The organism is Roseicella sp. DB1501, from assembly GCF_013112485.1.
Classification (GTDB): Bacteria; Pseudomonadota; Alphaproteobacteria; order Acetobacterales; family Acetobacteraceae; genus Paracraurococcus.
Genome location: NZ_JABFHG010000005.1, coordinates 352025 through 399771, shown reverse-complemented (window position 1 = coordinate 399771; position 47747 = coordinate 352025). Strand labels below are relative to the sequence as shown.

Below are 47747 nucleotides of genomic sequence, written 5' to 3'. Positions count from 1 at the left end.
GCCGAGCGCACCATCGACGCCCTCTGGGACGCCCTCGCGTCACTCCTCAGCGCCTTCACGCCAACCGAATGCGCCAACTACTTCGCCGCCGCAGGCTATGAACCGAATTAAGGCAGACGCGCTCTAGAGCGTGATCGTCTAAGATGGACTCACCGAAAGGCGTGAATCACGCGATCAAACAATAGGCCAGACCATGATCCGCGAATCTATGTGAGCGGATCATGGTCTGGCGGACGAACGGGGAGCCAAGGGGCGGCTCGCGCGTTGGAGCCGCCCTGGTCTTTCGGGACCACTTGCAGCCAGAGGGAGGCATGATCATGGATGGCAGCGACCTTCGACGGCGCATGGGCTGGACGCAGGCCGAGGCCGCGGCCCGCCGCCGCGCCGCACCGCTGCGGCAACGCCAGCCGCAGCTCACGCCGGTGACCGCCGCGGATTGCGTCCGGCTCGGCCGCGAGCCGGAGCGGCGGCTTGAGCCGCTGCGCCGGGGCAGCGGGATGCGCCGCTGAAGCGCTCCCGCCGCGGTGGCTGGGCTGAGGCCGCGCCGCCTCAGCCCATGTTCACCATGATGGTCTTCTTATGCGTGAAGTGCTCGAGCATCGCCTCGAGCGAGGCCTCCTTGCCGAGGCCGCTGCTCTTCACCCCGCCATAGGACAGGTTGGCCTGCACCACGAGGTTCTGGTTGATCTGTACCAGCCCGGCCTCGAGCCGATGCGCCAGGTCCAGCCCGACCTTCAGGTTGTTGGTCCAGAGGCTGGCAGCGAGGCCGTATTCGCTGTCATTCGCCTCGGCCAGCACCGCCTCGGCATCGTCGAAGGGGGCGATGACGGTGACCGGGCCGAAGATCTCCTCACGCACCAGCCGGCTGTCCTTCGGCAGGCCGGTGAAGATGACGGGCTGGATGAACAGCCCCTTCCGCAATCCCTGATCCTTCGGCATGGCGCTGCAGACATGCGCGACGGCGCCCGGCGTGCTGCGCCCCTCCTCGATGAAGGCCCGGACCTTCTCGAGCTGGCCCTCGGAGACGATGGTGCCGATATCGGTCTTCTCGTCGAGCGGGTCGCCCATCACCATGCCGTCCACGGCGGCCTTCATCGCCGCGACGAAGCGGTCGAAGATCGGCCGCTCGACATAGATGCGCGAGGCGGCGGTGCAGCTCTGGCCCTGGCGGGTGAAGCGCATGGAGGTGAGGGCGCCGCTCACCGTCTTCTCGAAGTCGCAATCCTGGAAGACGATCATCGGCGACTTGCCGCCGAGCTCGAGCGTCACCGGCACCAGCTTCTCGGCTGCCGCCTTCGCCACGATCTTCCCCGTCTCGACCGAGCCGGTGAAGGTGACCTTGCGCACCTTCGGGTGTTCGACCAGCGGCGCGCCGCAGTCCGGCCCGAAGCCGGAGAGCATGTTGAAGCAGCCCGGCGGCAGCACGCGGTTCATCAGCTCGCAGATGCGCAGCACGGCGAGCGGCGCCTCCTCGGCGCTCTTCACCACCACGCTGTTCCCCGCGACCAGCGCCGGCGCCACCTTCAGCGCCATCAGCAGCATCGGCACGTTCCAGGGGATGATGGCGCCGACCACGCCTAGCGGCTCGCGCACCGTCACGCTGAGGACGTTCGGCGCGAAGGGCACGCTCTCGCCCTTCAGCTCGGAGCCGAGGCCGCCGAAGAACTCCAGGATATCGGCGACGGTGCCGGCCTCGACCCGGCTCTCCGTCCGCAGCGCCTTGCCGGATTCGAGGGCGATGAGCCGCGCCAGCTCCTCCTGGTGCTCGCGCAGCAGCGCGGCGCATTGATGCACCAGCGCGCCGCGCTTGCGCGCCGGCAGCTTCGCCCAGGCCTTCTGCGCCCGGGCCGCGCCCTGCACCGCGGCCTCCACGTCCTCGGCATCGCCCTCGGCGGCGCGGGCCACCTCCTCGCCGGTCGCCGGGTTCACCACCGCGAAGCTGCGGCCGCTCCGGGCGGGCACGTAGCCGCCATCGATGAAGTGGAAGCCCGACAGCGCCTTCGCCAGCGCGAAGGGATCGAGGCAGGGATCGGCGGGTGTCGGGTGCGGGCGATCGAGCATGGCGGGCCTCCGGAATCGGGCGGACCATGACGCCGGGGCCAGGCCAGGGCAAGGCGGGGCGCCCCTCAGCCCGCCGGGCGCAGCGTGCTGGCGAGGCTGCTGCCGGCGGCGAGCATATGCGCCCGCATCTCCCGCGCCGCCGCCTCGCCATCGCCGCGCAGCACCGCCCGCAGCAGGGCGGCATGCTCGGCGAAGGAGTCGCGCAGCCGGTCGGCGTGGTGGAACTGCGCCCGGCGGAAGGGGGCGAGGCGCAGCCGGAGCGCCTGCACATGCTCGGCGAGGAAGCCGTTATGCGTGCAACGATAGAGCGCCGAATGGAATTCGCGGTTGAGCGCGTCATAGGCCGGCACGTCGCCGTCGGCGACGGCGGCGGCGGAGCGCTCATGCACCGATTGCAGGGCGAAGCGTTCCGGCGCGCTCATCCGGTGGGTGGCGAGGCGGGCGCACATCGCCTCCGTCTCGGCCATCACCTCGAACATCTCCCCGAGCCGCTCCAGCGTCAGCCGGGCGACGCGCACGCCCCGCCGCGGCTCGATCTCGACCAGTCCGGCGGCGGCCAGTTCCCGCAGGGCCTCGCGCACCGGGGTGCGGGAGGCGCCGAAGCGCTCGGCCGCCTGATGCTCCTCGATCTCGCTGCCGGGCGGCAGGCGGCCGGCGATGATGTCCTCGGCGAGGGCGATGCGGATCGCCTCGGCCAAGGTCGTCGCCGTGGTGGTCGCCGCGGGCGCGGACGACCCCGGCGCCGGCGCCATCAGGGGTTGGTTACGCGGCATGCGCATGCCTCCTCCGCGCCGCGGCGCCCGATGAATATGCATTCATGCCCAGTTCGGAGGATTGTGCATACAGAAATACTGTGAAACACAGTTTGTGAATATCACAACGGGGGTCCAGGCCCCCCGGGGAGAGCCCATGCAGGACACCGCGACGCCGGTCTCGCCGCCCTCCGGGACCCGGAACTGGCTCGAACGCCTCTGGTCGAGCATCGCCGATCGCGGCCGCCCCTATGCCAATGTCCCCGCCGCCGGGCTGCCGCCGCTGGAGCGCGCCCGCCGCCTTGCCCGCGCCATCCTCTCCGAGCGCGGCGAGGCCTCCGGCGCCGCGGTGGCGCGCGAGCTGCACGACAGCCTCGCCGCCCTCGCGGGCGAGGACCGGCTGGCCTTCTTCCGCTTCCTCTCCGAGGAATTCGCCCCGGAGGCCGGCAGGCTGCGCCAGGCGGCCGAGGCCTGGCTGGCCGAGCCGGGGGTGGAGACGGCGGCGCGCCTCGCCGATGCCGCCGAGCCGCCGCGCCAGGAGCTGCTGCGGCGGATGAACATGGCGCCGGGCGGCACGGCGGCGCTGGTCAAGCTGCGCGAGGAGCTGACCGGCCTCATCCGCAGCGAGCCGGCGCTGAAGGTGCTGGACAATGACCTGCGTCATCTTTTCGCCTCCTGGTTCAACCGCGGCTTCCTCGAGCTGCGCCGGATCGACTGGCAGACGCCGGCGGCGGTGCTCGAGAAGCTGATCCGCTACGAGGCGGTGCACGAGATCCAGGGCTGGGACGACCTGCGCCGCCGGCTGGAGGCGGACCGGCGCTGCTTCGCCTTCTTCCATCCCGCCCTGCCGGGCGAGCCGCTGATCTTCGTCGAGGTAGCGCTGGTCGCCGGCATGGCCGAGGCGGTGCAGCCGCTGCTGGCGCGCGGCAAGCAGCCGGCCAGCCCGAAGGCGGCGGATACCGCGATCTTCTACTCCATCTCGAACTGCCAGGAGGGGCTGCGCGGCATCTCCTTCGGCAATTTCCTCATCAAGCAGGTGGTCGAGGAGCTGAAGGGCGAGCTGCCGCAGCTCAGCCGCTTCGCCACCCTCTCGCCGGTGCCGGGCTTCCGCCGCTGGCTCGACCGCCAGCTCGCCAGCCCGCCGGAGGGCGGCCTGTTCAATGCCGAGGAGGCGGCGGCGCTCGGCGGCGATGACCTCGTGCAGGGCTTCAAGGCGATGGCCGAGGGCGAGTGGTGGCAGGACGCGTCGCGCGCCGAGGCGCTGCGCCGGCCGCTGCTGCGGCTCGCCGCCACCTATCTCACCCGCCCCAACAGCGGCGGCGCGTCGATCGACCCGGTCGCCCGCTTTCATCTCGGCAACGGCGCCCGGCTGGAGCGCATCAACTGGCTCGGCAATACCAGCGCCCGCGGCATGCGCGAGAGCTACGGGGTGATGGTGAACTACCTCTACGATCCGGACGCGATCGAGGCGAACCACGAGGCCTTCGTGCATTCCGGCCAGGTGGTGCGCTCGGCCGGCGTCGACGGGCTGCTGCAGCTGCCGCGGACGGCACCCCAGGCCGGGTCGCGCTACGGCCTGTCGCGCCTGCTGGGCGGCGAGGAGAAGGCGGGCGGCAAGCCGCAGGGCTGATGATCCGGCCCCTCGGGTAACGTCCGCCGGGGGGCCGACAAGGACTATCGGGGAAGGAAACCTACAAGCATGTCGCCGCAGACCGCCTCCATCCTGGGGCTGGTCGTGATGTTCATCGTCGCGACCGCCCTGCCCATCAACATGGGCGCGCTCGCCCTCGCCATGGCCTTCCTGATCGGGACGCTCTTCGTCGGGATGTCCTCGACGGCGATCATCGGCGGCTTCCCCGGCGACCTCTTCGTCACCCTGGTCGGCATCACCTATCTCTTCGCCATCGCGCAGAAGAACGGCACCATCGACTGGCTGGTGCACCAGGCGGTGCGGGCGGTGCGCGGCCGGATCGCCGCTATCCCCTGGATCATGTTCGCGGTCGCCGCGGCGCTGACGGCGGTGGGCGCGGTCTCGCCGGCCGCCTGCGCCATCCTGGCGCCGGTCGCGCTGCAATTCGCCCGGGCCTACGGCATCAGCCCGCTGATGATGGGCCTGCTCGTCATCCACGGCGCGCAGGGTGGCGGCTTCTCGCCGATCAGCATCTATGGCGGCATCACCAACCAGATCGTCGCCCGTTCCGGCCTGCCGGTCTCCGACACCTCGCTCTTCCTGGCGAGCCTCGGCTACAACCTGCTCTGCGCGGTCGGTGTCTTCTTCGTCTTCGGCGGCCGGCAGCTGCTCAGCCGGCGCAGCGCGGCGGATGGCGTGACCGGCGACGAGCACGGGCCCGCCGGCATCGCCATGTCCGGGCACGGCACCTCGGCCGATGCCAGCCTCGCCCCGCCGGCGCATCCGGCCGCGGCGCGGCTCGACCTGCAGCAGGTGGCGACGCTGATCGGCCTGGCCGCGCTCGCCATCGGCGCGCTGGTCTTCAACCTCAATGTCGGGCTGGTGGCGGTGACGGTCGCGGTGGTGCTGACCCTGCTGGCGCCCGCCGAGCAGAAGGGCGCGGTCGACAAGATCGGCTGGTCCACCATCCTGCTGGTCGGCGGCGTCATTACCTATGTCGGCGTGCTGCAGAAGTCGGGCGCCATCGACAGCGTCGGGCAGGGGGTGTCCGGGATGGGGGCGCCGCTGCTGGCGGCGCTGCTGCTCTGCTATATCGGCGGCGTGGTCTCGGCCTTCGCCTCCTCGGTCGGCGTGCTCGGCGCCATCATCCCGCTGGCCGTGCCCTTCCTGCTGCAGGGGCAGATCGGCACCGCCGGGATGATCGCGGCGCTGGCCGTTTCCTCGACCGTGGTCGATGTCTCGCCCTTCTCGACCAACGGCGCCCTGGTGGTCGCCAATGCCCAGCCGGAGGAGCGCGAGAGCGTCTACCGCCGCTTCCTGATCTACAGCATCCTGGTGGTTCTGGCCGGGCCGCCGCTGGCCTGGCTGATCTTCATCGTGCCGGGCTGGATGTAGAACCGCCGCTTCACGGCGGATCGGCGGTCGAATCCGGGCCCGGTTCGCGGTAGAGCCCATTCCCACGCCATCCGACCCGGAGAGGAAAGACCCATGCAGAACGCCAGCGGCCCCGGCAGCGACTTCCCAGGCAGCGACTTCGCCACCAGTGTCCCGACGGGCGCCGCGGGACCCCTCCGGGGCATCCGCGTCCTCGACCTTACCCGGGTGCTGGCCGGCCCGACCTGCACCCAGATGCTCGGCGATCTCGGCGCCGAGATCATCAAGATCGAGCGGCCCGAGGCCGGCGACGACACCCGCGGCTTCGCCCCGCCCTTCATCCCGAACACGCGGGAGAGCGCCTATTTCGTCGGCGTGAACCGCAACAAGAAGTCGGTCACGGTCGACATCGCCAAGCCGGAAGGCCAGGCGCTGATCCTGCGGCTGCTCGAGCAGTGCGACATCCTGGCGGAGAATTTCAAGGTCGGCGCGCTGGCCAAGTACGGGCTCGGCTACGAGCAGCTCAAGGCCCGCTTCCCGCGGCTGATCTACTGCTCCATCACCGGCTTCGGCCAGACCGGCCCCTATGCCCCGCGGCCGGGCTATGACGCGCTGATCCAGGCCATGGGCGGCGTCATGTCCCTCACCGGGGAACCGGGCGGCTCGCCGCAGAAGGTGGGCGTGCCGGTCGCCGACCTCTTCGCCGGCCTCTATGGCTGCATCGGCATCCTCGCCGCGCTCAACCACCGCAACGCGACGGGGGAGGGGCAGCAGATCGATATCGGCATGCTCGACACCCATGTCGCCTGGCTGGCCAACCAGGGCATGAACTACCTGGCGACCGGCGAGAACCCGCCGCGGCTCGGCAACCAGCATCCGAACATCGCGCCCTACCAGGAATTCCCCACCAAGGACGGCTACATCATCCTCGCCGTCGGCAACGACCCGACCTTCGAGCGCTTCTGCAAGGCCTTCGGGCAGGAGCAGCTGCTCTCCGACCCGCGCTTCGCCACCAATGCCACCCGCGTGCAGAACCGCCAGCTGGTGACCGACACGCTGACCCCGGTGATGCAGGGCCGGACCACGGCGGAATGGATCGAGGCGCTGGAGGCGCTGAAGATCGGCTGTGGCCCGATCAACACGCTCGAGCAGGTCTTCGCCGACCCGCATGTGCATGCCCGCGACATGGTCGTCGAGATGCAGCACCCGACGGGCGAGCCGGTGAAGGTGATCGCCAACCCGGTGAAGCTCTCGGCGACGCCGCCGAGCTATCGCAGCCCGCCGCCGGTGCTCGGCCAGCATACCGGGGAGGTGCTCGGCGAGTTGCTCGGCATGACCGAGGCGGAGATTGCCGGGCTGAAGGCGAAGGGCATCACCTGATACCGCCGTGCCTCAGGCGCCGGGCGCAGGCCACCGGCTTGCCCGGCTTCGCGGCATGAGGCGCGGGCCCCGGACCGGTCATGCGACCGGTCCCCCGCCTGCGGCGTTGGCGGCGGCATGGTCCCCTTCCATCCCCGACCGCCCTGGCTGACCGGGCGCCTGCAGACCCTGCGCGCCCTGCGCTGGCCACTGCCTGCCAGCCTGCCCGAAGGCCACCGGCTCTGGCTGCCGCTGCCCGATGGCGACGCCCTGGCGGCGATGCTGCACCTTCCGCCGGGGCCAGGCCCCGACAGGCCGCTGGCCGTGCTGCTGCCCGGCCTCGCCGGCGGCGAGGACGATCCCTGTCTGCGCGAGGCGGCGCGGGCCCTGCTGCGCCGTCGCTTCCCCGTCCTGCGGCTCAACCTGCGCGGCAGCGCCGCGAGCCTCGCCCGCAGCACCAGCCATGGGCATCTCGGCCGGCCGGAGGATCTCGCCGCCGCGCTCGCCGCCCTGCCGCCGGCGCTGACGCGGGACGGCCTGCTGCTCGCCGGCTGGTCCTTCGGCGCGGCGCTGATGCTGCTGCTGCTCGGGCGGCAGGCGGCGATGCCGGGCCTGCCGCGCATCCTCGGCGCCGCCGCCATCAGCCCGGTCTTGCAGCCGGACCTCTCGCATGCGGCGATCGATGCGCATCCTGCCTTCGGCCGCGCCCTGCTGGCGGCCTATCGGCGCGAGGTCCTGGCCGTGCCGGCGAGCGACCTGCCGCCGGACTTGCGCCAGGCGGCGCTGGACGCGCGCTCGCTGCAGGAATTCGAGGCGCGGGTGACCGCGCCGCGCTTCGGCTACCCGTCCTATGCCGTCTTCTGCGAGGTGAACCGGCCCGCCGCGGCGCTGCCGCGGATCCGGGTGCCGACGCTGCTGCTCATCGCGTCGGACGATCCCTTCATCCCCGCCGCCTCGATGGCGGGCACCGTCTGGGCCGACTGCCCCGCCATCCTGCCGCTGCGCACCGCGGGCGGCGGCCATTGCGGCTTCTACGACCGGCGGGCCGAGGCGCTGTCGATCCGCGCCATGGCGGCGCTCTTCCGCGGCCTGGCCGAGGGCGCCGCGGAGGCGCCCGCCGCCGCCGCGCTCGACGCGGCGGCCTGAGCCCGGTCGCCTCGTCAGAAGCCGGGGCGCGGCGTCAGCTCCATCATCACCTGGTCAAGCCCGCCATCGACCAGGATCTCGGCGCCGTTGACATAGGCACTGCGCGGGCTGGCCAGGAAGATCACCGCATCGGCGATGTCCTGCGGCGTGCCGATGCGGCGCGAGGGCAGCATCTGCTCGCGCCGCTCCTTCACCTCCGGCTGCTGGTAGAAGCTTTCCGACATCGGCGTGCGGATGAAGCCGGGGCTGACGATGTTGCTGCGGATGTTGTCCGGCCCCCATTCCAGGGCGAGCTGGCGCGACAGCATGACGGCGGCCGCCTTCGAGGCGCTGTAGGCGCCGCTGCGCGGCTGCGGGTTGCTCGCGGCGATGGAGGCGATGTGCACCATCGCGCCGCCGCGCCCGATCATCTGGTGGCGGAAGGCCTGGGCGCAGAGCAGGTAGCCGGTCAGGTTCACGTTGAGCAGCGTGTTCCATTCCTCGAGCGAGAGGCTGGCCAGCGCGCCCGGCCGCAGGATGCCGGCATTGTTCACCAGGATGTTGGCCGGGCCGAGCCGGTCGGCGCTGGCGAGCGCCGCATCGGCGATGCTGCCCTCGCTGCCGGTGTCGCAGAGGATCGCGGTGACGCGCCCACCGATATCCTGCAGCTGCCGCTCGAGCGACTTCAGCGCATCGAGGTCGCGGTCGAGCAGCGCGACGGCGCAGCCCGCTTCCACGAAGCTCGTCGAGATGGCGCGACCCATGCCGCCGGCGGCGCCGGTGACGACCGCGATCTTCTCCCCAAGTCCCAACCAATCTGTGTTCATGTCCTGATCTCCCCCTCTCCCGGCGCGATCAGACGCGCCGGAACCGGTGAGGTCAAGATGCTGTGCGCGATGACGCTCAGCCGGCGCGCAGGCGTTGCGCGGCCTCCACGGCGAAGTAGGTGAGCACGCCATTGGCCCCGGCGCGCTTGAAGCCGAGCAGGCTCTCGAGCATCGCGCGCTCATGCTCCAGCCAGCCGTTGCGCACGGCCGCCATGATCATCGCGTATTCGCCGCTGACCTGATAGGCGAAGGTCGGCACGCCGAACCGGTCCTTCACGCGGCGGATGATGTCGAGATAGGGCATGCCCGGCTTGACCATCACCATGTCGGCGCCCTCGTCGAGGTCGAGCGCCACCTCGCGCAGCGCCTCGTCGGTGTTCGCCGGGTCCATCTGGTAGGTCTTCTTGTCGCCGCGCAGCGCCTTGCCGCTGCCGACCGCGTCGCGGAACGGGCCGTAGAAGGCGGAGGCGTATTTGGCGGCGTAGGACATGATGCGCGTGTCGATCAGCCCGCGCGCGTCGAGCGCCTCGCGGATGGCGCCGATGCGGCCGTCCATCATGTCCGACGGCGCGATGACGTCGATGCCGGCCTCGGCCTGGTTCACCGCCTGCTGCACCAGGATGGCGAGGCTGTCGTCGTTGTGGACGTAGTCGCCCGTCCGCGTCTCCCGGATCACGCCGTCATGCCCGTGATCGGTATAGGGATCGAGCGCGACGTCGCCGACCAGGCCCATCTGCGGGAATTCCCGCTTCAGCAGCCGGGCGGCGCGGCAGATCAGGTTCTCCGGGTTCAACGCCTCCTTGCCCTCGGCGTCCTTCGCCTCGGGCGGCGTCATCGGGAACAGGGCTAGGGCCGGGATGCCGAGCGCCGCCGCCTGCTCCACATGCCCGGCCAGCCGGTCGAGCGAGACGCGCACGACGCCCGGCATGGAGGCGACCTCGGTGACCTGCCGCTCGCCCTCGCGGATGAAGATCGGCCAGATGAGGTCGTCGACGGAGAGCGCAGTCTCCGCCACCAGCCGGCGCGTCCAGGCGTCGCGCCGGTTGCGGCGCATGCGGGTGTTGGGGAAGCGCCCCGCGGGCGTGCCGATGCTCATGCCGCGGCCTTCAGCGCCTGGTCGAGATCGGCGAGGATGTCGTCGATATGCTCGATGCCGATGGACAGGCGGACATAGCCCGGCGTCACGCCGGTCGAGCGCTGCTCGTCCTCCGAAAGCTGGGAATGGGTGGTGGTCGCCGGATGGATCGCCAGCGAGCGCGCATCGCCGATATTGGCAACGTGGTAGAACATCTTCAGCGCATTGATGAACTTCGCGCCGGCCTCGGCGCCGCCCTTCAGCTCGAAGCCCATCAGGCTGCCATAGCCGCCGCGCAGATGGGCATCGGCGCGGCGCTTCGCCTCGCCGGTCTGCAGGCTCGGATGGATCACCCTGGCGACCGAGGGCTGCTCCGCCAGCCAGGCGGCGACGCGCAGCGCGTTGGCGCAGTGCCGCTCCATGCGCAGCGGCAGCGTCTCCAGCCCCTGCAGATGCAGGAAGGCGTTGAGCGGCGTCGTCGCGGCGCCGAGGTCGCGCAGCAGGCAGGTGCGCATGCGCAGGATATAGGCGATCGGGCCGAGCGGCTTCACCGCCTGGGTCCAGACCGCGCCATGATAGCTGGGGTCCGGCGTGTTCAGCGTCGGGAAGCGCTCGGCATGCGCCTCCCAGTCGAAATTGCCGCCATCGATGACGATGCCGCCGATGCTGGTGCCGTGGCCGCCGATGAATTTGGTGGTCGAGTGCATCACCACCGCCGCGCCGTGCTCGAAGGGCCGGCAGAGGATGGGGGCGGCGGTGTTGTCCATGATGAGCGGCACGCCGAGCTTGCGGCCGATCGCCGCCACCTCGCCGATCGGGAAGACCTGCAGCTTCGGATTGGGCAGCACCTCGGCGTAATAGGCGCGGGTGCGGGCATCGGTGGCGCGGGCGAAGGCCTCAGGGTCCTCCGGGTTCACGAAGCGCACCTCGACGCCCATGTTCTTCAGCGTGTTGGCGAAGAGGTTCCAGGTGCCGCCATAGAGGTCGGTGGAGGAGACGATGTTGTCGCCCGGCGTCGTCAGGTTCAGCACCGAGAAGGTGGTGGCCGCCTGGCCGGAGGCGACGGCGAGCGCCGCGACGCCGCCCTCGAGCGCGGCGATCCGCGTCTCGAACGCATCCTGCGTCGGGTTCATGATGCGGGTGTAGATGTTGCCGAGCTCCTGCAGCCCGAAAAGCCGGGCGGCATGGCCGGTATCCTGGAACTGGAAGCTGGTGGTCTGGTGGATCGGCACGGCGACCGAGCCGGTCGTCGGATCGGCCCGATGGCTGCCGCCATGCAGGGCCAGGGTCTCCGGGCTGGTCCAGACGGGCTTGGACATGGCGCTTCTCCGTGGGCGGCTCTGAGGGCGCAGTCCTGCCACTTCCCTTCGCCGGGCGGAAGGGGCAGCGGGAAGGGGCGGCGCGACGTGGGCGGGGCCGGCGACCTGGGCGAATGACCGGCGGCTGTCGTCAATCAAGTGGTGTGGCCCCCGCCGCATGGCGGCCCCGCACCGGGCACCCATGGTCATTCCAGCCCGGCGATGCCATTTCCCCTACCATCTCTGGGGGTTCCCCATCGCCCCCACTCCTAGCGCGTGATAGGTCTGCGCCATGACGACTGCCCCCCTCACCATCGCCATCGGCGGCGACCATGCCGGCCTGCCGCTGAAGGCCGTGCTGCAGGAGGCGCTGGCCGAGGCGGGGCATCGCCTGGTCGATTTCGGAACGAATTCCGCCGAGAGCGTCGATTACCCGGATTTCGCGCATCAGGTCGCGGCGGCGGTGGAGGGCGGGCGCGCCGCCTTCGGCGTGCTGGTCTGCGGCACCGGGATCGGCGTGCAGATCGCCGCCAACCGCCATTCCGGCATCCGCGCCGCCGTGCTGCACGACACCACCGAGGCGCGGCTGACCCGGTCGCACAACGATGCCAACATCGCCTGCTTCGGCGCCCGGACCACCGGGGCCGAGGTGGCCCTCGACGCGCTGCGCGCCTTCCTCGGCACGGCATTCGAGGGCGGCCGGCATGCCCGCCGCCTCGCCAAGATCGAGCTGCCGGCCGCCCGGGCCGACCTTTCCTGATCCGACCTTTCCTGACCAGCCATATGCGGGCCGACCGATGAACGAGACCACCGCCTACCGCATCCCCGAGCGCTTCTTCGCCGCCCGCCTGGCCGAGGCCGATCCCGAGCTCGCCGCCGCCATCGGCAAGGAGCTCGGCCGGCAGCAGGACGGCATCGAGCTGATCGCCTCGGAGAACATCGTCTCCCGCGCGGTGCTGGAGGCGCAGGGCTCGGTCCTGACCAACAAGTACGCCGAGGGCTATCCCGGCCGGCGCTACTATGGCGGCTGCGAGTACGTGGATGTCGCCGAGACCCTGGCGATCGAGCGGGCGACGAAGCTCTTCGGCTGCGGCTTCGCCAATGTGCAGCCGCATAGCGGCGCCCAGGCCAACCAGGCGGTCTTCCTGGCGCTACTCCAGCCGGGCGACGCCTTCATGGGCCTCGACCTCGCCGCCGGCGGCCATCTGACGCATGGCGCGCCGGCCAACCTCTCCGGCAAGTGGTTCCGCCCCGTGCCCTATACGGTGCGCCGCGAGGACCAGCGGATCGACATGGCCGAGGTCCGGCGCATCGCGCTTGAGAACCGGCCGAAGCTGATCATCGCCGGCGGCTCCGCCTATGCCCGGCATTGGGATTTCGCCGGCTTCCGCGCCATCGCCGACGAGGTGGGCGCCCTCTTCATGGTCGACATGGCGCATTTCGCCGGCCTCGTCGCCGGCGGCGCGCATCCCTCGCCCTTCCCGCATGCGCATGTCGCCACCACCACCACGCACAAGACGCTGCGCGGGCCACGCGGCGGCATGATCCTCACCAACGATGAGGCGCTGGCGAAGAAGTTCAACAGCGCGGTCTTCCCCGGCCTGCAGGGCGGGCCGCTGATGCATGTGATCGCCGCCAAGGCGGTGGCCTTCGGCGAGGCGCTGAAGCCGGAATTCCGTGCCTATGCCCGGGCCGTGGTCGCCAATGCCGTGGCGCTGGCGGCCGAGCTGCAGGCGCAGGGGCTCGACCTCGTCACCGGCGGCACCGACAACCACCTGCTGCTGGTCGATCTGCGGCCGAAGCGCCTCACCGGCAAGGCCTCGGAGGCGGCGCTGAACCGCGCCCACCTGACCTGCAACAAGAACGCCATCCCCTTCGACCCGGAGAAGCCGATGGTCACCTCCGGCGTGCGGCTCGGCACCCCGGCCGGCACGACGCGGGGCTTCGGCGAGGCGGAGTTCCGCGAGGTGGGGCGGCTGATCGGCGAGGTGCTGGACGGCCTGGCCCGCGCCAATGACGCGGCGGCGAATTCGGCGGTGGAGGAGAGCGTGAAGGCCCGCGTCCTCGCGCTGTGCCAGCGCTTCCCCATCTACTGACCCAGTGATGCCGGTATGCATTGATGGTGCCGCATCAATGCCCCGACGCGCTGGCCATGCCCCTGGGAGCCTGGCTTCGCGCCAATGGGCGCGGCGCCCGTCCGGGCGCTCGGCCGGCTACGGGTCAGGCGTCTTGCAGGCCGGCAGGGCCTTGGCCATCGGGTAGCCGACGGCCCCCATCTGGCGCCGCGGCGGGCCGGCCTCGGCATAGCCGCGCGCCAGGTAGAAGCGGCGGGCGGTCGTCGTGCTCTCCAGCCGGCAACGGGCGAGGCCGCGGGCCCCCGCCCAGGCTTCCTGCGCCGCTAGAGCGGGATCGCTTGAGGTGGACTCACCGAAAAGCGTGAATCACGCGATCAAACAACGGCCTAGACCATGATCCGCGACCCTGTGTGAGCGGATCATGGTCTAGCAGCGCGGTGCTGACGCCGCGGAAGCGCGCCTCCGGCGCCACGTAGTTCAGCCCGATCCGGCCATCGCCGCCGATCGAGCCGACGCCGCAGACCATGCCGTCGACCTCCGCGACCAGGACGCAACCCTCCGGCGCGGCGATCCAGCCCGCCACCTGCGCCGGCGTCTTGTTGCCGAGCCAGGCGGCCAGCACGGCCGGGTCGTCCCCATGATCCGCCCGGCAGAGATGCTGGATGGAGCGGCGCAGCACCGCGCTGGCGGCGGCCGCATCCGTCGGCCGCGCCGGCCGCACCGTGATGGCCTCGCCCGCGATCCGCATGCCCAAACCCTGGCGCTCCTTGAAGCGGACTGCCACTGTATCTGGTGCCAAGCGGGCGATGAAAGGATCCCCTGACATGCGCTGCCCCTTTTGCGGGAGCGAGGACACCCAGGTGAAGGACAGCCGGCCGGCCGAGGACAATGCCGCCATCCGCCGGCGCCGCTCCTGTCCCGCCTGCGGCAGCCGCTTCACCACCTTCGAGCGGGTCCAGCTGCGCGAGATCACCGTCCTCAAGACGGATGGGCGGCGCGTGCCCTTCGACCGGGAGAAGCTCGCCCGCTCGATCCGCGTCGCCCTGCGCAAGCGGCCGGTGGACGAGGACCGCATCGAGCGCATCGTCAACAGCATCCAGCGCAAGCTGGAGACAGAGGCGGAATCCGAGGTCACCTCCCGCCAGATCGGCGAGATCGTCATGGAATCGCTGAAGGAGGTGGACCAGGTCGCCTATGTCCGCTTCGCCAGCGTCTACCGCAATTTCGGCGAGGCGAAGGATTTCCGCGAATTCCTCGGCAAAATGGACGCCGGCTGACCGGGCGCGCTCGCGGCGGCTGGACCTCGCCCGCCGCCTCTGATGTGCTCCCCGGAAAGGGGAGGAACCACGCCATGCTGCCGCTCCGTCGGCGCGCCCTGCTCGGCACGCTGCTCGCCAGCCCCGCCCTCGCCGCCGGGCCGGAGGCCGCCCGGGACTGGCCGAGCCGCCCGGTCCGCCTCATCGTCGGCTATCCCGCCGGCGCCTCCACCGATCTCTGCGCCCGCATCCTCGCCGAGGACATGCGCCGCCGCCTGCCGCAGCCGGTGATCGTCGAGAACCGGCCCGGCGCCAATGGCTCGCTCGGCGCGGCTTTCGTCGCCGAGGCCGAGCCGGACGGCCATACGCTGCTGGTCAGCAACACCAGCACCATGACCGCGAACCACCTGCTCTACCGCGACATCCGCTACGACCCGCTGCGCGACCTGCTGCCGGTCTCGACCATCACGCTGAGCCCCTTCATCCTCTCGGTCAGCGGCAAGAGCCGGCAGCGGGCGCGGATGCGGAGCCTCGCCGCCATCGTCGAGCTCGCGCGCAGCCGGCCGGAGGGGCTCACCTACGGCTCGGGCGGCATCGGCAATCTGCAGCACCTCAACATGGAGCTGCTGGCCCGCAAGGCCGGCATCCGGCTGCTGCACGTGCCCTTCCGCGGCGCCGCGCCGGCGGAGAACGCGCTGGTCGCCGGCGATGTCGACCTGCTGCTGGAGACGCCCTCGGCGGTGCCGCTCATCCGCGACCGGGCGATCGACGCCGTCGCCGTCACCGGCGCGACGCGCTGGCGTGACCTGCCCGAGGTGCCGACCCTGGCCGAGGCGGGCCTGCCCGGCCTGGTGCTCACCTTCTGGAACGGGCTGGTGGCGCCTGCCGGCCTGCCGCCGCCGATCCGCGACCGGCTGGTCGGCCTGATGCAGGCGGCGAGCGAGGCGCCGGAGACGCGCCGGCTGCTGCTCAGCCAGGGCGAGGTGATGGTGCTGCCGCCCGAGGCCTTCCGTGAGCGCGTCGCCGCCGACATCGCCCGCAACGCCGCGCTGATCCGCGAGGCCGGCATCGAGATGCCTTGAGACTGGCGGCCGTTGCTGGCGACCCGTCGACGGCCTCCTCAATCGCCGGGCGGGTTGCTCCGCGACCCTTGGCCACGCGGCACAAGCCGCGGCGCCCATTCGGGCGCTCGGCATGAATGAAGCATTCATGGCGCTGGTCGGAGAGACCGGCATCCAGGCGCCGTAGGGCAGCCCCGCGCCGGACCCCTCTTTTCCGCGTCCCGACGCCGCGCCACCTTGCGCGCATGACAGCCTCCCTTGCCCGGGCGGGCGGGCGCCCGTGCCGGGTGCCGGCCCGCCGATGACCGACCGCGAGACCGATCGCGACCACATGGCCGCCGCGCTGGCCATCGCCCGGCGCGGCCTCGGCAATACCTGGCCGAATCCGGCGGTCGGCTGCGTGCTGGTCAAGGATGGCCATGTGGTCGGCCGCGGCTGGACCCAGCCGGGCGGGCGGCCGCATGCCGAGGCGGTGGCGCTGGCCCGCGCCGGCGCGGCGGCGCGGGGCGCGACCGCCTATGTCACGCTCGAGCCCTGCTCGCATTGGGGCCGCACCCCGCCCTGCTGCGACGCCCTCATCCAGGCCGGCATCCGCCGCGTGGTGGTGGCGACCGGCGACCCGGACCCGCGGGTGGACGGGCGCGGCCTGCAGCGGCTGCGCGAGGCCGGGGTGATCGTCGAGCTGGGCCTCGGCGGGCCGGCGGCACGCGCCATCAATGCCGGCTTCGCCCGGCGCATCACCCGGGGATTGCCGCTCGTCACCCTGAAACTGGCGACGACGCTCGACGGCCGCATCGCCACGGCCGGCGGCGAGAGCCGCTGGATCACCGGCCCCGAGGCGCGGCGCGAGGCGCATGCGCTGCGCGCCCGGCACGACGCCATCCTGGTCGGCAGCGGCACGGTGCTGGCGGACGATCCGGAGCTGACGCCGCGCCTGCCCGGCACGGCGCGGGTGCCGCTCGCCCGGGTGGTGGCCGACAGCCGGCTGCGCACCCCGCTCGACAGCCGGCTGGTGCGGACGGCGGCGCAGGTGCCGACCTGGATCGCCACCCGCACTGGCCAACGCCCCGGGGTGCTCGCCCCCTATCTCGAGGCCGGGGTGCAGATCCTGCCGGTGCCGCGGGCGCGGCCTGGGCTCGACCTCGCCGCCCTGCTCGGGGCGCTGGCGCAGCGCGGCGTCACCCGGGTGATGGCCGAGGGCGGCGCCGGCCTGGCCGCGGCCCTGCTGCGCGGCGGCCTGGTCGACCGCATCGCCTGGTTCCACGCGCCGGGCATCATGGGCGGGGACGGGCTGCCGGCGGTGCAGCCCTTGCCGCTGGCCGCGCTTTCCGCCATGCCCAGATACCGCCGTGTCGCCAGCCGGGCGGTAGGGGCCGACTGGTTCACGGAGCTGGTCCGCGAGGAGAGCGAGGAAGCATGTTCACCGGGATCGTGACCGACCTCGGCACGGTGCGGGAGGTCCAGCCGATCGGCGGGGGCAACGACATGCGCCTCGTCATCGGCACCTCGCCGGCCTTCCTGGCGCAGCCGGCGCCGGCCGCCATCGGCGCCTCCATCTGCTGCTCGGGCGTCTGCCTGACCGCGGTGCAGCTCGGCGGCGACTGGTTTGCCGCCGACGCCTCGGCCGAGACGCTGTCGAAGACCACGCTGGGCGGGCTGCGGGCGGGCAGCCGGATCAATCTCGAGCGGAGCCTGCGGCTCGGCGACGAGCTGGGCGGGCATCTCGTCTCCGGCCATGTCGACGGCGTCGCCGAGGTGCTCTCGGCCGATCCGGAGAACGCCTCGGTGCGCTGGCGCTTCCGCCTGCCGCCGGGCCTCGCCCGCTTCGTCGCCGAGAAGGGGTCGGTCGCCATCGACGGCGTCTCGCTGACGGTCAATGCAGTTGACGGCGACGTGTTCGGCGTCAACATCATCCCGCACACCGCCGCCGTGACGACCTTCGGGACGCTGCAGCCGGGCGGCCGGGTCAATATCGAGATCGACACCCTGGCGCGCTACGTCGCCCGGCTGGTGTCGGCACATCAGGGCGCGCCCGGGACCGTCATGCCTGGGGCCGCCCTTCCGGGGATCCGCGCATGACTGCCGCCGCCGCGCCGCACCGCGTCAATTTCGCCGAGTTCATCAGCCCGACCGAGGAGCTGATCGAGGAGGCGCGCCGCGGCCGGATGTTCATCCTGGTCGATGACGAGGACCGCGAGAACGAGGGCGATCTCGTCATCCCGGCGCAATTCGCGACCCCCGACGCCATCAACTTCATGGCCAAGCACGCCCGCGGCCTGATCTGCCTGGCGATGACGCGGCACCGGGTGGAGCAGCTCGGCCTGCCGCTCATGGCCGCCGCCAACGGCACCCGGCACAGCACCGCCTTCACCGTCTCGATCGAGGCGAAGGAGGGCGTCACCACCGGCATCTCGGCCGCCGACCGGGCGCATACCGTCGCCACCGCCATCAACCCCGAGCTCGGCCGCGAGCACATCGTCACCCCCGGCCATGTCTTCCCGCTGCTGGCGCGCGACGGCGGCACGCTGGTCCGCGCCGGCCATACCGAGGCCTCGGTCGACATCGCCCGGCTCGCCGGCCTCAACCCCTCGGGCGTGATCTGCGAGATCATGAACGAGGACGGCACCATGGCGCGGATGCCGGACCTCGTCGCCTTCGCCCAGCATCACGGGCTGAAGCTCGGCACCATCGCCGACCTCATCGCGCACCGGCGCCGCACCGAGCGGCTGGTGCGGCGGGTGACCGAGGGGCAGATCGAGCACCAGGTCGGCGGCGACTGGCGCCTCGTCGTCTTCACCAACACGCTCGAATACGGCGAGCACCTGGCGCTGGTGAAGGGCGACGTCGCCGCCCCTGGCCCGGTGCATGTGCGCATGCACGCCGCCAACCTGCTGCACGACATCGTCGCCGGCATCGGCACCGCCGACCTGCACGACGCCATGCGCATAATCGACGCGGCGGGGCGCGGCGTCGTCGTCATCATCCGCGACTGGCGCCCCAACAACATGAGCGAGCAGATTCGGCTCAGCAAGAACCGCCGGGTGACGCCGCCCGAGATCCGCGACTATGGCATCGGCGCCCAGATTCTGACGGATCTCGGCGTCAGGGACATGGTGCGGCTGTCCAACAACCCCCGGCCCATCGTCGGCCTCGAGGGGTATGGGCTGCGGGTGGTGGAGACCCGGCCGCTGACCCGCAGGAAGGACACCGAATGAGCACCATCGACGCGCCGCAGCGCGTGGCGCAGCCCTTGCCGGGGCCGGCGCCGCGGCTGCTGGTGATCCAGGCGCCCTATTACGAGCAGGTGGTCGGCGGCATGCGCCGCGGCGCCGAGCGCGTCTTCGACGAGGCCGGCGCGACGCATGAGGTGGTCGATGTCGCCGGCGGCTACGAGCTGCCGGCGGCGCTGCGCATGGCCCTGTCGCAGACCGGCGCGGGGTATGACGGCTACCTGCTGCTCGGCTGCGTGGTGCGCGGCGAGACCGACCACTACACCTTCATCTGCGACGCCATCTGCCACGGCGTGATGCAGATCGCGGCGGAGACGGGGGCGGCGATCGGCTTCGGCCTGCTCACCGTCGATACCCTGCCGCAGGCCGTGGCGCGCGCCGGCGACGATCGCCACAACAAGGGGGCCGAGGCGGCGCATGCGCTGCTCGGCCAGGTGGCGCTGCGCCGCCGCTGGAGCCTCTGATGCCGGGACCGAAGTCGGCGACCGGCGAGCTCGACCGGCTGCGCGCCGAATTCGAGGCCGAGCAGGCCGCGGCGCCGGCGGAGAACGCGCCGCCCGCCGCGGCGCCAGCGGCCGGCGGCGCGGGCCGAGGCAAGGGTGCCGCGCCGAAGGCCGCCGCCCGGGGCCGCGGCCGGCCGCGCACCGGCGCCCGCCTCGCCGCGGTGCAGGCGCTGTTCCAGAGCGAGCAGACCGGCGAGCCGGCCGAGGCCGTGATCAGCCAGTTCCGCCGGCACCGCCTTGGCACCCAGCCCGGCGAGGGCGGCTTCGAGGAGGGGCGGGTGCCGGATGCCGACGCGCCGCTCTTCGCCGAGATCGTCATGCGCGTCGCCCGCGATCCCGAGGCGCTGGACCAGGAGCTGGCCCGCCACCTCGCGCGCGACTGGCCGCTGGCCCGGCTCGACCCGGTGCTGCGGGCGCTGCTGCGCGCCGCCTGCGGCGAGCTGCGCGGCACCAGCGAGCCGCCGGCGCGGGTGGTGATCAACGAGTATCTCGACGTCGCGCACGGCTTCTTCGGCGCCGAGGAGGCGCGCTTCGCCAATGGCGTGCTGGACGCCATGGCTCGCTCGCTGCGGGCCGAGGAGTTCGCCGGTCAGCCGCGCCGCCGCGGTGGCTGAGGCGCCGCTGCCGGGCGAGTTCGCGCTCATCGGCCGGCATTTCCGCCGCCTCGCCGGGCCCGGTGCGCTCGACCTGCAGGACGATGCCGCGGTGCTGGCGCCGCCCGCCGGGCGGGAGCTGGTGCTGGCCGCCGATGCCATGGTGGCGGGCGTGCATTTCCTGCCCGACGACCCGCCGGAGGAGGTCGGCCGCAAGCTGCTGCGGGTGAACCTCTCCGACCTCGCCGCCATGGGGGCGGCGCCGCTCGGCTACCTGATGACCACCGCCCTGCCGAAGGACCTGCCGCCGGACTGGCTCGGCCGCTTCGTCGACGGGCTGGCGGTGGACCAGGCGGAATACGGCCTGGCCGTGCTCGGCGGCGACACGGTCTCGACGCCGGGGCCGGCGGCGCTCTCGCTCACTATCCTCGGCCATGTCGCGCCCGGCGCGGCGCTGCGGCGGGCCGGGGCGCGACCGGGCGACGAACTCTGGGTCTCCGGGACCATCGGCGACGGCGCGCTCGGGCTGCGGGTGCTGCAGGGGCGGCTCGCCGGCGATGCGGCGGGGCATCTTGCCCGCCGCTACCGGCTGCCGCAGCCGCGGCTGGCGCTGGGGCAGGGGCTGGCCGGGCTGGCGCGGGCGGCGATGGATGTCTCGGACGGGCTGGTCCAGGATTGCGGCCATCTCTGCCGCGCCGGCGGCTGCGGCGCTGGGATCGAGGCGGCGGCGCTGCCGCTCTCGCCGGCGGCGCGGGCGGCGCTCGCGGCCGATCCGGGGCTGCTCGCCACCCTGCTCGGCGGCGGCGACGATTACGAGCTGCTCTTCGCCGCGCCGCCCGGGGCCGAGGCCGAGATCCGGGCCCGCGCCGCCGCGGCCGGCACGCCGGTCACCCGCATCGGGCGCTTCACCGCCGGCCCGGCCCGGGTCCGCGTGCTGGACGCCGCCGGCGCCGAGCTGGCACTGCCCCAGGCCGGCTGGAGCCATTTCTGAAAAAGGACCTGGCGCCTCTCTCCTCAGGAGCGACTCCCGGAGCCCCGCGGCGGCGCGCGGCGACGTCGTGGGGAACTACCGGAGCGTCCCCGGCCCCGGTGTCTGCTGCGCGCTGTTCGGCAGGGTGCCCGCGCCCGGCCCGAAGCTGCCGATATTCCCGAACAGCGCCTGCAGCAGGGTGCGGTCATTGCCGGGGACGGGCGTCTCGCGCGAGACCATCTCGACCCGCCGGCCCTGATCCTCGCCGATCCGCTTCACCTCCTGCACCACGTTCTGGTTGTCGAAGGTGATGGCGACCGTCTCCTGGTCCGACACCGCCAGGGCGCGGCCGGGGCGCTGCCGGGTCTTGCTGCTGATGTAGTACCAGATGTTGTCGCTGAAGGTGCCGGTCTGGGTCGGCGAGCCGAGCAGCGCCTGCACGTCCTGCTTGGTCTGCACGCCCGGCACGATCTCGCTCAACTGGTCCTGCGGCACGCGGTGGCCGCGCTGGACGATCGGCGCTTCGAAGAAGCTGCAGCCGGCCATCGGCAGGGGCAGGGCGGCGAGCAGGGCGAGGGCCATGGCGCGGCCGGGCAGGCGGGACCTGCGGCGCGGCAGCGCGTTGACCGGGCGGGAATGGCGATCCATGTCTGCGGCCGAATGCCACCTCGCCGCGCCAGGGTCAACCGGATCGCGGCCCGCAGCCTGAAGGACCCCGCCGCGATGGGCCTCTCCGCCCTGTTCCGCCGCAAGCCACATGAACGGGCAGGCTTCGAACTCTATGGCGCCGCCGTGGCGGCGGCGCGCACCCCCTTCTTCTTCGACCGGCTCGGCGTGCCGGATTCCCTCGACGGCCGCTTCGACCTGGTCGGGCTGCATGCGGCGTTGCTGATCCACCGGCTGAGGCGGGACCCGGATGTGCGCGGCGCGGCGCTGGCCCAGGCGGTGTTCGACGCCATGTTCGCGGATATGGACCTCAACCTGCGGGAGATGGGAGTCGGGGACCTCTCCGTCGGCAAGCGAGTCCGGCGCATGTGGGAGGCCTTCCACGGCCGGGCCCAGGCCTATGAGGCGGCACTGGACGCGGCCGATGCCGAGGCCCTCGCCGCGGCGCTGCAGCGCAATGTGTGGCGCGGGGAGGGTGAGGTGCCGGAGGCGGCGCGGCGCCTGGCCGCGCATGCCGCCGAGACGGCCGGGGCGCTGGCGGCGCAGCCCCTGGCGCCGCTGCTCCGCGGCGAGGTCCGCTTCCCCGCGCCGCGGGAGGCCGCCGATGCCGCCTGATGCGACAGGGCCGGGCCAGGCCGGGCCAGGCGGGGCCGAGTTCTCCCGCCCGCTGCCGCTCGGCCTGGTCGGCCCCGAGGGCCGGAGCGAGACGCTGACCGCCAGCCCGGCCGAGCGCCAGGCGCTGGCGCGGCGCTTCGGCATCCTCGGCATCGACGCGCTGGAGGTGCGCTTCCGGCTGGAGCCCGAGGCGGACGGGGCGATTCGCGCCGCCGGCCATCTCGAGGCGTCGCTGGTGCAGGAATGCGTGGTGACGCTCGAGCCGGTGCCGCAGCGCGTGGTCGACGAGTTCGTCCTGCGGCTGCTGCCCGCCGGCCGCGCCGCCGCGTACGGGCCGGAGGATCTCGACGAGATCGAGACCGAGCAGGACGTGGCGGATCTCGGCGAGGTGGCGGCGGAGCAGCTCGCCCTGGCGATCGACCCGTATCCGCGGGCGCCGGGCGCCGAGCTGCCGGCCGAGTTGCAATCGGAGGCCGAGGGCGCCTTCGCGGCCCTCGCCGCCCTGCGCCGGCGCCAAACGCAGTGACCACCGCACGGAACCCCGCCTGGCGGCAACTGTTCCGGTTGGTCGAGGCCGGGCGCGAAGCTTGCGTCAGGGGGGGCAGGGTGCTACAGCCGCGCGCTCCCGCAGAATCCTGCTGTACGTGTTGAAGAAAGGCTCGGCGCCATGGCCGTTCCGAAGAAGAAGGTTTCGCCCTCCCGCCGCGGCATGCGTCGGAGTCACGAGGCGCTATCTACCCAGGCGCGGCATGAATGCGCGAATTGCGGCGAGCTGAAGCGCCCGCACCATGTCTGCGGCTCCTGCGGCCATTACGATGGCCGTGAGGTCATCGCCGCCGACGCCGTGAAGGGCGTGGTCCGCACCTGAGCCGCCGCGACCGGCCGGCAAGGAAACGCAGATCGTGTCGAAGCCCTTCTCCCTGGCCATCGACGCCATGGGAGGTGACAACGCACCCGACATCGTGCTGGACGGGCTGGAGCTCGCCGCCGAGCGGCATCCCGAGGCCCGGTTCCTCCTGGTCGGGGACGAGACCCGCATCGGCAGCATGCTGGCGCGCCGTCCGAAGGCGGCGAAGCTCTGCATGCTGCGCCATGCCCCGGACATGATCTCCGCGGAGATGAAGCCGACCGCGGCGCTGCGCCAGGGGCGCCAGAGCTCCATGCGCGTCGCCATCGACAGCGTCGCCGCCGGCGAGGCGGCCGGCGTCGTCTCGGCCGGCAATACCGGCGCGCTGATGGCGCTGGCGAAGATCGTCATCAAGACCCTGCCGGAGATCGACCGGCCGGCGCTCGCCGCCATCATGCCCTCGGCGCGCGGCGACGTGGTGATGCTCGATCTCGGCGCCAACGTGCAGTGCGACACGCGCAACCTGGTCGAGTTCGCGGTGATGGGCGAGACCTTCGCGCGCGCCGTGCTCGGCCTCTCGGCGCCGAGCTACGGGCTGCTGAATGTCGGCTCCGAGGAATTGAAGGGCGACGAGCGGGTGCGCGCGGCGGCCGATGTGCTGAAGGAGAGCCACATCGGCCCGACCTTCCACGGCTTCGTCGAGGGGCACGACATCACCGCCGGCACGGTCGATGTGATCGTGACCGATGGCTTCACCGGCAACATCGCGCTGAAGACCGGCGAGGGCGCGCTTAAGCTGATGCGCGACCTGCTGCGGCAGGTTTTCACCAGCAGCGTCCCGGCCAGGCTGGGTTACCTCCTGGCCCGGCCCGCGCTCGATCGCCTGCGCGAGTGGATGGATCCGCGCCGCTACAACGGCGCCATCCTGCTCGGCCTCAACGGCGTGGTGGTGAAGAGCCATGGCGGCACCGACGCGCTCGGCTTCGCGCATGCGGTCGATGTCGCGATGGACATGGTGACGCACCACTTCAACGACCGCATCCGGGAGGGACTCTCCCGGCTTTCCATGCCCGCGGCGGAGCCGCTCGCCTCCGCACGGCCTTGAGGATCTGACCTGCCATGGTGACCCGCGCCATCATCGTCGGCTGTGGCGGCTACCTGCCGCAGCGGGTCGTCGCCAATGACGCGCTCGGCGAGGCCTTCGGCATCGAGACCTCGGATGCCTGGATCACCGAGCGCACCGGCATCCGCCAGCGCCATGTCGCGGCGCCGGAGGAGACCGCCTCCTCCATGGGCCTCGCCGCGGCGCGGCAGGCGCTGGAGCGCGCCGGCATCGACGGCACGGCGGTCGATTGCGTCATCGTCGCCACCGCGACGCCGGACAGCGCCTTCCCCGCTACCGCCGTCCGCATCCAGGCGGGACTCGGCTCGCAGCAGGGCTTCGCCTTCGACGTCTCGGCCGCCTGCACCGGCTTCGTCTACGCGCTCGGCCTCGCGGATTCCCTGATCCGCACCGGCCAGGTGCGCTGCGCCGTGGTGGTCGGGACGGAGGTCTTCTCCCGCATCCTCGACTGGACCGATCGCGGCACCTGCGTGCTCTTCGGCGACGGCGCCGGCGCGGTGGTGCTGGTCGCCGGCGAGGGGCGGGGTGATGCGACCGATCGCGGCATCCTCTCCACCCATCTGCATTCCGATGGCCGCTACGGCGACATCCTGCTGGTCGATGGCGGCCCCGGCTCGAACGGCGAATGCGGCAAGCTGCGCATGGCGGGCAAGGAGGTGTTCCGGCACGCCGTCTCCAAGCTCGCCTCGGTGGTGGACGAGGCGCTGGCGGCGAATGGCCTGGCGCAGTCCGACGTGCGCTGGCTGATCCCGCACCAGGCGAATCTCCGTATCATCGACGCCATGGGCAAGAAGCTCGGCCTGCCGAAGGAGCGGGTGATCGTGACCGTCGACCGGCACGCCAACACCTCGGCCGCCTCCATCCCGCTGGCCTTGGCCGAAGCGGCGGGCAAGGGGCTGATCGAGCGCGGCGACCTCATGGTGCTCGAGGGCATCGGCGGCGGGCTCACCTGGGGCGCCGCCCTGGCGCGCTTCTGAGCCGGCGCCGGCGCCGCCCGGCTCGGGCAGGAGGCGACCGCAACCGCGAAGCCACGCCGCGCCGCCTTCGATGCGCTGGCGGCAAGCTTCGCTTGACCACCGCTGTCGATGCAGGTTTCCTAGGCGGCACAAGGGCTTGCGGGAACCAGTTGTGGCATGAACACGCTCACGCGTGCGAGCCTCGCCGAGGCGATCTACAGCCAGGTCGGATTGTCACGGAACGAATCCGCCGCCCTGCTCGAGGCGGTGCTCGAGCACATGGCCGCGGCGCTCGAGGCTGGGGAGGCGGTGAAGATCTCCGCCTTCGGCACCTTCATGGTGCGCCAGAAGGGCCAGCGGGTCGGCCGCAACCCGAAGACCGGCGTCGAGGTGCCGATCCTGCCGCGGAAGGTGCTCTCCTTCCGGCCATCGCAGGTGCTGAAGGCCCGGATCAACGGCCAGCCGCTGCCGAGCGGGACCGAGGACGCGTGAGGGCGGGCCGGGCAGAGACCATGGGTAACGCCATGGGGGCTGGATGAGCGAGGACCCGACCGAGTCGGGCCGGCTGCGCGCCCGCAAGGCGCCGACCGCCTTCCGCACGATCTCCGAGGTCGCCGACGACCTGCACATCCCGCAGCATGTCCTCCGCTTCTGGGAGACGAAATTCCCCCAGCTCAAGCCGCTGAAGCGCGGCGGCGGGCGGCGCTACTACCGGCCGGAGGACATCGCCCTGCTGCGGCGCGTCTCCGACCTGCTCTACACCCAGGGCTATACGATCAAGGGCGTGCAGCGACTGCTGCGCGAGGGCGGGCTGGCCGAAGGCGAGGCCGAGGCGCCGCAGCCCGAGCTCGAGGCGCCGCCGGGCAGCCTGCGGGCGGTGCTGGAGGAGCTCGAGGAGTTGGCCGAGGAGCTGCACGCCATCGCGGGCCGTTGAGCCGGCCCGCCGCCCCAGGCCGGCCGCGCCCGGATGTTCGGGGCGCGGCAACTGCTCTACAAGCACTGTCCTGCAGGCTGGGGCGCGGCATCCGCGCCCCGGCGCCGCCGGCATCGTCGCGACGCCGCGATCTGCGCGAACACGCAACATGCGTCGCGCGTTGCCCGGGCACCGGGATGCCGCCAGCCAGGAGGAAAGGTGCCGATGTCCGCCAAGCCGATCGCCGACCAGCCCGCGGAGCAGGACCGCCCGAGCCGCAGCGAAGCCGAATCCGCGGTCCGCACCCTGCTGCGCTGGGCCGGCGACGATCCGTCGCGCGAGGGGCTGCTCGACACGCCGGCCCGCGTCGTCCGCTCCTACGAGGAGTTCTTCGCCGGCTACGAGATCGACCCTGTGGCGCTGCTGGAGCGGACCTTCGCCGAGACCGAGGGCTATGACGAGATCGTCCTGCTGAAGGACATCCGGCTCGAGAGCTATTGCGAGCACCACATGGTGCCGATCATCGGCATCGCGCATGTCGCCTATCTCCCGGCCAACCGGGTGGTCGGCATCAGCAAGCTTGCCCGGGTGGTGCATGCCTATGCCAAGCGGCTGCAGATCCAGGAGAAGCTGACGGCGCAGATCGCCAATACGATCGAGGCGGTGCTGCAGCCGCGCGGCGTCGCGGTGATCATCGAGAGCGAGCACCAGTGCATGACCACCCGCGGCGTGCACCAGCACGGCGCCAGCATGGTGACCAGCCGGATGCTCGGCGCCTTCCGCGACGATCCGAACACGCGGCGCGAGCTCATGGCCCTCATCCGCTCGCGCGCCTGACCATCCCCCCCTGGCCTGGCTTGGCCATCCCGGGCCCGGGATGGCATCGTGCCGCATCAGGCAGGGGGCATGAGCGATGCAGATCGACGATCCGGCGGTGCTCGCCGAGGTGCGCGCCGTCTTCGATCGCTATGAGAGCGCGATCGCCGGCAACGACGCCGGCGTGCTCGACGACAGCTTCTGGGCCGATCCGCGCACCGTCCGCTTCGGCACCACCGAGATCCTCTACGGCATCGAGGCGATCCGCGCCTTCCGGGCGAGCGTCGCGCGCTATGCGCCGCGCGCGACCCGGCGCGTCCACATCACCGGCTTCGGGCGGGACTTCGCCTGCACGCATCTGGAATACCAGCGCACCGACAGCGGCCTGATCGGCCGCGAGACCAAGATCATGGCGCGGCTGCCGGGGCTTGGCTGGAAGGTCGTCTCGGCGCATGTCTCGCTCCTCGCCGGCAGCGATCCCGGGCGCGTGGCGCGGGAGCCCGGCCCCGGCGCGGCGAGCCGTAGCGAGAAGGAGCGGAGCATGTCAGGCAGGATCGAGGCGCGGCTCAAGGAGCTCGGCATCACGCTGCCCGCGCCGGCGGCGCCCGTCGCCAACTACATCCCCTTCAACCGCATCGGCAATCTCGTCGTCGTCTCCGGCCAGATCCCGCTGCGCGACGGCAAGATCGCCTATACCGGCAAGCTCGGCGCCGGCGTCTCGGTCGAGCAGGGCCAGGCGGCGGCGCGGCTCTGCTTCATCAACCTCGTGGCGCAGGTGAAGGCCGCCTGCGAGGGCGACCTGGACCGGGTGCGCCGCGTGGTGCGGCTCGGCGGCTTCATCGCCGCGCCGGGCGAGTTCACCCAGCATGCCGTGGTGATGAACGGCGCCTCCGACCTCGCCGTCGAGGTCTTCGGCGAGGCCGGGCGGCATGCCCGCAGCACCATCGGCGTGCCCTCCCTGCCGGGCGATGCGGCGGTGGAGGTCGAGGGGATGTTTGAGATGGATTGATGCCCCTGAACCTCAGCAGGGTCAGGGAGCCCTCAAGCGCCGGGCGCCAACCGCCGGTTCGCTTGGCTTCGCCGCGCCGCACCGTCAGGCTCGCCTCGCAGTGCGACCGGCGGGCCCCGTTCGGGGCCTCGGACCGGTGAGGCGACCGGCCCGTTGGCAAATGGGACGGTACCGCCTGAACAGGCCGGCGTCGCCGCTCAGGCTGCCAGCTCGGCCAGCACCTGCGCCAGCACGCCTGCGCCCTTGGCCAGCTGCGCCGGCGAGGAATACTCCGCCGGGTTGTGGCTGATCCCCTTGCGGCTGGGGACGAAGATCATGCCGCTCGGGCAGAGCGGCACCATGAACTGCGCGTCGTGGAAGGCGCCGGAGGGCATGCGCTTCGCCCTCAGCCCCTGCGCCGCCGCGGCGCGGGCCACCGCCTCCACCACCGCCGGCGCGAACTCCACCGGCAGGGCGTGGAAGCGTTCCGTCACCGCCACGGCGCAATGCCGCACCGCCCCGCGGATCGTCGCCTCGATGGCGTCGCCGCGCCCGGTCAGCACGGCGGCGTCGGGATGGCGGAAGTCGATGGTGAAGCGCACCGTCTCGGCGACGCTGTTCGAGCTGTTCGGCGCCACCTCGATGCGGGCGACGGTGAAGCGCAGCACGTCGCTCGGATCCTCCATCAGCCGGTTCAGGGCGGTGATGGCGCGGACCATGTCCTGCACCGCGTCGCGCCGGGTGGAGAGGGGGGCGGTGCCGGCATGCGCGCTCTCGCCCGTCAGCTCGACCAGGAACCAGCGGCTGCCCTGGATGCCGGTGACGATGCCGATATCGAGCCCCTCCGCCTCCAGCACCGGCCCCTGCTCGATATGCGCCTCGACATAGGCATGCGGGCGCACCCCCTCGACCACGCCGAGGGGGCGGCGCGGGATGTCCGCCTCCAGCGCGAGCTGCTCGCGCAGCGCATCGCCGAAGCGGATGCCCTCGCCATCCGTCACCGCATCCCAGGCATCGGGCGGGCGATGGCCGGCATAGGCCATGCTGCCCATGCAGCCCGGGGCGAAGCGGCCGCCCTCCTCGTTGGTCCAGGCGACGATCTCGATCGGGTGGCGGGTGGCGATCCCGGCCTCGCGCAGCGCCTGCACCGCCTCGAGCGCGGCGATCACGCCCCAGATGCCGTCGAACCGGCCGCCGGCCGGCTGGCTGTCCATATGGCTGCCGCTGACGACCGGCGGCAGGCCAAGCTCCGTCCCTTCATGCCGCAGGAAGAGGTTGCCGAGCGCATCGACCGAGGGTTTGAGGCCGATCGCCTCGCCCCAGCCGATCAGCAGCCGCCGCGCCTCGCGGTCCAGCGGGCAGAGGCAGGGGCGGTTCACGCCCGGGGCGCCATCCGCCCCGGCGATGGCGCCGAGCCGCGCCATGGCCATCAGCCGGTCCCATTGCCGCCGCTCGCTCACCGCCGCCACGGCATTCGGCGCCACCGTCCCGCTCATCCCCGCCTCGTCCTGCTCGCCCCTCCCGCTACAGCGCGGCGGCCGCGTTGGCGTCAAGCGGCCTTGGCGCGGCGCGGGCGGCCCGCGCATCATCGCCGGCGCCCGGGCCGCGGATGGCACGGGGAAGCCCCGGGAGCGGCGCCATGGCGCATGACAGCTATCTCAGCACCCATATCCTCGACACCGCCCGCGGCCGCCCCGGCGCCGGCGTGACGGTGGAGCTCTGGCGGCTCGATCCGGAGCCGGCGCATCTCGTCACCACCACCACGGACCGGGACGGCCGCGCCGCCGAGCCGCTGCTGCCGGAGGCGGGCTTCGTCCCCGGCCGCTACGAGCTGCGCTTCCATATCGGCGCCTATTTCGCGGCGGCCGGGCTGGCGGCCGACCCGCCCTATCTCGACGTGGTGCCGGTGCGGGTGACGCTCGCGGCAGGGCAGGGGCACTACCACGTGCCGCTGCTCTGCGCCCCCTGGAGCTACACTACCTATCGCGGCTCCTGAGCCGGCCGCGCCGGCAACCGCTGCCGCCTGTCCGCGTCTTGGCCGCCAAGGACGGAGGGCGAGAGCGATGGCGCGCATCCTGGTGCTGTATTATTCCATGTACGGCCATGTCGAGACCATGGCCGGGGCGGTGGCAGAGGGCGCGCGCGGCGCCGGCGCCGAGGTCAGCATCAAGCGTGTGGCGGAGCTGATGCCGCGCGAGGTCGCCGAGAAGGCGCATGCCAAGCTCGACCAGCCGGCGCCCGAGGCCGATCCGCAGGAGCTCGACCAGTACGACGCCATCATCATCGGCTGCCCGACGCGCTACGGCCGCATGGCGGCGCAGATGGCGCAGTTCTGGGACCAGACCGGCGGGCTCTGGGCGCGCGGGGCGCTGATCGGCAAGGTCGGCAGCGCCTTCAGCTCCACCGCCAGCCAGCATGGTGGGCAGGAGACGACGCTGATGGCCATGCACACCATGATGTTCCACCACGGCATGGTGCTGGTCGGCCTGCCCTACAGCGCGGCCGGCCTCACCCGGCTCGACGAGGTGAGCGGCGGCTCGCCCTATGGCGCCACCACCATCGCCGGCGGTAAGGGCGAGCGGCAGCCGAGCGCGAACGAGCTCGACCTCGCCCGCTTCCAGGGGCGGCACGTGGCCGAGGTGACGCGGAAGCTCTTCGGCTGAGGCGGCATCGGTGGCGGCGCCCGCACGGCGCGGGGGGCCGCCCCGCATCCAGGCCGGGGCTCGGGCGGTGAAACGCGCTTGCAAATCCGGGCCGGAGGGGGCATCTCCCCCGCGATAGCACTCCGACGAGTCTGACCGTTCGGCGGGCGGCACGAGGGAACGCCTCGAGGCCGGGCCCGCTTTCGCCTATGGAGGCCCAAGTGGCGCGCACCCCGCTCGACAAGATCCGCAACATCGGCATCACGGCGCATATCGACGCCGGCAAGACGACGACGACCGAGCGGATCCTGTACTACACCGGCAAATCGCACCGCATCGGTGAGGTGCATGACGGCAACACCACCACCGATTACATGGCGCAGGAGCGCGAGCGGGGGATCACCATCACCTCGGCCGCCGTCACCGCCGTGTGGAACGACCACCGCATCAACATCATCGACACGCCCGGCCACATCGATTTCAACATCGAGGTGAACCGCTCGCTGCGCGTGCTCGACGGCGCGGTCTTCATCATCGAGGGCGTGGCCGGCGTGCAGCCGCAGTCCGAGACCAACTGGCGCCTGGCGGACCGCTACAACGTCCCGCGCCTCATCTACATCAACAAGCTCGACCGCACCGGCGCCGACTTCTACCGCGCCGCCGAGACGCTGACCGAGAAGCTCGGCATCAACTGGGTGGCGCTGCAGCTGCCGATCGGCGTCGAGGACACGCTGAAGGGCGTGATCGACCTGGTCGAGATGAAGGCGATCATCTGGGAGGGCGACGAGCTTGGCGCCGCCTATCACGACGCGCCGATCCCGGACGACCTGAAGGACAAGGCCGCCGAGTACCGCGAGAAGCTGCTCGAGACCGTCGTCACCGCCGATGACGAGGCGATGGAGAAGTACCTCGAGGATGGCGACCTGCCGGTCCCGCTGCTGAAGCGCGCCATCAAGAAGGGCACCATCTCCGGCGAGTTCCGCCCGGTGGTCTGCGGCTCCTCCTTCAAGAACAAGGGCGTGCAGCCGCTGCTCGACGCCGTCATCGACTACCTGCCGAGCCCGGTGGATGTCGAGGGCATCAAGGTCGCCCCCGAGGAGGGCGAGGACGAGGAAACCGAGCGCCGGGTCATCCCGGCGACCGAGGACGGGCCCTTCGCCGGCCTCGCCTTCAAGATCATCAACGACAAGTACGGCAACCTCACCTTCGTCCGCGTCTATCGCGGCGTGCTGCGCTCCGGCGACACGGTGCTGAACACCACCAAGGAGGGCAAGGAGCGCGTCGGCCGCATGTTCCAGATGCACGCCGACAAGCGCGAGGAGATCAAGGAGGTCTTCGCCGGCGACATCGCCGCCTTCGTCGGGCTGAAGGACACCGGCACGGGCGACACGCTGGCCTCGCCGGAGGATCCGGTGGTGCTCGAGCGCATGGCCTTCCCGGTCCCGGTCATCGACATCTCCGTCGAGCCGAAGACCAAGGAGGGCATCGAGAAGATGACCCTCGGCCTGCAGAAGCTGGCCGGCGAGGATCCCTCGCTGCGCCTGCGCACGGATCAGGAGACCGGCCAGACCATCCTCTCCGGCATGGGCGAGCTGCATCTCGAGATCATCATCGACCGCCTGCGCCGCGAATACGGCGTCGACGCCAATATCGGCGCGCCGCAGGTGGCCTATCGCGAGACGATCACCAAGTCCCATACCGAGACCTACACCCACAAGAAGCAGTCGGGCGGCTCGGGCCAGTACGCCGAGGTGAAGATCACCTTCGAGCCGCTGGAGCGGAACGCGGGCATCGAGTTCGTCAACGCGGTCGTCGGCGGCTCCGTGCCGAAGGAGTACATCCCGGCGGTCGACAAGGGCATCAAGGTGCAGGCCGAGACGGGCGTGCTGGCCGGCTTCCCGACGGTGGACTTCAAGTACTCCCTGGTGGACGGCAAGTACCACGACGTCGACTCTTCGGCGCTGGCCTTCGAGATCGCCGCCAAGGCCTGCTTCCGCGAGGGCATGAAGAAGGCCGGCCCGGTGATCCTGGAGCCGATCATGGATGTCGAGATCACCACGCCGCAGGACCATGTCGGCGACGTGGTCGGCGACCTGAACCGCCGCCGCGGCGTGATCCAGAGCCAGGACATGGCCGGCACCTCGGTCATCGTCCGGGCGCATGTGCCGCTGAAGGAGATGTTCGGCTACATCTCCAACCTGCGGGGCATGACCAAGGGCCGCGCCTCCTTCTCGATGCAGTTCCACCACTACGATCCGGTGCCGCGCAACATCGCGGACGAGATCATGACGAAGTCGGCCTGACCGCCGGCTTCCCTGCCTAGCTTCGGCAGCGGCGCGGGGGGCATCCCCCGCGCCGTTTGCCATTCCGGGCTCCCGAGAGCTAATCCCCCGCCATGGTCGACTTCTCCGCGCTCCGCATCCTGGTCCTCGGCGACGTCATGCTCGACCGCTTCCTCTACGGGGCGGTGGAGCGCATCTCGCCCGAGGCGCCGGTGCCGGTGGTGCGGCTTGGCCGGACGCTCGCCATGCCGGGCGGCGCCGGCAACGTGGCGCGCAACATCTCCGCCCTCGGCGGCCAGGCGGTGCTGGTCGGGCTGGTCGGCCGCGACGCCGCGGCGGCGGAATTCCGCTCCCTCCTCGCCGCCGATCCGCGCCTGGTCGATGCCCTGGTCGAGGGCGAGGGGCGGCCAACCATCTGCAAGATGCGCGTCATCGCCGGCAACCAGCAGGTGGTGCGGCTGGATGACGAGGTCTCGGCCCCCGCCGATGCCGCCGAGCAGGCCGCGCTGACCGGCGTGGTCGAGGCGGCGCTGCCGGGCTGCCAGGCGCTCATCCTCTCCGACTACGCCAAGGGCGTGCTCGCCCCCGCCGTCATCGCCGCCGCCATCGCCGCGGCGAAGCGGCAGGGCATCCCGGTGCTGGCCGATCCGAAGAGCGAGGATTTCGCGCTCTATCGCGGCGCCGACTGCCTGACGCCGAATGCCCGCGAGCTCGGCCGCGCCGCCCGCCTGCCGGTCGGTACCGAGGCGGAGGTCGCGGCGGCGGCGCGGAAGGTGATGGCGGCGGCCGGCCTGCCGGCGCTGCTCTGCACCCGGGCCGAGAAGGGCATGACCCTGGTGCGGGCCGATGGCGCGGTGGAGAGCGTGCCGGCCGAGGCGCGCGAGGTCTTCGACGTCTCCGGCGCCGGCGACACCGTCATCGCCACCCTGGCCCTGGCGCATGCCGCCGGCCGCTCGCTCGGCGAGGCGATGCGGCTCGCCAATGCCGCGGCGGGCATCGTCGTCGGCAAGCTCGGCACGGCGACGGTCTCGGCCGACGAGCTGGCGCATGCGCTGCGCGCTGGCGGCGGCGCGCCCGATCCGGTGGCGCTGCTCGACCATGCGGCGGCGCTGCGGCAGGTGCGCGACTGGCAGGCGCACGGCTTGCGCGTCGGCTTCGCCAATGGCTGCTTCGACATCCTGCATGCCGGGCATGTGGCGCTGCTCGGCGCGGCGCGGCGCCGTTGCGACCGGCTGGTGGTCGCGCTCAACACCGATGCCAGCACCGCCCGGCTGAAGGGACCGACGCGGCCGGTCAACCCGCTGGCCGACCGCGCCGCGGTGATCGCCGCGCTCGCCGCCGTGGATGCGGTCGTCGCCTTCGAGGAGGACACGCCGCTCGAGCTGATCCGGCTGCTGCGGCCGGAGGTGCTGATCAAGGGCGCCGACTACCGCATCGACCAGGTGGTGGGCGCCGATCTGGTGCAGGCGGCGGGCGGCGAGGTGGCGCTGATCGAGTTGCTCCCCGGCCGCTCCACCACCGGCCTCGTCACCCGCCTCGGCGGCAAGCCTGGACCATGATCCGTTCGCTTTGGTTCACGGATCATGGTCCAGGTCTTTGTTTGATCGCTTGATCCACGCTTTTCGGTGTTTCCACCTCAAGCGGTCACGCTCTAGCGCTTGAGGAAATGCGTGCCGAGGATCTCGAGCACCGTCACGCCGTCCGCCAAGCGCCGGCCGAGGTAGCGGATCTTCGCCACGCCGCGATCCGGCTTGCTGCGCGAGGGGATGACCGCCTCCACCTGCGCGGTGAGTGCGATCTCGTCGCCCGGCCGCACCGGCGCCGGCCAGCGCACCACCTGCTCGGTGCCGCCGAGCGAGACGTCCTTCACCCAGCCGGTGCGGATGATGTGGCCGAAGGCCGCCGCCTGGGTGTGCAGCCCGCTGGCGATGAGGCCGCCGAAGGGCCCGGCCTTCGCCGCCGCCTCGTCCACATGGAAGGGCTGCGGGTCGTAGCGGCGCGCGAAGTCGAGGATCTCGTCGAGCTCCATGCGGAAGCTGCCGAAATCGAAGCTCTGCCCGACGGCGAGCTCGTCGAGGCTGCGGAGCGGCGTGACCATGCGGCGCCTCAGACGAGGGACTGCATGTCGCCGTCGACGGCCAGGGCCTGGCCGCTGACGGTCGCGCCATAGGGGCTGCAGAGGTACAGCGCCATGTTGGCGATGTCCTGCGGCGTCACGTAGCAGCGCAGCGAGACCGGCTGCAGCGCCTTCGCCTCCTGCTCGGCGAAGCTGCGGCCGTTGGCCTGCGCCTTGGCCTCGATGACGCGGCGGATGCGGTCGCCCGCGACCAGGCCGGGCAGGATGGCGTTCACCCGGATGCGGTGCCGGCCGAGCTCGATGGCGAGCGACTTGGTGAAGCCGACCACGCCCCACTTCGCCGCCGCATAGGGGCTGCGCAGCGGGAAGCCGAAGCGCCCGGCGGCGGAGGAGAGGTTGACGATGGAGCCGCCGCCCGCCTCGCGCAGCGCCGGCACGGCGCGGCGGGCGCAGTGGAACATCGCCTCGAGGTCGATCTTCAGGGTGCGCGACAAGGCCTCCGGCATCACCTCCTCGATCGGCGCGGTCGGCCCGGCGATGCCGGCATTGTTCACCAGCACGTCGAGCCCGCCGAGCCGGCGGATCGCCTCGTCGACGAAAGTCTCGCAACCCTCGACCGTCTCCATATCGGCCGTCATGGCGGGATGCGGGCAGGCGGCGAGCGCCTCGGCATCGACGTCGCAGAGGAACACCTTCGCGCCGCAGGCGGCGAAGCCATCCGCCATGGCGCGGCCGATGCCGCCCGCGCCGGCGGTGATCGCCACCCGTAACCCTCCGAGCTGCACCGTCAGCGGCCGCGTATTGCCCAGCATGCGCTCACCCTCCCCCCGAGTCTTGCGATGGTAGGCGGCGGCGGGCCGGGCGCAAGCGCGACTTCGGCCTGCCGCCGTGCTACCGGGAGAGGCAGGGGTCCTGGGGAAAGGTCCGGAATGACCGGCATCGAGATCGTCCTGCTCGTCCTGCTGCTGCTGGCGGTCGCCACCGCCGCCCGCGGCATCCGCACCGTGCCGCAGGGCGAGGTCTGGACGGTCGAGCGCTTCGGCGCCTTCACCCGCCTGCTGCAGCCGGGGCTGAACCTCATCATCCCCTTCGTCGATGCCGTCGGCCGGCGGATGAACGTGCAGGAGGTGGTGCTCGACATCCCCGAGCAGTCCGTCATCACCCGCGACAACGCCTCGGTCGCGGTGGACGGCATCGTCTATTACCGCGTCATGGAACCGGCCAAGGCGGCCTATGCGGTGCAGAACCTGCAGCAGGCGCTGACCGCGCTCGCCATGACCAACATCCGCAGCGTCATCGGCGAGATGGACCTGGACGCGACGCTGAGCGGGCGGGAGCGCATCAACTCCTCCCTGCTCACCATCCTCGACGGCGCCACCGATCCCTGGGGCGTCAAGGTCAGCCGCGTCGAGCTGCGCAAGGTCGAGCCGCCGGAGAATCTGGTGCGCGCCATGAACCTGCAGATGACCGCCGAACGCGAGCGCCGCGCCACGGTCGTCCGCGCCGAGGGCGAGAAGGCGGCGCTGATCCTCGCCGCCGAGGGCAGGCGCGAGGCGGCGATGCGCGATGCCGAGGCGCGCGAGCGGCTGGCGCAGGCGGAGGCCGAGGCGACGCGCATGGTCAGCGAGGCCGCGACCGGCGCCGGCGAGCAGGCGCTGCGCTACTTCATCGCCGATCGCTACGTGAAGGCCTTCGAGGCGCTCGGCACCAACCCGGCCCACAAGCTGGTGGTGGTGCCAATGGAGGCGGCGGCGCTCGCCGGCGGCGTCGCCCAGGCGCTGGAGCTGCTGCGCCCCGCGCCACCGACTGCCACCACCACGCCCGCTCCCGGGGCCGGAGGCAATCCGTGGAACCAGGGCTGATCTGGATCCTCGGCGGGCTGCTGCTGCTCGCCGCCGAGCTGGTGCTGCCCGGCATCTACCTGCTCTGGACCGGGCTCGCCGCGATCGGCACCGGCATCGTGGTGCTGACCGTGCTGCCGCCCTTCGAGGGCGTCGTCGCCACCTTCCTCGCCTGCCTCGCCGGCAGCATCGGCTGCGCCCTCTGGCTGAAGCGGCGGCGCCCGCCGCAGCGGGTGAACAGCCCTGCGGCCGGGCTGGTCGGGCGGCACGGCATGCTGCTGCCGATGGAGGGCGCCACGCTCCGGGTGCGGATCGGCGACAGCGAATGGCCAGCCCGGCTTCCGCGCGACCTGCAGGTGCCCGAGGCGCCGCAGCGCGTGCGGGTGGAGGCGGTGGAGGGCGTCACGCTGATCGTGCGGCCGATTCCCTGAAGCAGCCACGCCCGCCCAGGTGCCCCACCCAGGCGCCTCAGCGCTGCGTCGCCTCGCGCCGCGTCAGCACGCCGTCATTGTTGCTGTCATGCGCGCGGAACCACTGCTCGGAGAAGGGCTTCAGCTCCTCCGGCGTGACCTTGCCGTCGCGGTTGGCATCCGCGGCGCGGAACAGCGCCAGCGCCTCGGCGCGGGTCAGCACCTCGCCCTGCTCGATGCTGCCGCTCTGGTCGCGGTCGGCGAGATCGAAGCGGCGGCGCAGCCAGGTCCAGACCTCGTCATGCGACACGCCGCGCGCCGGGTCGCGGATCACCTCCGAGGGGTCGCCGCCGAACATGCCGCCGGGGCTGTCCGGACCGCCCCAGGGCGACCAGCCGGGCGTGCCGCCCTGGGCAGCGGCCAGGGCGGGCCAGGCAAGAAGCAGGCCGAGGGCGGGGAGGAGAGGGCGTGACATGCGGCGCATCCTGCATGGCGAAGCGAATGGGAAGCGCCGCCCCAAGGGACGAGGCCGGGGGCGGTGCCGCCCTGTCGTTAGATCCCTTTTCGGCACGAGGGAAATCGGTGACCCGAGCGCCTTCCCATCGGGCTCAGGGCCGCGTCCTCCGCGGATGCGCCGGAGAGATGTCGACGGGGCCACTGCGGTTGGCCGCCTGCTCGGCGAGATCGCCCGGCTGCGGCTCGCCCGGCGGCGCCGGCGAGTCGATAGTGCCGGTGGCGGGGGCATCGGCCTCCGCATCCTGTCCGGCCTCCGTTGGCGCCGGGCCGCGCCCGGCCTTGCCCGAATCCTTGCCGCTCATCGGTCCTCCCCTTCCATCGGGGAAGGGCGAACGCCGGGCCACCCGCGGGGTTGCCCGGCCTTCCGGGGCGGCCCTCATGCCACCCGGCATGAGGGCCTTCGGGATCAACCGCCGATCACCATCGCGGTGAAGGGCGAGACATAGGCCTGCAGCGTCACCAGCAACCCGACGAGACAGGCGAGGGCGATGCTGTGGAAGAAGACGTAGCGCAGGATCTCGCCCTCATGCCCGAACCAGTTGGTCGCGGTCGAGGCGACGACGATGCTCTGCGCGTCGATCATCTTGCCCATGACGCCGCCCGAGGAATTGGCGGCGGCCATCAGCACCGGCGACAGGCCGATCTGCTGCGCGGTGATCTTCTGCAGCCCCCCGAACAGCACGTTGGAGGCGGTGTCGGAGCCGGTCAGCGCCACGCCGAGCCAGCCGAGCAGCGTGCCGAAGAAGGGGTAGAACACGCCCGTCGCGGCGAAGGCGAGGCCCATGGTGGCATCCAGCCCGGAATAGCGCGTCAGGTAGCCAAGGCCGAGCATCGCCGCGATGGTCAGCAACGAGTAGCGCACCACCCAGAGCGTCCGCCCGTATTCGCGGAGCAGCGCCAGCGGGCCGAAGCCCATGGCGAAGCCGCCGAGCACCGCCGCCAGCAGGATGCCGGTGCCGGTCATGGAGAGGATGTTGAAGGCGAAGACCGCGGCCTCCGGCGTCGGCGCGGCGACCACCGGCGGCACCTTGATGACGGCGCGATGCAGCCCCTCAATCGGCACCGAGAGGTTGTAGACGCCGTTCAGCATCGCCTTCACCCCGCCGAGCCCCCAGAGGAAGACGAAGACGGTGAGGATCAGCCAGGGCATCCAGGCGAGCAGCGTGTTGCCCTGGAAGGTCACCGCCGCCGCGCCGCCGGCGCCGCCCGCGGGCGAGCGGCCGGTGCCGCGCGCCGTCAGCTCCTCGACCGCCGCGGCGCGGCCGCCGAGCTTGGTGCTGGTCCAGATCTCGCGCGGCTGCCAGACGCGCAGGAACAGGGTGAGGCAGGCGAGCGAAACCAGGGCCGCGATGACGTCGACCAGATAGGGGCCCATGTAGTTCGAGACGATGAATTGCGGCACGGCGAAGGAGACGCCGGTCACCAGGATGGCGGGCCAGATCTGCAGCATCCCGCGGAAGCCGGCGAAGGCCCAGATCAGCCAGAAGGGCACCAGCAGCGAGAAGAAGGGAAGCTGCCGGCCGATCATCGCCGAGAGGTCCATCAGGTCGAGCCCGGTCACGCCGGCCAGCGCGATCACCGGCGTCCCCAGCGCGCCATAGGCGACGGGCGCGGTATTGGCGATAAGCGAGAGGCCGGAGGCGGCGAGCGGCGAGAAGCCGAGGCCGATCAGCACCGCGCCGGTCACCGCGACCGGCGTGCCGAAGCCGGCCGCGCCCTCGAAGAAGGCGCCGAAGGCGAAGGCGATCAACAGCAGCTGCAGCCGCCGGTCCGGGGTGACGGCGGCGATGGTGTCCTGCAGCCGCGCGAAGGAGCCGTTCGCCACGGTGAGGCGGTAGAGGAAGATGATGTTCAGCACGATCCAGCCGATCGGGAACAGGCCGGAGGCGATGCCGAGTCCGGCCGCCTTGGCGGCTATCGCCGTCGGCATGCCGAAGACGATGATCGCCACCACCAGCGCCACCACCAGCGCGGCGATGGCGGCGATATGCGCCGCGATATGCAGGAAGGCGAGGGCGATCAGCATCGTCGCCACCGGCAGCGCGGCGACGAGGGCGGAGAGCAGGATCGATCCGAGCGGATCGTAGAGCTGGTTCCAGGTGTCCATGGGCGGGTGCTGCGCCTCCTTGCGCTTGCGGCGGGCCGGTTGCGGTCCGGGACCGGTCTGCCGCCGGAAGGTGCCGCCGGCTGGGCGGGCGCATCCCGGCATCGCCACGGTCCCGGATGGCCGGCTGCGGCAGCCTTGGCGATCGGGCAGGCCGCCGCAGCCGGTGCCGCGACCAGGCGGGGCCGCGGCGATACGAGCGAGTCCCGGGGCTGGCCGGGCATCGTTCGGGGCGTGCTACATGAGATTCGATGAACGCGCGACATGGCCATGCGCCATGGCCGACCGCCCGGCTGCGGCAAGGCCTTGAACCGGCCGCGGAGGCGGGCAACATCTGGCGCATGGAAACGCACCGGCGCCCCGGATCGCCTTACCGGGACCCGACTCCACCCGTCCTCGACATGACGCCGGAGGGCGAGTTCCGCGACCCGCTGCCGCCGCCGCGCAGCATGCTCGACCGCGTCCTCGCCCGCCTCGGCGGGCTGGCGCTGCTGCTGACGCTCGCCGTCGGCGGGTTGCTGCTGGTTGCGGTCGCCATCTTCTTCATCGGCCTGCTGCTGCCGGTCGCGGTCGGTGCCGGGCTGGTGGCCTTCATCTCGCTCTGGTGGCGCATGCGCCGGGCGCAGCGCGACGGCACGGCGCCGCCGATCCGCTTCGTCGTCATGCGCCGCTGATCCTGCCGCTCGCCCCGGGGCGGCCGCGCGCCGGCCACCGGGGTCCTTCCGTCCGGCCGGCGGAGGTGCCGCCTGCCCCAGCCTTTCGAAATCGATCCGAGGCGCCTGTATGACGTCGGCCGCGACGGCAGGCCGCGCACGGATGAGGCGCAGCCGCCGGCCTGGCTGGATGCGCGGCACCGGCGGCTGCTCGGCTGGGCGGCGCTCGGCAGCCTGCTGGTCGGCGGCCTCGCCGCGCTGACGGTCCTCGCCTTCGCCTTCAATGCCCGGCTGCTGGCGGCGGGCCTCGCCCTGGCGACTCTGGCGGTGACGCCGATCCTCGGCGTGGGGCCGGTGCTCGACTGGTGGCGGCACCGCCGGCCGCATCGTCGCCGGCACCACCGCCGGCCGGAGAGCTTCCCCCGGGACTAGACTTCCCCACGACGTCGCTGCGCGCCGCCGTGGGGCCCCGTGAAGCGCACGGGAACCTGGACGAGTCCCAGCCTGTCGCGGCGAAGCCGCGGCAGGGCAACGGGAGGCCGCCGTTGCGGCGAGCGTGCTCAGGAGTGCGATCGTTCCGCGAGGCCGAAGGCTTCGGCCAGCAGACGGTAGCTTCGCCGCCGCGCCTCGGGGTCGTGGCAGGGGGTGAGTACTGCCACCTCCGCCGCGCCATGCGACGCGGCGAGCGCTTCCAGCCTTGCCTTCACCTGCTCCGGCGCGCCGACGATGGCGCGTGGCCGCAGCCGGTCGAGATGCGCCCGCTCGGCGGCGGAGAAGGGATAGGCCTCAGCCTCCTCGACGCTCGGCAGGGGCGGGAAGCGGCCCTGGTCGCGGAACAGCCGCCAGAGCTCGCGCGACCTGTAGAGCCGCCAGGCCTCGGCCTCGGTCTCGGCCGTCAGGGCGAAGACGCCGAGCGCGGCATGCGGCGCGGCGAGGCGGCCGGGCTGGCCGGGATGCGGCCGGAAGCCCTCGCGGTAGAGCGCCATGACCTGCTCCGATCCCTGCTCGCCAATGAAATGCGCGAAGCAGTAGGGTAGGCCGAAATAGGCGGCGACCTGGGCGCCGTAATCGCTGCTGCCGAGGATCCACACCTCCGGCCGGGTCGGCCCCTGCGGGTTGGCGACGACCTCGCGGAACGGGTGCCCCTCCGGCAGCCCGTCGCCGAGCCAGCCGAGCAGGTCCATCACCTGGTTCGGGAAGCGCTCGGCCGCCTCGCGGGCCTGCGGGTTGAGGGCGAAGGCGGTGCGCCCGTCGCTGCCCGGCGCCCGGCCGAGGCCGAGATCTATCCGCCCCGGGGCGATGGCCTCGGCGACCTTGAACTGCTCCGCTACCTTCAGTGCCGCGTAATGCGGCAGCATCACCCCGGCGGTGCCGACGCGGATCCGCCGCGTGGTGGCGGCGATGGCCGAGACCAGCATCTCCGGCGCCGCCCCGGCATGGGCGCCGCTGTTGTGGTGCTCGGCCAGCCAGTAGCGGGCATAGCCGAGCCCGTCCGCCATCCGCGCCAGGGCAAGGGTCTCGCGGATCGCCTCGTCGGCGCCGCGGCCAGAGGCGATGGTCGACTGGTCGAGGATGGCGAGGCGGAGGGTCATGCCGCGAGGCTAGACCGGATCGCCGCCGCGCGTGAGGGGCGCCGACCGGTTTGATATTGCATCGAAACCGTTGCCGGGCTAGAATGCCTGGTCACGGCCGTCCTGCGCCCGCACGTCGCCGGGCCCGCCCAACGCATCCCGCGACGCCCGTTGCCCTGCCGCGGCTTTGCCGCGGCAGGCTGTGACGCAACTCGGACCCGAGGCGAAACCGGGGTTCCGATGGCGGCGGGAAGCGACGCCGTGGGGGGATTCAATAGGCTACCCGCCCGAAGATCGCGGTCAGCAACGCGAAGAGCGCGCCGCCGACGAGGAAGCCGACCAGGGTGCCGTTCATTCGGACATATTGCAGGTCGCGGCCGACGCGCAGCTCGATCTTCTCCGTCACCTGCGCGGTGTCCCAGCCGGCGACGACCTTGGCGATGAAATCGGCGAGCTGGGCGCGCGCGGCCGGCATCAGCCGCACCAGCACCCGCTGCACCGCCAGCGTCAGCCGCTCGCGCGCCGCCGGATCCTCGGCGAGCAGGGTGCCGGCATTGCTGAAGGCGCCCTCCAGCAGCGCCACGGTGCGGCCCTCGGGATTGGCGGCATCGGCGGCCAGCGCCGAGCGCAGCCGGGCCCAGACATCGCCGAGCCAGGCGGCGACGGTCGGATGCGCCACGGCCTTGCGCATGGCGCGGCCGAGGGCGGCGGCGCGCTCCGGATCGGTCTCCAGCCGGTCGACCTCGGTGCGGATCCAGAGCTCGAAGGCCTTGCGGAGGTCGCTGTCGGCGGCCTCCATGCGCGCCAGCTCGGCGGTGACCGCGGCCAGCGCCCGGCGGGCGACCGTCGCGCCGAGCGCCCAGCCGACCAGGCGGCCGCCCTCCTCCCGCACCTTGCTCTCGATGGCGGTGCGGAGCTGGTCCTCCTTCTCGACCAGCAGGCGGCGCAGCTCGGTGATCGCCAGGTCGAAGACCTCCTGGTGCCGGCCGCCCTCGACCAGGCTGCGCAGGGCGCGGACGACGATGCGCGAGCCGGCCGGGCCGCTGGCCAGGCGCGGCAGCAGCCGGCCGAGCAGCCGCCGGGCGCGTCCGTCCTCGAGGCTTGCCAGCAGGCGGGGGAGGGAGGCGGCGATCGCCTCCGCCGCCGGCCGCGCCGTGGCCGGATCGGCCATGAAGCTGCGCAGGATGCCGGCGAGGTCGAGCCGGCCGAGCAGCCGCGCCACCTCGGCCTCGGTGAAGACATGGTTGGCGACGAAGCGGCCGAGCCCCTGACCGAGCCGCTCCTTCTGGCGCGGGATGATGGCGGTGTGCGGGATGGGCAGGCCGAGCGGGCGGCGGAACAGCGCCGTCACCGCGAACCAGTCGGCGAGGCCGCCGACCACGCCGGCCTTGGCGGCGGCCTGCAGCAGCTCGGTCCAGTAGCTGGGCGGCAGGCGGTAGGCGAGCAGCATCAGCCCGGCCATGCCGAGCAGCAGGCCGGTGGCGATGGCGCGATGGCGGGCGAGGGCCCGGCGCAGCGGCGCCTCCGGGTCCGGCAGCCTGGCGTGGCGCGTCGCGCCGGCGGGAGGGGGAAGCGAGGTCATCGCCGGCGCAGATGGGGAGGCGAGGGGGCGGCGGCGAGAGCCCGGCGCGAGGCCGGGCCGCGGCCGTCTCACCCTGCCTTCTTCGCCCGCTCGATCGCCTCGACGATCATGCGCTTCGCCTCGGCGGCATCGCCCCAGCCGGCGACCTTCACCCACTTGCCCGGCTCAAGATCCTTGTAGTGCTCGAAGAAGTGCTGAATCTGATCGAGGGTGATCGCCGGCAGGTCGGAGTAGTTGTGCACCTTCTCGTAGCGCCGGGTCAGCTTCGGCACCGGCACGGCGATGATCTTCTCGTCGCCGCCGCCGTCATCCTCCATGCGCAGCACGCCGACCGGGCGCACCGCGATGACCGCGCCGGGCACGATCGGGCGGGTATTGGCGATCAGCACGTCGATCGGGTCGCCATCCTCGCTCAGCGTGTGCGGGACGAAGCCGTAATTCCCGGGATAGCGCATCGGCGTGTAGAGGAAGCGGTCGACGATCAGCGTGCCGGCCTCCTTGTCCATCTCGTACTTGATGGGCTCGCCCCCGATGGCGACCTCGACGATGACGTTGACGTCCTCGGGCGGGTTCTTGCCGATGGGGATGGCGTCGATACGCATGGGGTTCTCCGATGATGCGCCGTGCGGGCGCGGCACCAGCCGGGACGCCCATACTGCGCTGCAACATAATCACTGGACGGCTGATCCGAAACCCTGCCCCGGCGGCGCCGCCAGCGGGCGGGGCGCGGCCCGGGCCCTGGCACAACGGCGTTCCGCCTGCCGGCAGCGGCGCTCATGCCATGTTCCGAACGCCACGTCACGCATCGCCGCACCATCTCCCGGGTTTCAATTTATCGAATATTGATAACGCAGCAGGTGTGGCGGCCATCAGGGCGGCTCCAGCGCGCCGGGCACCCGGACCAGGCCGCCGGCGAAGCGGTGGAAGTCCTGCAATAGCCGCAGCAGGCCGCGCGGCGGCCGCCAGCGGGGATGCGCCAGCATGTAGCGCGCGGCGCGCAGGCAGACCGGCATGGTGATCTCGGCCAGCTCCGGATCCGGCAGGTATTGCGAGGGCGCCGGCAGGGCGCTGTGCAGCCGCAGCCGCCGGGCGAGGACGATGGCGGCGAGGCCGAGAACGCGCACCGCCCGGCGGAAGGCGCAGCAGATGCGCCAGGTGAGGGCGGCCAGCGCCGCCGGGCAATCCGCCGCCGCGACCGCCTGCAGCAGCCGGCCCCACAGCCCGGCATGCGCCCAGCGGCGATGGCAGCGCGAGACGGTGCCCGCCTTGCCGAAGCCCTCCGGCAGGGCCCGCCAGGGGGCGCGGCCGCCGCCCTCGCAATTGCTGCGCTTCAGGGTGACGGCGCGGAAGATGGCGTCCAGCCGGGCGCGCGGATCGGCGAGCGGCCGGCCGGCCCGGCCGGCGGCGCGCAGCCCGCAGCCGGTGGCGGCGAGATGCGGGGCGAGGGCCTCCCATTCCGCATCGGTGAGCGGCGCCCAGGGATGGGCGGGGGTGAGGCCGGTCAGCGGCTCGAGATAGAGGCGGCGGGCGAGGCCGTGCCGGGTCAGGAAATCCGGCGGCAGGATCTCGGGCGGGATGCGGCTGGCGGGGCGGCGGAAGAAGCGGGGTATGGGGGTCCTCCGCGACGCATCGGGAGGAGAATGAAGGCATGAAATAGGAAAAAAGTCAAGAGTGCGATCGGGCACGGACCCGAGCGTGAACGCGCTTCCGTGATCCCGTCCCGCCTGCCGGTCGATTAGCGTTTCTCGAGATGTCGAGATGCGTCACGGTCGCGGAGTGGGGTGGACAGCCGCGGGCGAGCATCGTCTTCGTCCACGGGCTGGGCGGCCATGCCTATGGCACCTGGCGGCGCGGGGAGGCGGACGGCACCCTCTGGCCGCTCTGGCTGGCCGAGGATGTCCCGGGGCTGAGCGTCCATACGCTGGCCTATGAGGCGCCGGCCACGAACTGGCTCGGCACCGCCATGGCGTTGCAGGACCGGGCGGTGAACCTGCTGGAAACGCTGCTCGGCACGCCCGGCCTTGCCACGGGGCCGGTGGTCTTCGTCTGCCACAGCCTCGGCGGGCTGCTGGTCAAGCAGATCCTGCTCGACCTCGACCGGCAGAAGGGGCAGCGGCCGGAGGCGGCGAGCCTGCTGGCACGGGTGGCGCGGGTGGTCTTCATCGCCACGCCGCATACCGGCTCCCGCCAGGGCAGCCTGCTCGACCGGCTGCGCTTCCTCGCCTGGCCGACGCCGATCGCCCGGGGGCTGGTGGCCAATGATCCGAGCCTGCGGGCCATCAACATCGCCTATCGGGGGCTGGCGCAGGCGCGGGGCGATCGGCTGCGGCATCTGATCTTCGTCGAGACCCGGGATACGGCGGCTGGCCGCATCGTGGACGAGGCCAGCAGCGATCCCGGCCTGCCCGGCCGGCCACCGATCCCGATCGACGCGGACCATATCGGCATCGCCAAGCCGGCGGATCGAAATGCGCTGCTCTATGCGCGCACGCGCGACTTCATCGCGGAACAGCCAGCGGGGGAGGGCCAGGGGACGGCGCTCTCCGTGCATGCGCTGCCGAGGCTGGACTTCGAGCAGCCCTGGAACCTCATCCCGAAGCTGATCCGCATCGGGTTGCTGCTGCTGCTGGCCGCGATCGGGTTCAAGGGCGTGCAGGCCCTCATCGCGCCACCTCCACCGGTGGATACAGGCCGGATCGAGCGGCAACTCGCGGAGCAGGGCGACCTCATCCGGCAGTTGCTGGCCAACCGCACGACGCCGCCCGCGCCCGGCGCCGAGCGTGCGGTGGGCGAGGCGGTGGCGGCGGCGGCCGAGGGCGCGGCGCGCGGCGATGCGCGCTTGCAGACGGCGCTCGACCTGCTGAAGGCGAACCGGGTGGCCGAGGCGGAAGCCCTGTTCCAGGCGGTCGCGACCGAGAAGGCGGAGCGCATCCGGCAGGACCGGAGGGATGCTGCGGCGGCCTTCCGCAATCTCGGCGCCATCGCCGGGCTCCGCGATCCGAAGCGGGCGCTGGAGGCTTACCGGCAAGCGGCCGAGCTCGATCCGGAGGATATCGAGAGCATCTACTGGACCGGCTGGCTGTCGCTGGAGCGGGGCGATCTGGGAGAGGCCGAGGCCCGCCTTCGGACGGTGCTGCGCCTTGCCGGTGCCAACGGTCAGGACTGGTACGAATATTGGGCGAGGCTGGGCCTCGGCGATGTGAAACGCGCGCGCGGCGACCTCTCCGCTGCCATGGGGGAATACCGACAGGCGGCTGTGATCGCCGAGCGTCTGGTACAGGCCGATCCCGGCAATGCCGGCTGGCAGCGCGACCTGTCGGTGTCACGGAACAAGATCGGCGATGTGCTGGTGGCGCAGGGCAACCTGCCGGCGGCGCTGCAAGCCTACCGCGACGGGCTGGCGATCGCCGAGCGTCTGGCGCAGGCCGATCCCGGCAATGCCGGCTGGCAGCGCGACCTGTCGGTGTCCTACGATCGGGTCGGCGATGTGCTGGTGGCGCAGGGCAACCTGACGGCGGCGCTGCAAGCCTACCGCGACGGACTGGCGATTCGGGAGCGTCTGGCGAAGGCCGATCCCGGCACTGCCGAGTGGCAGCGCGACCTGTCGGTGTCACGGAACAAGATCGGCGATGTGCTGGTGGCGCAGGGCAGCCTGCCGGCGGCGCTGCAAGCCTACCGCGACGGGCTGGCGATCGCCGAGCGTCTGGCGCGGGCCGATCCCGGCAATGCCGGCTGGCAGCGCGACCTGTCGGTGTCACGGAACAAGATCGGCGATGTGCTGGTGGCGCAGGGCAGCCTGCCGGCGGCGCTGCAAGCCTACCATGACAGTCTGGCGATTCGGGAGCGTCTGGCGAAGGCCGATCCCGGCACTGCCGAGTGGCAGCGCGACCTGTCGGTGTCACGGAACAAGATCGGCGATGTGCTGGTGGCGCAGGGCAGCCTGCCGGCGGCGCTGC

49 protein-coding genes and 1 pseudogene are annotated in these 47747 nt (G+C 72.1%); 33 read left to right on the top strand and 17 right to left on the bottom strand.

The window, feature by feature from the left end; genetic code table 11:
* Positions 1–317: 317 nt before the first annotated feature.
* Positions 318–509 (top strand): hypothetical protein, encoded by a 192-nt coding sequence (locus HJG45_RS12765; protein WP_171612489.1) that lies wholly within the window; start codon positions 318–320, stop codon positions 507–509.
* A gap of 40 nt (positions 510–549) precedes the next feature.
* On the opposite strand, the gene HJG45_RS12760 is transcribed toward HJG45_RS12765, so the two are convergent.
* Positions 550–2061, bottom strand: coding sequence for an aldehyde dehydrogenase family protein (locus tag HJG45_RS12760; protein ID WP_171612488.1), 1512 nt, complete (start codon positions 2059–2061; stop codon positions 550–552).
* A 65-nt stretch (positions 2062–2126) separates the two neighbouring features.
* Positions 2127–2834, bottom strand: a complete 708-nt coding sequence (locus HJG45_RS12755; RefSeq protein ID WP_254452470.1) for a GntR family transcriptional regulator — start codon at positions 2832–2834, stop codon at positions 2127–2129.
* Positions 2835–2970: 136 nt separating this feature from the next.
* Between HJG45_RS12755 and HJG45_RS12750 the strand changes: the two genes are divergently transcribed.
* From HJG45_RS12750 to HJG45_RS12735, 4 genes are all read left to right on the top strand, one after another.
* A complete protein-coding gene (locus HJG45_RS12750) occupies positions 2971–4443 on the top strand; it encodes a malonyl-CoA decarboxylase (RefSeq protein ID WP_171612487.1) in 1473 nt (490 codons plus the stop codon).
* 69 nt (positions 4444–4512) lie between these two features.
* Complete coding sequence (locus HJG45_RS12745) at positions 4513–5838, top strand: SLC13 family permease (RefSeq protein WP_171612486.1); 1326 nt, start codon at positions 4513–4515, stop codon at positions 5836–5838.
* Positions 5839–5931: 93 nt separating this feature from the next.
* Positions 5932–7197 (top strand): CaiB/BaiF CoA-transferase family protein, encoded by a 1266-nt coding sequence (locus HJG45_RS12740; protein ID WP_171612485.1) that lies wholly within the window; start codon positions 5932–5934, stop codon positions 7195–7197.
* A 117-nt stretch (positions 7198–7314) separates the two neighbouring features.
* Positions 7315–8322, top strand: coding sequence for an alpha/beta fold hydrolase (locus HJG45_RS12735; protein ID WP_171612484.1), 1008 nt, complete (start codon positions 7315–7317; stop codon positions 8320–8322).
* A gap of 14 nt (positions 8323–8336) precedes the next feature.
* Here the strand turns inward: HJG45_RS12735 and HJG45_RS12730 are convergent, their stop codons facing one another.
* The 3 genes from HJG45_RS12730 to HJG45_RS12720 form a co-directional block, all read right to left on the bottom strand.
* Positions 8337–9128, bottom strand: coding sequence for an SDR family NAD(P)-dependent oxidoreductase (locus HJG45_RS12730; RefSeq protein WP_171612483.1), 792 nt, complete (start codon positions 9126–9128; stop codon positions 8337–8339).
* Positions 9129–9204: 76 nt separating this feature from the next.
* The gene (hemB, locus tag HJG45_RS12725) at positions 9205–10224 is read right to left on the bottom strand and encodes a porphobilinogen synthase (protein WP_171612482.1); all 1020 of its coding nucleotides are present in this window, start codon (positions 10222–10224) and stop codon (positions 9205–9207) included.
* Positions 10221–11522: an O-acetylhomoserine aminocarboxypropyltransferase/cysteine synthase family protein gene (locus tag HJG45_RS12720; protein WP_171612481.1), complete on the bottom strand. Its 1302-nt coding sequence runs from the start codon at positions 11520–11522 to the stop codon at positions 10221–10223. Before HJG45_RS12720 ends, hemB begins: the two co-directional genes overlap by 4 nt.
* Before the next feature lie 271 nt (positions 11523–11793).
* On the opposite strand from HJG45_RS12720, the gene rpiB reads away from it, so the two are divergent.
* Both rpiB and glyA read left to right on the top strand, forming a co-directional pair.
* Positions 11794–12261 (top strand): ribose 5-phosphate isomerase B, encoded by a 468-nt coding sequence (gene rpiB, locus HJG45_RS12715; protein ID WP_171612480.1) that lies wholly within the window; start codon positions 11794–11796, stop codon positions 12259–12261.
* Between the two features lie 37 nt (positions 12262–12298).
* Positions 12299–13597 carry a serine hydroxymethyltransferase gene (glyA, locus tag HJG45_RS12710; protein ID WP_171612479.1) on the top strand — a complete coding sequence of 433 codons (1299 nt, stop codon included), beginning with the start codon at positions 12299–12301 and terminating at the stop codon, positions 13595–13597.
* 328 nt (positions 13598–13925) lie between these two features.
* Here the strand turns inward: glyA and HJG45_RS12705 are convergent, their stop codons facing one another.
* Complete coding sequence (locus HJG45_RS12705) at positions 13926–14324, bottom strand: GNAT family N-acetyltransferase (RefSeq protein WP_171612478.1); 399 nt, start codon at positions 14322–14324, stop codon at positions 13926–13928.
* A gap of 76 nt (positions 14325–14400) precedes the next feature.
* Between HJG45_RS12705 and nrdR the strand changes: the two genes are divergently transcribed.
* The 8 genes from nrdR (at position 14401) to thiL (ending at position 21210) form a co-directional block, all read left to right on the top strand.
* Positions 14401–14853, top strand: a complete 453-nt coding sequence (nrdR, locus tag HJG45_RS12700) for a transcriptional regulator NrdR (protein WP_171612477.1) — start codon at positions 14401–14403, stop codon at positions 14851–14853.
* 74 nt (positions 14854–14927) lie between these two features.
* The gene (locus HJG45_RS12695) at positions 14928–15914 is read left to right on the top strand and encodes a tripartite tricarboxylate transporter substrate binding protein (protein WP_171612476.1); all 987 of its coding nucleotides are present in this window, start codon (positions 14928–14930) and stop codon (positions 15912–15914) included.
* A 280-nt stretch (positions 15915–16194) separates the two neighbouring features.
* On the top strand, positions 16195–17328 hold the full coding sequence (ribD, locus tag HJG45_RS12690) for a bifunctional diaminohydroxyphosphoribosylaminopyrimidine deaminase/5-amino-6-(5-phosphoribosylamino)uracil reductase RibD (protein WP_171612475.1): 1134 nt from the start codon (positions 16195–16197) through the stop codon (positions 17326–17328).
* A complete protein-coding gene (locus HJG45_RS12685; protein ID WP_171612474.1) occupies positions 17310–17972 on the top strand; it encodes a riboflavin synthase in 663 nt (220 codons plus the stop codon). The genes ribD and HJG45_RS12685 overlap by 19 nt, the downstream gene beginning before the upstream one ends.
* A complete protein-coding gene (gene ribB / locus HJG45_RS12680) occupies positions 17969–19108 on the top strand; it encodes a 3,4-dihydroxy-2-butanone-4-phosphate synthase (RefSeq protein WP_171612473.1) in 1140 nt (379 codons plus the stop codon). The genes HJG45_RS12685 and ribB overlap by 4 nt, the downstream gene beginning before the upstream one ends.
* Positions 19105–19587 carry a 6,7-dimethyl-8-ribityllumazine synthase gene (gene ribH, locus HJG45_RS12675; protein ID WP_171612472.1) on the top strand — a complete coding sequence of 161 codons (483 nt, stop codon included), beginning with the start codon at positions 19105–19107 and terminating at the stop codon, positions 19585–19587. The genes ribB and ribH overlap by 4 nt, the downstream gene beginning before the upstream one ends.
* Positions 19587–20240, top strand: coding sequence for a transcription antitermination factor NusB (gene nusB / locus HJG45_RS12670; RefSeq protein WP_171612471.1), 654 nt, complete (start codon positions 19587–19589; stop codon positions 20238–20240). The genes ribH and nusB overlap by 1 nt, the downstream gene beginning before the upstream one ends.
* Positions 20233–21210 carry a thiamine-phosphate kinase gene (gene thiL / locus HJG45_RS12665; protein WP_368040575.1) on the top strand — a complete coding sequence of 326 codons (978 nt, stop codon included), beginning with the start codon at positions 20233–20235 and terminating at the stop codon, positions 21208–21210. The genes nusB and thiL overlap by 8 nt, the downstream gene beginning before the upstream one ends.
* A gap of 75 nt (positions 21211–21285) precedes the next feature.
* Here thiL and HJG45_RS12660 read toward each other — a convergent pair whose 3' ends face one another.
* The gene (locus HJG45_RS12660; protein ID WP_254452469.1) at positions 21286–21837 is read right to left on the bottom strand and encodes an outer membrane protein assembly factor BamE; all 552 of its coding nucleotides are present in this window, start codon (positions 21835–21837) and stop codon (positions 21286–21288) included.
* A 75-nt stretch (positions 21838–21912) separates the two neighbouring features.
* On the opposite strand from HJG45_RS12660, the gene HJG45_RS12655 reads away from it, so the two are divergent.
* The 10 genes and pseudogenes from HJG45_RS12655 to HJG45_RS28745 all read left to right on the top strand — a co-directional run bounded on the left by HJG45_RS12655 (position 21913) and on the right by HJG45_RS28745 (position 28134).
* Entirely contained in the window at positions 21913–22470 is a 558-nt protein-coding gene (locus tag HJG45_RS12655; RefSeq protein ID WP_171612469.1) for a ubiquinol-cytochrome C chaperone family protein, read from the top strand.
* Positions 22460–22996 carry a DUF177 domain-containing protein gene (locus HJG45_RS12650; protein ID WP_171612468.1) on the top strand — a complete coding sequence of 179 codons (537 nt, stop codon included), beginning with the start codon at positions 22460–22462 and terminating at the stop codon, positions 22994–22996. Before HJG45_RS12655 ends, HJG45_RS12650 begins: the two co-directional genes overlap by 11 nt.
* 141 nt (positions 22997–23137) lie before the next feature.
* On the top strand, positions 23138–23338 hold the full coding sequence (gene rpmF, locus HJG45_RS12645; RefSeq protein WP_171612467.1) for a 50S ribosomal protein L32: 201 nt from the start codon (positions 23138–23140) through the stop codon (positions 23336–23338).
* Positions 23339–23372: 34 nt separating this feature from the next.
* Positions 23373–24422: a phosphate acyltransferase PlsX gene (plsX, locus tag HJG45_RS12640; protein WP_368040574.1), complete on the top strand. Its 1050-nt coding sequence runs from the start codon at positions 23373–23375 to the stop codon at positions 24420–24422.
* A gap of 14 nt (positions 24423–24436) precedes the next feature.
* Positions 24437–25417, top strand: a complete 981-nt coding sequence (locus HJG45_RS12635) for a beta-ketoacyl-ACP synthase III (RefSeq protein WP_171612466.1) — start codon at positions 24437–24439, stop codon at positions 25415–25417.
* 156 nt (positions 25418–25573) lie between these two features.
* Positions 25574–25888, top strand: coding sequence for an integration host factor subunit alpha (locus HJG45_RS12630; RefSeq protein WP_171612465.1), 315 nt, complete (start codon positions 25574–25576; stop codon positions 25886–25888).
* Between the two features lie 43 nt (positions 25889–25931).
* Positions 25932–26330 (top strand): MerR family transcriptional regulator, encoded by a 399-nt coding sequence (locus tag HJG45_RS12625; RefSeq protein WP_171612464.1) that lies wholly within the window; start codon positions 25932–25934, stop codon positions 26328–26330.
* Between the two features lie 204 nt (positions 26331–26534).
* On the top strand, positions 26535–27146 hold the full coding sequence (gene folE / locus HJG45_RS12620) for a GTP cyclohydrolase I FolE (RefSeq protein WP_171612463.1): 612 nt from the start codon (positions 26535–26537) through the stop codon (positions 27144–27146).
* 76 nt (positions 27147–27222) lie between these two features.
* Positions 27223–27582: pseudogene (locus tag HJG45_RS28750) on the top strand (AtzH-like domain-containing protein); the annotation flags it as partial.
* Positions 27583–27666: 84 nt separating this feature from the next.
* Positions 27667–28134, top strand: a complete 468-nt coding sequence (locus HJG45_RS28745) for a RidA family protein (protein WP_171612516.1) — start codon at positions 27667–27669, stop codon at positions 28132–28134.
* Positions 28135–28331: 197 nt separating this feature from the next.
* Here the strand turns inward: HJG45_RS28745 and HJG45_RS12605 are convergent, their stop codons facing one another.
* On the bottom strand, positions 28332–29609 hold the full coding sequence (locus HJG45_RS12605) for a M20 family metallo-hydrolase (RefSeq protein WP_171612462.1): 1278 nt from the start codon (positions 29607–29609) through the stop codon (positions 28332–28334).
* A gap of 143 nt (positions 29610–29752) precedes the next feature.
* Here HJG45_RS12605 and uraH point away from each other — a divergent pair, with 143 nt between their 5' ends.
* From uraH to hldE, 4 genes are all read left to right on the top strand, one after another.
* Positions 29753–30109 carry a hydroxyisourate hydrolase gene (gene uraH / locus HJG45_RS12600; protein WP_171612461.1) on the top strand — a complete coding sequence of 119 codons (357 nt, stop codon included), beginning with the start codon at positions 29753–29755 and terminating at the stop codon, positions 30107–30109.
* A 67-nt stretch (positions 30110–30176) separates the two neighbouring features.
* Positions 30177–30776, top strand: coding sequence for an NAD(P)H:quinone oxidoreductase (gene wrbA / locus HJG45_RS12595; protein ID WP_171612460.1), 600 nt, complete (start codon positions 30177–30179; stop codon positions 30774–30776).
* A gap of 188 nt (positions 30777–30964) precedes the next feature.
* Positions 30965–33058: an elongation factor G gene (fusA, locus tag HJG45_RS12590; RefSeq protein WP_174890447.1), complete on the top strand. Its 2094-nt coding sequence runs from the start codon at positions 30965–30967 to the stop codon at positions 33056–33058.
* A gap of 92 nt (positions 33059–33150) precedes the next feature.
* Positions 33151–34596, top strand: coding sequence for a bifunctional D-glycero-beta-D-manno-heptose-7-phosphate kinase/D-glycero-beta-D-manno-heptose 1-phosphate adenylyltransferase HldE (gene hldE / locus HJG45_RS12585; RefSeq protein ID WP_171612458.1), 1446 nt, complete (start codon positions 33151–33153; stop codon positions 34594–34596).
* 92 nt (positions 34597–34688) lie between these two features.
* Here the strand turns inward: hldE and HJG45_RS12580 are convergent, their stop codons facing one another.
* Together HJG45_RS12580 and HJG45_RS12575 are read right to left on the bottom strand one after the other, a co-directional pair.
* Positions 34689–35135, bottom strand: coding sequence for a MaoC/PaaZ C-terminal domain-containing protein (locus tag HJG45_RS12580; protein ID WP_171612457.1), 447 nt, complete (start codon positions 35133–35135; stop codon positions 34689–34691).
* 8 nt (positions 35136–35143) lie between these two features.
* A complete protein-coding gene (locus HJG45_RS12575; protein ID WP_254452468.1) occupies positions 35144–35926 on the bottom strand; it encodes an SDR family oxidoreductase in 783 nt (260 codons plus the stop codon).
* 117 nt (positions 35927–36043) lie between these two features.
* Between HJG45_RS12575 and HJG45_RS12570 the strand changes: the two genes are divergently transcribed.
* Positions 36044–36976 carry an SPFH domain-containing protein gene (locus HJG45_RS12570; RefSeq protein WP_171612456.1) on the top strand — a complete coding sequence of 311 codons (933 nt, stop codon included), beginning with the start codon at positions 36044–36046 and terminating at the stop codon, positions 36974–36976.
* A complete protein-coding gene (locus HJG45_RS12565; protein WP_171612455.1) occupies positions 36961–37386 on the top strand; it encodes an NfeD family protein in 426 nt (141 codons plus the stop codon). Before HJG45_RS12570 ends, HJG45_RS12565 begins: the two co-directional genes overlap by 16 nt.
* A gap of 37 nt (positions 37387–37423) precedes the next feature.
* Here HJG45_RS12565 and HJG45_RS12560 read toward each other — a convergent pair whose 3' ends face one another.
* From HJG45_RS12560 to HJG45_RS12550, 3 genes are all read right to left on the bottom strand, one after another.
* The gene (locus HJG45_RS12560; protein WP_171612454.1) at positions 37424–37840 is read right to left on the bottom strand and encodes an EF-hand domain-containing protein; all 417 of its coding nucleotides are present in this window, start codon (positions 37838–37840) and stop codon (positions 37424–37426) included.
* Positions 37841–37973: 133 nt separating this feature from the next.
* Positions 37974–38183 carry a hypothetical protein gene (locus HJG45_RS12555; RefSeq protein WP_171612453.1) on the bottom strand — a complete coding sequence of 70 codons (210 nt, stop codon included), beginning with the start codon at positions 38181–38183 and terminating at the stop codon, positions 37974–37976.
* Between the two features lie 104 nt (positions 38184–38287).
* Positions 38288–39988: an L-lactate permease gene (locus HJG45_RS12550; protein ID WP_171612452.1), complete on the bottom strand. Its 1701-nt coding sequence runs from the start codon at positions 39986–39988 to the stop codon at positions 38288–38290.
* A 338-nt stretch (positions 39989–40326) separates the two neighbouring features.
* On the opposite strand from HJG45_RS12550, the gene HJG45_RS12545 reads away from it, so the two are divergent.
* Positions 40327–40659, top strand: a complete 333-nt coding sequence (locus HJG45_RS12545; protein ID WP_171612451.1) for a hypothetical protein — start codon at positions 40327–40329, stop codon at positions 40657–40659.
* 539 nt (positions 40660–41198) lie between these two features.
* On the opposite strand, the gene HJG45_RS12540 is transcribed toward HJG45_RS12545, so the two are convergent.
* From HJG45_RS12540 to HJG45_RS12525, 4 genes are all read right to left on the bottom strand, one after another.
* Entirely contained in the window at positions 41199–42230 is a 1032-nt protein-coding gene (locus HJG45_RS12540) for an LLM class flavin-dependent oxidoreductase (protein ID WP_171612450.1), read from the bottom strand.
* A 250-nt stretch (positions 42231–42480) separates the two neighbouring features.
* Positions 42481–43791 (bottom strand): DUF445 domain-containing protein, encoded by a 1311-nt coding sequence (locus HJG45_RS12535; protein WP_171612449.1) that lies wholly within the window; start codon positions 43789–43791, stop codon positions 42481–42483.
* A gap of 68 nt (positions 43792–43859) precedes the next feature.
* A complete protein-coding gene (gene ppa / locus HJG45_RS12530; RefSeq protein WP_171612448.1) occupies positions 43860–44393 on the bottom strand; it encodes an inorganic diphosphatase in 534 nt (177 codons plus the stop codon).
* A gap of 267 nt (positions 44394–44660) precedes the next feature.
* On the bottom strand, positions 44661–45476 hold the full coding sequence (locus HJG45_RS12525) for a transposase (protein WP_171612447.1): 816 nt from the start codon (positions 45474–45476) through the stop codon (positions 44661–44663).
* A gap of 65 nt (positions 45477–45541) precedes the next feature.
* Here HJG45_RS12525 and HJG45_RS12520 point away from each other — a divergent pair.
* Positions 45542–47747: tetratricopeptide repeat protein (locus HJG45_RS12520; RefSeq protein ID WP_368040573.1), on the top strand; the 2206-nt coding region annotated here is incomplete at its 3' end.

Excerpts from the sequence above, each read along its gene's own strand:
- HJG45_RS12570 (WP_171612456.1), top strand. The coding sequence starts at position 36,044 with ATGACCGGCATCGAGATCGTCCTGCTCGTCCTGCTGCTGCTGGCGGTC.
- HJG45_RS12750 (WP_171612487.1), top strand. The coding sequence starts at position 2,971 with ATGCAGGACACCGCGACGCCGGTCTCGCCGCCCTCCGGGACCCGGAAC.
- HJG45_RS12580 (WP_171612457.1), bottom strand. The coding sequence starts at position 35,135 with ATGGTCACGCCGCTCCGCAGCCTCGACGAGCTCGCCGTCGGGCAGAGC.
- HJG45_RS12705 (WP_171612478.1), bottom strand. The coding sequence starts at position 14,324 with ATGCGGATCGCGGGCGAGGCCATCACGGTGCGGCCGGCGCGGCCGACG.
- HJG45_RS12660 (WP_254452469.1), bottom strand. The coding sequence starts at position 21,837 with ATGGATCGCCATTCCCGCCCGGTCAACGCGCTGCCGCGCCGCAGGTCC.
- HJG45_RS12630 (WP_171612465.1), top strand. The coding sequence starts at position 25,574 with ATGAACACGCTCACGCGTGCGAGCCTCGCCGAGGCGATCTACAGCCAG.
- HJG45_RS12650 (WP_171612468.1), top strand. The coding sequence starts at position 22,460 with ATGCCGCCTGATGCGACAGGGCCGGGCCAGGCCGGGCCAGGCGGGGCC.
- HJG45_RS12605 (WP_171612462.1), bottom strand. The coding sequence starts at position 29,609 with ATGAGCGGGACGGTGGCGCCGAATGCCGTGGCGGCGGTGAGCGAGCGG.
- ppa (WP_171612448.1), bottom strand. The coding sequence starts at position 44,393 with ATGCGTATCGACGCCATCCCCATCGGCAAGAACCCGCCCGAGGACGTC.
- ribD (WP_171612475.1), top strand. The coding sequence starts at position 16,195 with ATGACCGACCGCGAGACCGATCGCGACCACATGGCCGCCGCGCTGGCC.
- folE (WP_171612463.1), top strand. The coding sequence starts at position 26,535 with ATGTCCGCCAAGCCGATCGCCGACCAGCCCGCGGAGCAGGACCGCCCG.
- hldE (WP_171612458.1), top strand. The coding sequence starts at position 33,151 with ATGGTCGACTTCTCCGCGCTCCGCATCCTGGTCCTCGGCGACGTCATG.
- HJG45_RS12535 (WP_171612449.1), bottom strand. The coding sequence starts at position 43,791 with ATGACCTCGCTTCCCCCTCCCGCCGGCGCGACGCGCCACGCCAGGCTG.
- HJG45_RS28745 (WP_171612516.1), top strand. The coding sequence starts at position 27,667 with ATGTCAGGCAGGATCGAGGCGCGGCTCAAGGAGCTCGGCATCACGCTG.
- HJG45_RS12730 (WP_171612483.1), bottom strand. The coding sequence starts at position 9,128 with ATGAACACAGATTGGTTGGGACTTGGGGAGAAGATCGCGGTCGTCACC.
- ribH (WP_171612472.1), top strand. The coding sequence starts at position 19,105 with ATGAGCACCATCGACGCGCCGCAGCGCGTGGCGCAGCCCTTGCCGGGG.
- HJG45_RS12765 (WP_171612489.1), top strand. The coding sequence starts at position 318 with ATGGATGGCAGCGACCTTCGACGGCGCATGGGCTGGACGCAGGCCGAG.
- HJG45_RS12745 (WP_171612486.1), top strand. The coding sequence starts at position 4,513 with ATGTCGCCGCAGACCGCCTCCATCCTGGGGCTGGTCGTGATGTTCATC.
- ribB (WP_171612473.1), top strand. The coding sequence starts at position 17,969 with ATGACTGCCGCCGCCGCGCCGCACCGCGTCAATTTCGCCGAGTTCATC.
- nusB (WP_171612471.1), top strand. The coding sequence starts at position 19,587 with ATGCCGGGACCGAAGTCGGCGACCGGCGAGCTCGACCGGCTGCGCGCC.
- HJG45_RS12555 (WP_171612453.1), bottom strand. The coding sequence starts at position 38,183 with ATGAGCGGCAAGGATTCGGGCAAGGCCGGGCGCGGCCCGGCGCCAACG.
- HJG45_RS12695 (WP_171612476.1), top strand. The coding sequence starts at position 14,928 with ATGCTGCCGCTCCGTCGGCGCGCCCTGCTCGGCACGCTGCTCGCCAGC.
- nrdR (WP_171612477.1), top strand. The coding sequence starts at position 14,401 with ATGCGCTGCCCCTTTTGCGGGAGCGAGGACACCCAGGTGAAGGACAGC.
- rpiB (WP_171612480.1), top strand. The coding sequence starts at position 11,794 with ATGACGACTGCCCCCCTCACCATCGCCATCGGCGGCGACCATGCCGGC.
- HJG45_RS12760 (WP_171612488.1), bottom strand. The coding sequence starts at position 2,061 with ATGCTCGATCGCCCGCACCCGACACCCGCCGATCCCTGCCTCGATCCC.
- fusA (WP_174890447.1), top strand. The coding sequence starts at position 30,965 with ATGGAGGCCCAAGTGGCGCGCACCCCGCTCGACAAGATCCGCAACATC.
- HJG45_RS12755 (WP_254452470.1), bottom strand. The coding sequence starts at position 2,834 with ATGCCGCGTAACCAACCCCTGATGGCGCCGGCGCCGGGGTCGTCCGCG.
- HJG45_RS12655 (WP_171612469.1), top strand. The coding sequence starts at position 21,913 with ATGGGCCTCTCCGCCCTGTTCCGCCGCAAGCCACATGAACGGGCAGGC.
- HJG45_RS12720 (WP_171612481.1), bottom strand. The coding sequence starts at position 11,522 with ATGTCCAAGCCCGTCTGGACCAGCCCGGAGACCCTGGCCCTGCATGGC.
- HJG45_RS12550 (WP_171612452.1), bottom strand. The coding sequence starts at position 39,988 with ATGGACACCTGGAACCAGCTCTACGATCCGCTCGGATCGATCCTGCTC.
- HJG45_RS12635 (WP_171612466.1), top strand. The coding sequence starts at position 24,437 with ATGGTGACCCGCGCCATCATCGTCGGCTGTGGCGGCTACCTGCCGCAG.
- HJG45_RS12575 (WP_254452468.1), bottom strand. The coding sequence starts at position 35,926 with ATGCTGGGCAATACGCGGCCGCTGACGGTGCAGCTCGGAGGGTTACGG.
- HJG45_RS12735 (WP_171612484.1), top strand. The coding sequence starts at position 7,315 with ATGGTCCCCTTCCATCCCCGACCGCCCTGGCTGACCGGGCGCCTGCAG.
- hemB (WP_171612482.1), bottom strand. The coding sequence starts at position 10,224 with ATGAGCATCGGCACGCCCGCGGGGCGCTTCCCCAACACCCGCATGCGC.
- uraH (WP_171612461.1), top strand. The coding sequence starts at position 29,753 with ATGGCGCATGACAGCTATCTCAGCACCCATATCCTCGACACCGCCCGC.
- HJG45_RS12540 (WP_171612450.1), bottom strand. The coding sequence starts at position 42,230 with ATGACCCTCCGCCTCGCCATCCTCGACCAGTCGACCATCGCCTCTGGC.
- wrbA (WP_171612460.1), top strand. The coding sequence starts at position 30,177 with ATGGCGCGCATCCTGGTGCTGTATTATTCCATGTACGGCCATGTCGAG.
- HJG45_RS12685 (WP_171612474.1), top strand. The coding sequence starts at position 17,310 with ATGTTCACCGGGATCGTGACCGACCTCGGCACGGTGCGGGAGGTCCAG.
- HJG45_RS12740 (WP_171612485.1), top strand. The coding sequence starts at position 5,932 with ATGCAGAACGCCAGCGGCCCCGGCAGCGACTTCCCAGGCAGCGACTTC.
- HJG45_RS12625 (WP_171612464.1), top strand. The coding sequence starts at position 25,932 with ATGAGCGAGGACCCGACCGAGTCGGGCCGGCTGCGCGCCCGCAAGGCG.
- HJG45_RS12560 (WP_171612454.1), bottom strand. The coding sequence starts at position 37,840 with ATGTCACGCCCTCTCCTCCCCGCCCTCGGCCTGCTTCTTGCCTGGCCC.
- glyA (WP_171612479.1), top strand. The coding sequence starts at position 12,299 with ATGAACGAGACCACCGCCTACCGCATCCCCGAGCGCTTCTTCGCCGCC.
- HJG45_RS12545 (WP_171612451.1), top strand. The coding sequence starts at position 40,327 with ATGGAAACGCACCGGCGCCCCGGATCGCCTTACCGGGACCCGACTCCA.
- rpmF (WP_171612467.1), top strand. The coding sequence starts at position 23,138 with ATGGCCGTTCCGAAGAAGAAGGTTTCGCCCTCCCGCCGCGGCATGCGT.